The 54,113-nt window shown below is 70.8% G+C and carries 60 protein-coding genes, 2 tRNA genes and 1 riboswitch (2 of these 63 cut by a window edge); of the genes, 25 read left to right on the plus strand and 37 right to left on the minus strand.

The window, feature by feature from the left end; all coding sequences use genetic code 11:
* The 4 genes in view from AC1ROW_RS02965 to AC1ROW_RS02980 are tightly spaced (at most 10 nt apart) and all read right to left on the minus strand, a layout consistent with a single transcriptional unit that may run on beyond the window.
* On the minus strand, positions 1–35 hold the 5' portion of the coding sequence (locus AC1ROW_RS02965; RefSeq protein ID WP_493017366.1) for an amidohydrolase. 1,432 nt of this gene lie to the left of the window's left edge; 35 of the gene's 1,467 nt are visible here — the first part of the coding sequence; its start codon is at positions 33–35; its stop codon lies off the left edge, out of view.
* Positions 32–670, minus strand: a complete 639-nt coding sequence (locus AC1ROW_RS02970) for an FMN-binding negative transcriptional regulator (RefSeq protein ID WP_493017367.1) — start codon at positions 668–670, stop codon at positions 32–34. The genes AC1ROW_RS02965 and AC1ROW_RS02970 overlap by 4 nt, the downstream gene beginning before the upstream one ends.
* 10 nt (positions 671–680) lie before the next feature.
* On the minus strand, positions 681–1,655 hold the full coding sequence (locus AC1ROW_RS02975; RefSeq protein ID WP_493017368.1) for an Fpg/Nei family DNA glycosylase: 975 nt from the start codon (positions 1,653–1,655) through the stop codon (positions 681–683).
* A complete protein-coding gene (locus AC1ROW_RS02980; protein WP_493017369.1) occupies positions 1,655–2,143 on the minus strand; it encodes a ribose-5-phosphate isomerase in 489 nt (162 codons plus the stop codon). Before AC1ROW_RS02980 ends, AC1ROW_RS02975 begins: the two co-directional genes overlap by 1 nt.
* A gap of 106 nt (positions 2,144–2,249) precedes the next feature.
* Here AC1ROW_RS02980 and pepN point away from each other — a divergent pair, with 106 nt between their 5' ends.
* Positions 2,250–4,796, plus strand: coding sequence for an aminopeptidase N (pepN, locus tag AC1ROW_RS02985; RefSeq protein ID WP_493017370.1), 2,547 nt, complete (start codon positions 2,250–2,252; stop codon positions 4,794–4,796).
* A gap of 62 nt (positions 4,797–4,858) precedes the next feature.
* On the opposite strand, the gene AC1ROW_RS02990 is transcribed toward pepN, so the two are convergent.
* Both AC1ROW_RS02990 and AC1ROW_RS02995 read right to left on the minus strand, forming a co-directional pair.
* A complete protein-coding gene (locus AC1ROW_RS02990) occupies positions 4,859–5,272 on the minus strand; it encodes a hypothetical protein (protein WP_493017371.1) in 414 nt (137 codons plus the stop codon).
* Positions 5,269–6,303: a hypothetical protein gene (locus AC1ROW_RS02995; protein WP_493017372.1), complete on the minus strand. Its 1,035-nt coding sequence runs from the start codon at positions 6,301–6,303 to the stop codon at positions 5,269–5,271. The genes AC1ROW_RS02990 and AC1ROW_RS02995 overlap by 4 nt, the downstream gene beginning before the upstream one ends.
* A 191-nt stretch (positions 6,304–6,494) precedes the next feature.
* Between AC1ROW_RS02995 and AC1ROW_RS03000 the strand changes: the two genes are divergently transcribed.
* The 7 genes from AC1ROW_RS03000 to AC1ROW_RS03030 are packed head-to-tail and all read left to right on the plus strand — an operon-like array spanning position 6,495 to position 13,740.
* On the plus strand, positions 6,495–7,406 hold the full coding sequence (locus AC1ROW_RS03000) for an ATP-binding cassette domain-containing protein (RefSeq protein WP_493017373.1): 912 nt from the start codon (positions 6,495–6,497) through the stop codon (positions 7,404–7,406).
* Entirely contained in the window at positions 7,403–8,254 is an 852-nt protein-coding gene (locus AC1ROW_RS03005; protein WP_493017374.1) for an ABC transporter permease subunit, read from the plus strand. Before AC1ROW_RS03000 ends, AC1ROW_RS03005 begins: the two co-directional genes overlap by 4 nt.
* Positions 8,251–9,615 carry a sensor histidine kinase gene (locus AC1ROW_RS03010; protein ID WP_493017375.1) on the plus strand — a complete coding sequence of 455 codons (1,365 nt, stop codon included), beginning with the start codon at positions 8,251–8,253 and terminating at the stop codon, positions 9,613–9,615. The genes AC1ROW_RS03005 and AC1ROW_RS03010 overlap by 4 nt, the downstream gene beginning before the upstream one ends.
* Positions 9,612–10,301, plus strand: a complete 690-nt coding sequence (locus tag AC1ROW_RS03015; protein ID WP_493017376.1) for a response regulator — start codon at positions 9,612–9,614, stop codon at positions 10,299–10,301. The genes AC1ROW_RS03010 and AC1ROW_RS03015 overlap by 4 nt, the downstream gene beginning before the upstream one ends.
* A gap of 55 nt (positions 10,302–10,356) precedes the next feature.
* Positions 10,357–11,646, plus strand: coding sequence for a mechanosensitive ion channel family protein (locus tag AC1ROW_RS03020; RefSeq protein WP_493017377.1), 1,290 nt, complete (start codon positions 10,357–10,359; stop codon positions 11,644–11,646).
* Positions 11,646–12,053, plus strand: a complete 408-nt coding sequence (locus AC1ROW_RS03025; protein ID WP_493017378.1) for a globin — start codon at positions 11,646–11,648, stop codon at positions 12,051–12,053. The genes AC1ROW_RS03020 and AC1ROW_RS03025 overlap by 1 nt, the downstream gene beginning before the upstream one ends.
* 37 nt (positions 12,054–12,090) lie before the next feature.
* Positions 12,091–13,740 carry an FAD-binding dehydrogenase gene (locus tag AC1ROW_RS03030; RefSeq protein WP_493017379.1) on the plus strand — a complete coding sequence of 550 codons (1,650 nt, stop codon included), beginning with the start codon at positions 12,091–12,093 and terminating at the stop codon, positions 13,738–13,740.
* 24 nt (positions 13,741–13,764) lie between these two features.
* Here the strand turns inward: AC1ROW_RS03030 and AC1ROW_RS03035 are convergent, their stop codons facing one another.
* Positions 13,765–14,523, minus strand: coding sequence for a DUF8185 domain-containing protein (locus AC1ROW_RS03035; protein WP_493017380.1), 759 nt, complete (start codon positions 14,521–14,523; stop codon positions 13,765–13,767).
* Positions 14,524–14,562: 39 nt separating this feature from the next.
* Here AC1ROW_RS03035 and AC1ROW_RS03040 point away from each other — a divergent pair, with 39 nt between their 5' ends.
* The gene (locus AC1ROW_RS03040; protein ID WP_493017381.1) at positions 14,563–15,447 is read left to right on the plus strand and encodes an acyl-CoA thioesterase; all 885 of its coding nucleotides are present in this window, start codon (positions 14,563–14,565) and stop codon (positions 15,445–15,447) included.
* A 10-nt stretch (positions 15,448–15,457) separates the two neighbouring features.
* Here the strand turns inward: AC1ROW_RS03040 and AC1ROW_RS03045 are convergent, their stop codons facing one another.
* Positions 15,458–16,150, minus strand: a complete 693-nt coding sequence (locus tag AC1ROW_RS03045; RefSeq protein ID WP_493017382.1) for an anti-sigma factor family protein — start codon at positions 16,148–16,150, stop codon at positions 15,458–15,460.
* Positions 16,147–16,662 carry a sigma-70 family RNA polymerase sigma factor gene (locus AC1ROW_RS03050; RefSeq protein WP_493017383.1) on the minus strand — a complete coding sequence of 172 codons (516 nt, stop codon included), beginning with the start codon at positions 16,660–16,662 and terminating at the stop codon, positions 16,147–16,149. Before AC1ROW_RS03050 ends, AC1ROW_RS03045 begins: the two co-directional genes overlap by 4 nt.
* A gap of 124 nt (positions 16,663–16,786) precedes the next feature.
* Between AC1ROW_RS03050 and AC1ROW_RS03055 the strand changes: the two genes are divergently transcribed.
* On the plus strand, positions 16,787–17,218 hold the full coding sequence (locus AC1ROW_RS03055) for a QcrA and Rieske domain-containing protein (RefSeq protein ID WP_493017384.1): 432 nt from the start codon (positions 16,787–16,789) through the stop codon (positions 17,216–17,218).
* 43 nt (positions 17,219–17,261) lie between these two features.
* Here AC1ROW_RS03055 and AC1ROW_RS03060 read toward each other — a convergent pair whose 3' ends face one another.
* From AC1ROW_RS03060 to msrA, 5 genes are all read right to left on the minus strand, one after another.
* Positions 17,262–17,729: an acyl-CoA thioesterase gene (locus AC1ROW_RS03060; RefSeq protein WP_493017385.1), complete on the minus strand. Its 468-nt coding sequence runs from the start codon at positions 17,727–17,729 to the stop codon at positions 17,262–17,264.
* An 8-nt stretch (positions 17,730–17,737) separates the two neighbouring features.
* Positions 17,738–19,420 carry an energy-dependent translational throttle protein EttA gene (gene ettA / locus AC1ROW_RS03065; RefSeq protein ID WP_493017386.1) on the minus strand — a complete coding sequence of 561 codons (1,683 nt, stop codon included), beginning with the start codon at positions 19,418–19,420 and terminating at the stop codon, positions 17,738–17,740.
* A 95-nt stretch (positions 19,421–19,515) separates the two neighbouring features.
* A complete protein-coding gene (locus AC1ROW_RS03070; RefSeq protein ID WP_493017387.1) occupies positions 19,516–20,019 on the minus strand; it encodes a DUF6993 domain-containing protein in 504 nt (167 codons plus the stop codon).
* A gap of 10 nt (positions 20,020–20,029) precedes the next feature.
* The gene (locus AC1ROW_RS03075) at positions 20,030–20,488 is read right to left on the minus strand and encodes a single-stranded DNA-binding protein (protein WP_493017388.1); all 459 of its coding nucleotides are present in this window, start codon (positions 20,486–20,488) and stop codon (positions 20,030–20,032) included.
* 137 nt (positions 20,489–20,625) lie between these two features.
* Entirely contained in the window at positions 20,626–21,153 is a 528-nt protein-coding gene (msrA, locus tag AC1ROW_RS03080; protein ID WP_493017389.1) for a peptide-methionine (S)-S-oxide reductase MsrA, read from the minus strand.
* Between the two features lie 175 nt (positions 21,154–21,328).
* Here msrA and AC1ROW_RS03085 point away from each other — a divergent pair, with 175 nt between their 5' ends.
* Positions 21,329–22,138, plus strand: coding sequence for a hypothetical protein (locus AC1ROW_RS03085; RefSeq protein ID WP_493017390.1), 810 nt, complete (start codon positions 21,329–21,331; stop codon positions 22,136–22,138).
* An 85-nt stretch (positions 22,139–22,223) separates the two neighbouring features.
* Here the strand turns inward: AC1ROW_RS03085 and nadE are convergent, their stop codons facing one another.
* Complete coding sequence (nadE, locus tag AC1ROW_RS03090; RefSeq protein WP_493017391.1) at positions 22,224–23,066, minus strand: NAD(+) synthase; 843 nt, start codon at positions 23,064–23,066, stop codon at positions 22,224–22,226.
* Positions 23,067–23,142: 76 nt separating this feature from the next.
* Between nadE and AC1ROW_RS03095 the strand changes: the two genes are divergently transcribed.
* Entirely contained in the window at positions 23,143–24,360 is a 1,218-nt protein-coding gene (locus AC1ROW_RS03095) for a cation:proton antiporter (RefSeq protein ID WP_493017392.1), read from the plus strand.
* 41 nt (positions 24,361–24,401) lie between these two features.
* Here AC1ROW_RS03095 and AC1ROW_RS03100 read toward each other — a convergent pair whose 3' ends face one another.
* Complete coding sequence (locus AC1ROW_RS03100) at positions 24,402–25,256, minus strand: LysR substrate-binding domain-containing protein (RefSeq protein WP_493017393.1); 855 nt, start codon at positions 25,254–25,256, stop codon at positions 24,402–24,404.
* 180 nt (positions 25,257–25,436) lie between these two features.
* On the opposite strand from AC1ROW_RS03100, the gene AC1ROW_RS03105 reads away from it, so the two are divergent.
* Positions 25,437–26,741, plus strand: coding sequence for an MFS transporter (locus AC1ROW_RS03105; protein WP_493018347.1), 1,305 nt, complete (start codon positions 25,437–25,439; stop codon positions 26,739–26,741).
* A gap of 31 nt (positions 26,742–26,772) precedes the next feature.
* Positions 26,773–26,845 (plus strand) — tRNA-Arg (locus AC1ROW_RS03110).
* 89 nt (positions 26,846–26,934) lie between these two features.
* On the opposite strand, the gene AC1ROW_RS03115 is transcribed toward AC1ROW_RS03110, so the two are convergent.
* Positions 26,935–27,237, minus strand: coding sequence for a YbbN family protein (locus AC1ROW_RS03115; RefSeq protein WP_493017394.1), 303 nt, complete (start codon positions 27,235–27,237; stop codon positions 26,935–26,937).
* A gap of 96 nt (positions 27,238–27,333) precedes the next feature.
* Here AC1ROW_RS03115 and AC1ROW_RS03120 point away from each other — a divergent pair, with 96 nt between their 5' ends.
* The 3 genes from AC1ROW_RS03120 to AC1ROW_RS03130 all read left to right on the plus strand — a co-directional run bounded on the left by AC1ROW_RS03120 (position 27,334) and on the right by AC1ROW_RS03130 (position 28,970).
* On the plus strand, positions 27,334–28,197 hold the full coding sequence (locus AC1ROW_RS03120) for an SGNH/GDSL hydrolase family protein (protein WP_493017395.1): 864 nt from the start codon (positions 27,334–27,336) through the stop codon (positions 28,195–28,197).
* A gap of 10 nt (positions 28,198–28,207) precedes the next feature.
* Positions 28,208–28,831: an oligoribonuclease gene (gene orn, locus AC1ROW_RS03125; RefSeq protein WP_493017396.1), complete on the plus strand. Its 624-nt coding sequence runs from the start codon at positions 28,208–28,210 to the stop codon at positions 28,829–28,831.
* Between the two features lie 63 nt (positions 28,832–28,894).
* A tRNA-His gene (locus tag AC1ROW_RS03130) sits at positions 28,895–28,970 on the plus strand.
* Between the two features lie 40 nt (positions 28,971–29,010).
* On the opposite strand, the gene AC1ROW_RS03135 is transcribed toward AC1ROW_RS03130, so the two are convergent.
* The gene (locus AC1ROW_RS03135) at positions 29,011–29,586 is read right to left on the minus strand and encodes an ArsR/SmtB family transcription factor (RefSeq protein ID WP_493017397.1); all 576 of its coding nucleotides are present in this window, start codon (positions 29,584–29,586) and stop codon (positions 29,011–29,013) included.
* 77 nt (positions 29,587–29,663) lie between these two features.
* On the opposite strand from AC1ROW_RS03135, the gene AC1ROW_RS03140 reads away from it, so the two are divergent.
* The 5 genes from AC1ROW_RS03140 (at position 29,664) to AC1ROW_RS03160 (ending at position 36,170) form a co-directional block, all read left to right on the plus strand.
* Complete coding sequence (locus tag AC1ROW_RS03140) at positions 29,664–30,977, plus strand: MFS transporter (RefSeq protein ID WP_493017398.1); 1,314 nt, start codon at positions 29,664–29,666, stop codon at positions 30,975–30,977.
* A 391-nt stretch (positions 30,978–31,368) separates the two neighbouring features.
* Positions 31,369–32,181: an aggregation-promoting factor C-terminal-like domain-containing protein gene (locus AC1ROW_RS03145; RefSeq protein ID WP_493017399.1), complete on the plus strand. Its 813-nt coding sequence runs from the start codon at positions 31,369–31,371 to the stop codon at positions 32,179–32,181.
* Positions 32,182–32,239: 58 nt separating this feature from the next.
* Positions 32,240–33,319: a hypothetical protein gene (locus tag AC1ROW_RS03150; protein WP_493017400.1), complete on the plus strand. Its 1,080-nt coding sequence runs from the start codon at positions 32,240–32,242 to the stop codon at positions 33,317–33,319.
* Between the two features lie 2 nt (positions 33,320–33,321).
* Positions 33,322–33,675, plus strand: coding sequence for a metallopeptidase family protein (locus AC1ROW_RS03155; protein WP_493018348.1), 354 nt, complete (start codon positions 33,322–33,324; stop codon positions 33,673–33,675).
* Positions 33,676–33,932: 257 nt separating this feature from the next.
* Positions 33,933–36,170 (plus strand): DUF7507 domain-containing protein, encoded by a 2,238-nt coding sequence (locus AC1ROW_RS03160; protein WP_493017401.1) that lies wholly within the window; start codon positions 33,933–33,935, stop codon positions 36,168–36,170.
* A gap of 66 nt (positions 36,171–36,236) precedes the next feature.
* Here AC1ROW_RS03160 and AC1ROW_RS03165 read toward each other — a convergent pair whose 3' ends face one another.
* The 7 genes from AC1ROW_RS03165 to AC1ROW_RS03195 form a co-directional block, all read right to left on the minus strand.
* A complete protein-coding gene (locus AC1ROW_RS03165) occupies positions 36,237–36,503 on the minus strand; it encodes a hypothetical protein (protein ID WP_493017402.1) in 267 nt (88 codons plus the stop codon).
* The gene (locus AC1ROW_RS03170; protein WP_493017403.1) at positions 36,500–37,150 is read right to left on the minus strand and encodes a nucleoside/nucleotide kinase family protein; all 651 of its coding nucleotides are present in this window, start codon (positions 37,148–37,150) and stop codon (positions 36,500–36,502) included. Before AC1ROW_RS03170 ends, AC1ROW_RS03165 begins: the two co-directional genes overlap by 4 nt.
* Positions 37,134–37,913 carry an energy-coupling factor transporter transmembrane component T family protein gene (locus AC1ROW_RS03175; protein WP_493017404.1) on the minus strand — a complete coding sequence of 260 codons (780 nt, stop codon included), beginning with the start codon at positions 37,911–37,913 and terminating at the stop codon, positions 37,134–37,136. The genes AC1ROW_RS03170 and AC1ROW_RS03175 overlap by 17 nt, the downstream gene beginning before the upstream one ends.
* Complete coding sequence (locus AC1ROW_RS03180) at positions 37,910–39,445, minus strand: ABC transporter ATP-binding protein (protein WP_493017405.1); 1,536 nt, start codon at positions 39,443–39,445, stop codon at positions 37,910–37,912. Before AC1ROW_RS03180 ends, AC1ROW_RS03175 begins: the two co-directional genes overlap by 4 nt.
* A gap of 20 nt (positions 39,446–39,465) precedes the next feature.
* Complete coding sequence (locus AC1ROW_RS03185) at positions 39,466–40,086, minus strand: ECF transporter S component (RefSeq protein ID WP_493017406.1); 621 nt, start codon at positions 40,084–40,086, stop codon at positions 39,466–39,468.
* A gap of 33 nt (positions 40,087–40,119) precedes the next feature.
* Positions 40,120–40,230, minus strand: a riboswitch (TPP riboswitch).
* Between the two features lie 34 nt (positions 40,231–40,264).
* Complete coding sequence (locus AC1ROW_RS03190) at positions 40,265–40,594, minus strand: GerW family sporulation protein (RefSeq protein ID WP_493017407.1); 330 nt, start codon at positions 40,592–40,594, stop codon at positions 40,265–40,267.
* 85 nt (positions 40,595–40,679) lie between these two features.
* A complete protein-coding gene (locus tag AC1ROW_RS03195; RefSeq protein WP_493017408.1) occupies positions 40,680–41,954 on the minus strand; it encodes a DNA polymerase IV in 1,275 nt (424 codons plus the stop codon).
* Positions 41,955–42,040: 86 nt separating this feature from the next.
* Here AC1ROW_RS03195 and AC1ROW_RS03200 point away from each other — a divergent pair, with 86 nt between their 5' ends.
* The gene (locus tag AC1ROW_RS03200) at positions 42,041–43,045 is read left to right on the plus strand and encodes an aldo/keto reductase family protein (protein WP_493017409.1); all 1,005 of its coding nucleotides are present in this window, start codon (positions 42,041–42,043) and stop codon (positions 43,043–43,045) included.
* A 14-nt stretch (positions 43,046–43,059) separates the two neighbouring features.
* Here AC1ROW_RS03200 and AC1ROW_RS03205 read toward each other — a convergent pair whose 3' ends face one another.
* From AC1ROW_RS03205 to AC1ROW_RS03255, 11 genes are all read right to left on the minus strand, one after another.
* Positions 43,060–43,686 carry a hypothetical protein gene (locus AC1ROW_RS03205; protein WP_493017410.1) on the minus strand — a complete coding sequence of 209 codons (627 nt, stop codon included), beginning with the start codon at positions 43,684–43,686 and terminating at the stop codon, positions 43,060–43,062.
* Between the two features lie 71 nt (positions 43,687–43,757).
* Complete coding sequence (locus AC1ROW_RS03210; RefSeq protein WP_493017411.1) at positions 43,758–45,614, minus strand: ABC transporter ATP-binding protein/permease; 1,857 nt, start codon at positions 45,612–45,614, stop codon at positions 43,758–43,760.
* 91 nt (positions 45,615–45,705) lie between these two features.
* Entirely contained in the window at positions 45,706–47,025 is a 1,320-nt protein-coding gene (locus tag AC1ROW_RS03215; RefSeq protein ID WP_493017412.1) for a hypothetical protein, read from the minus strand.
* The gene (locus AC1ROW_RS03220) at positions 47,022–47,747 is read right to left on the minus strand and encodes a hypothetical protein (RefSeq protein ID WP_493017413.1); all 726 of its coding nucleotides are present in this window, start codon (positions 47,745–47,747) and stop codon (positions 47,022–47,024) included. The genes AC1ROW_RS03215 and AC1ROW_RS03220 overlap by 4 nt, the downstream gene beginning before the upstream one ends.
* Before the next feature lie 159 nt (positions 47,748–47,906).
* Positions 47,907–48,260, minus strand: a complete 354-nt coding sequence (locus AC1ROW_RS03225) for a hypothetical protein (RefSeq protein ID WP_493017414.1) — start codon at positions 48,258–48,260, stop codon at positions 47,907–47,909.
* A gap of 125 nt (positions 48,261–48,385) precedes the next feature.
* Positions 48,386–48,877 carry an RNA polymerase sigma factor gene (locus AC1ROW_RS03230; protein WP_493017415.1) on the minus strand — a complete coding sequence of 164 codons (492 nt, stop codon included), beginning with the start codon at positions 48,875–48,877 and terminating at the stop codon, positions 48,386–48,388.
* 170 nt (positions 48,878–49,047) lie between these two features.
* Positions 49,048–49,596 (minus strand): DUF1697 domain-containing protein, encoded by a 549-nt coding sequence (locus tag AC1ROW_RS03235; protein ID WP_493017416.1) that lies wholly within the window; start codon positions 49,594–49,596, stop codon positions 49,048–49,050.
* A 3-nt stretch (positions 49,597–49,599) separates the two neighbouring features.
* A complete protein-coding gene (locus tag AC1ROW_RS03240; RefSeq protein WP_493017417.1) occupies positions 49,600–49,917 on the minus strand; it encodes a hypothetical protein in 318 nt (105 codons plus the stop codon).
* Positions 49,904–50,518, minus strand: a complete 615-nt coding sequence (locus tag AC1ROW_RS03245; protein WP_493018349.1) for a GNAT family N-acetyltransferase — start codon at positions 50,516–50,518, stop codon at positions 49,904–49,906. The genes AC1ROW_RS03240 and AC1ROW_RS03245 overlap by 14 nt, the downstream gene beginning before the upstream one ends.
* Entirely contained in the window at positions 50,437–51,198 is a 762-nt protein-coding gene (locus AC1ROW_RS03250; RefSeq protein ID WP_493017418.1) for a YidC/Oxa1 family membrane protein insertase, read from the minus strand. The genes AC1ROW_RS03245 and AC1ROW_RS03250 overlap by 82 nt, the downstream gene beginning before the upstream one ends.
* Before the next feature lie 82 nt (positions 51,199–51,280).
* The gene (locus tag AC1ROW_RS03255; protein ID WP_493017419.1) at positions 51,281–51,604 is read right to left on the minus strand and encodes a DUF6412 domain-containing protein; all 324 of its coding nucleotides are present in this window, start codon (positions 51,602–51,604) and stop codon (positions 51,281–51,283) included.
* An 86-nt stretch (positions 51,605–51,690) separates the two neighbouring features.
* On the opposite strand from AC1ROW_RS03255, the gene AC1ROW_RS03260 reads away from it, so the two are divergent.
* A complete protein-coding gene (locus AC1ROW_RS03260) occupies positions 51,691–52,356 on the plus strand; it encodes an SDR family oxidoreductase (RefSeq protein ID WP_493017420.1) in 666 nt (221 codons plus the stop codon).
* A gap of 10 nt (positions 52,357–52,366) precedes the next feature.
* A complete protein-coding gene (locus AC1ROW_RS03265; RefSeq protein WP_493017421.1) occupies positions 52,367–54,061 on the plus strand; it encodes a long-chain-fatty-acid--CoA ligase in 1,695 nt (564 codons plus the stop codon).
* Here the strand turns inward: AC1ROW_RS03265 and AC1ROW_RS03270 are convergent.
* On the minus strand, positions 54,058–54,113 hold the final stretch of the coding sequence (locus AC1ROW_RS03270; protein ID WP_493017422.1) for a PaaI family thioesterase. The gene runs 457 nt beyond the window's last position; 56 of the gene's 513 nt are visible here — the last part of the coding sequence; its start codon lies beyond the right edge, outside the window — the gene reads right to left on this strand; its stop codon occupies positions 54,058–54,060. The two genes, AC1ROW_RS03265 and AC1ROW_RS03270, sit on opposite strands and share 4 nt — an antisense overlap.

Consider the following 54,113-nt stretch of genomic DNA (forward strand, 5'->3'; position numbering starts at 1 on the left):
CCGGGCAGCCGGGCGTCCGCCAGGACGACGGTCATCGCGCCGCGCGGCGGCGGTCGTGCACCAGCTGCATCTCGCGCAGCAGCGTCGGACTCGCATACGGCGAGCTGCCGCCGAGCTCCGACGTGATCGAGTCCACGATGTGGTCGGGCCGGTTCTGGCTCATCTTCTGCTTCGCCACGATCTTCGTGGGCGTCAGTCGCACACCGACGGTTCCGGACGAGATGCGCTCGGCGTAGCGCTCGTCCTCCAGCGTCCCGCGCATCTGCCGGGGCTCCGGCAGCTCGCGCTCGAAGTGGTCGACCAGCTTCTCCAGCACCTGGAGGTTCTCCTCCGGGCTCAGCAGCTCCGGGACGCCGGAGAGGTGCACGGCGACGAAGTTCCAGGTCGGGACGGCCGGGTCGGCGTCGTACCAGGACGACGAGATGTAGCCGTGCGGGCCCTGGAGGATCACCAGCAGTTCGTGCTCGCCCAGCTCGTGCAGCTGCTCGTCCGGCCGGCCGACGTGGCTGACGATGCTCAGCTCCTCGCGGGTGTCGTCGAGAATCACCGGGTAGTGCGAGGCGACCAGCCCGGTGGAGGCGTTGCTCACGAACGTGCCCCACGGGTTCTCGCGGATGATCCGCTCGATCTCGCCCCGGTCGGTCAGTGTGAAGCTGGGGTTCTGACGCACGGAGCGCTCCTTACTTCTGATCCTTCGGGCACCAGTACAGCTTGCGGCCGCCCAGCTCCTCCATCACGATGTGCGTGCCGCAGACCCGGCACGGCAGGCCCTCGCGCTTGTAGACCCAGTGCCGGTCCTCGCGCTTGGCCATCGCCTTGCGGTACGACTCCTCGTCGAGGTCGTCCATCGTCATCATCTGGCCGGTCTCGACGCCGATCTTCAGCAGATGCACCCAGTCGCGCCACAGCGCGCGAACGGTGTCCTCCGGGACGAGCTTGCCGGGCGTGTGGGGGTTCTGCCGGGCGCGGAACAGCAGTTCGGCACGGTAGACGTTGCCGATGCCGCTCACGACGCTCTGGTCCATCAGCAGCAGGGCGATGGAGGTCGGCTTCTTCCGCACCTTCGCGACGAACGCCTCCTCGGCCTCCGGGCCGTCGTCCACCTGCGGGTCGGGGCCGAGCTTGGCGATCACGGCGTCCACCTCGGCGGGGTCGAGGACCTCGCAGGCGGTCGGGCCGCGGAGGTCGGCCACGGCGGTATCGGTCAGCAGGCGTACGCGGACCTGGCCGATGGGCTCCGGCGGGAAGGTGTCGATGTCGGCCTCCACCTTCTCGGACTCCGACATGCGCAGCCGGGTGCGGCGGGGAGCGCCGATCGAGTGCAGGGAGTTCTCGCCGGCCTCGTCCAGGACGGTCCCTGCCTGGTTGGTCTGGCCCATCCGCCCGTTCGCGCTGGCGATTGTCGGGTCGATGCTGATGTCGCCCGCGAAGTCCCAGGCGCCGTAGATGCCGAGGTGGATGCGCAGCCAGAGCTCGTTGTCGAACTCCAGGAACATCTGCTTGCCGACCGCCTTGGCGGCGATCATCGTGTGCCCGTCGATGCGCTTCGCGTCGTCCGCGAAGCGGCCCTGCGGGGAGGACACCGCGACGCGGTGCCCGACGAAGTTGACCGCGAACTGCTTGGCGATCCGGTGGACGGAGTGGCCCTCGGGCATCAGCGGTCCACGTTCTTGCCCGCGATGTCGCCGGTGGCCTCGTACTCCGCGAGCTGCGCGATGCGGCGCACGTGGCGCTCCTCCAGCGAGAACGGCGTGGCGATGAAGACGTCGATGAAGCGCGTCGCCTCCTGGACGGTGTGCTGGCGCGCGCCGATCGAGATCACGTTGGCGTCGTTGTGCTGCCGGGCGAGCTCGGCCGTGCTCTCGTTCCACACCAGCGCGGCACGGACGCCGAGCACCTTGTTGGCCGCGATCTGCTCGCCGTTGCCCGAGCCGCCGAACACCACGCCGAGCGCCTCGACGCCGGCCTGCTGGTCGCGGACGACCGCCTTGGCCGCGTTGATGCAGAACGCCGGGTAGTCGTCGATCGGGTCGTACTCGGTCGGACCGTGGTCGACGACCTCGTGCCCGGCCTCGGTGAGGTGCGCCTGCAGGTGCGTGCTGAACTCGAGACCGGCGTGATCGGTGGCGATGTGGATGCGCATGCGAACAGTCTAGGGAAGGCCGCCGACGGTCCCGTCGCCGCGTCAGTAAGGTGGATCCGGTGGACACGATCCACACCCCCCGATCCCGCTTTTCAAGGAGTCAGCGTTGCCCGGAGAAAACCTCACCCGCATCGAAGCCCAGGAGCGCGCGTCGCTCGTCCGCACCCGCAGCTACGACGTCGCCCTGGACCTGACGACCGGGCCGGAGACCTTCCGCAGCACGACGACCGTGCGCTTCTCCGCGACGGAGGGCGCGTCCACGTTCATCGACGCGATCACGCGCACCGTCCACTCGGTGGTGCTCAACGGCGTCGAGCTGGACCCCGCGGTGGTCTCGGACGGCGTGCGCATCCAGCTCGACGGCCTCCAGGCGGAGAACACGCTGACCGTCGACGCCGACGCCATCTACACCAACACCGGTGAGGGCCTGCACCGCTTCGTCGACCCGGTCGACGGCGAGGTGTACCTCTACTCCCAGTTCGAGGTGCCGGACTCCCGCCGCATGTTCGCGGTGTTCGAGCAGCCCGACCTCAAGGCGGAGTTCACGTTCACCGTCACGGCGCCCGCGCACTGGGCGGTCGTGAGCAACTCCCCCACCCCGGAGCCCGTCGAGGCCGGAGAGGGCGCCAAGACCTGGTCGTTCGCTCCGACCCCGGTCATCTCCTCCTACATCACCGCGCTCATCGCGGGCCCGTACGAGTCTGTGCACAGCGAGCTGACCAGCCGCGACGGCCGCACCATCCCGCTCGGCGTGTACGCGCGCAAGAGCCTCGCCGAGTACCTGGACGCCGACTACATCTTCGAGAAGACCCGCGAGGGCTTCGCGTTCTACGAGGAGAAGTTCGACTACGCGTACCCGTTCGAGAAGTACGACCAGCTGTTCGTGCCCGAGTTCAACGCGGGCGCGATGGAGAACGCGGGAGCGGTGACCTTCACCGAGACCTATGTGTTCCGCTCCAAGGTGACCGATGCGATCAAGGAGCGCCGCGTCGTCACGATCCTGCACGAGCTCGCCCACATGTGGTTCGGCGACCTGGTCACCATGAAGTGGTGGAACGACCTCTGGCTGAACGAGTCGTTCGCCGAGTACGCCTCCACCCTCGCCACGGCCGAGGCCACCGAGTGGACCGAGGCCTGGACCACCTTCGCCGCGATGGAGAAGAGCTGGGCGTACCGCCAGGACCAGCTGCCCTCCACGCACCCGATCGTCGCCACGATCAACGATTTGGAGGACGTTCAGGTCAACTTCGACGGCATCACGTACGCCAAGGGCGCGTCGGTGCTCAAGCAGCTCGTCGCCTGGGTCGGCCAGGAGGACTTCCTCGCCGGCGTCGCGGCGTACTTCAAGAAGCACCAGCACGGCAACACCGAGCTGACCGACCTCCTGGTCGAGCTGGAGGCCACCAGCGGCCGCGACCTCACCGAGTGGTCGAAGAAGTGGCTGGAGACGGCGGGCGTCAACACCCTCCGTCCCGAGCTGACGGTCGACGCGGACGGCACGATCACCGCCTTCGCGATCCTCCAGACCGCCGCCGCGGACTACCCGACGATCCGTCCGCACCGCCTCGCGGTCGGCTTCTACGACCTGGTGGAGGGTCGCCTGGTCCGCACCTCGCGCGTGGAGCTCGACGTCGACGGCGAGCGGACCGAGGTCGCCGAGTTGGTCGGGCAGAAGCGCCCCGCGCTCATCCTCCTCAACGACGACGACCTCGCCTACGCGAAGATCCGCCTCGACGAGGACTCGCACCGGGTCGCGCTCGAGCACCTGTCCTCGATCGAGAGCCCGCTCGCGCGCTCGCTCGTCTGGGGTGCGGTCTGGGACGCCACCCGCGACGCCGAGACCCCGCCGAGCGACTATGTGCGCCTCGTGCTCGGCAACATCGCGTCGGAGACCGAGTCCACGACGCTGCGCACCACGCTCAACCAGCTCGTGCTCGCCGCCGGCAGCTACGTCGCGCCCGAGCGCCAGAAGCAGACCGGCGAGGATGCGGCGACCGCTCTCTGGGAGCTCGCTCAGCAGGCCGAGGCCGGCAGCGACGCCCAATTCCAGTTCGTCAAGTTCTTCGCAGCGCTGGCCTCCACCCCGGAGCAGCTCGCGAATGTGGCCGCCCTGCGCGACGGCACGGTGACGATGGCGGGCCTGACGGTCGACACCGACCTGGCGTGGGAGCTCCTGATCGCCCTCGTCGCCGGTGGCGCTGCGGGCGACGACGAGGTGGACCACGCTCTCGCGTTGGACAACACCGCGAACGGCGCGCAGTTCGCCGCCCAGGCCCGCGCGTCCATCCCGACGCTCGCCGGCAAGCAGGCGGCGTGGGACTCCGTGTTCGGCTCGGACGCCCTGCCGAACACGATCGTCCGCTTCACCGGTCTGGGCTTCCAGCGCGCGGCCGACAAGGACGTGCTCTCGGCCTTCGTCGCGCCGTACTTCGCGGCGCTGCAGGAGGTCTGGGCGTCCCGCACGTACAAGATCGCGGAGTACCTCGTCGCGGGCATGTACCCGGCGCCGCTGGCGAACGCCGAGCTGCGCGACGCGACGCGCGCGTGGCTCGACGCCAACCCGGAGCCGGCCGCGCTGCGCCGGCTCGTGGTGGAGAACCTTGCGGGCGTGGAGCGGGCGCTCGCTGCGCAGGAGCGGGACGCGCAGGCGTAGGGTTCGCTAATGCGGAAACGGGGAGTCCGGTCGACCGGCCAGGGCTCCCCGTTTCGTCGGCATCAGTCGGGTGAGGGCGTTGCCGTTCCGTCGACGACCTCCGCGACCCTCCGCCACTCGTCGTCGGTGACGGACGGGTCGAGGAACTCGACCACGAAGCGGTCCGAGCGGAATCCTGACCTGGCCAGGTTGTACGTCTCGGCCTGCGCCATCGTGTAGGTGCTGAACTTCATGATCCGCACTCGCTCCGACTCTGCAGCCCTCTCGCAGCCGAAGCGGCTCGGGCATACCGTATCGGTCACATCTTCGGGCAATTCCAGCGGCGGCAGCAGGTAGGCATCCGAGCCGAACCCGTCGCGTGGATCGAGTATCGCGCGCGCATCGAGGAGGCTGCAGGACGTGAGGGCTAGTGCGCATACGATGCCAAGGCCTACGACGATTGTTGCTCGCTTGCAGATGCGCTCGAAGCTGCTCACTTCCAATTGCAGCCTTGAGCGTTCCACAGCCAGTTCGGGTTAGAAGGCCGCGCCGTCTCGAAGTCCCACCACACCCCGGACATCCACACAGCGTAGCCGAACTGGGCGTGGCACTTGTACTGCTGTTCGATCGTCGCGCTCACCGGTGTGGGCGGGAAGTTGCGCCACTCGGTCCAGCCCTGGTTCTTCACGATCTCGATCCCGACGAGGCCCTGGGTGTACACGGCGGCACCCCACGCCGAAAGATGGGTGGACCAGACGCTTGCGCCGTTGTAGCCGTTGTGGCCGGGCCTGTTCATCCAGTACCCCGCCAGCAGCCCTCCGCCCACCTCCGGATCGGCGACCACCGGATACGCAGTCGACGCGCCATGCTCGACCACCTGGGTCAGCACGCCTCCGTCGACCTCGAAGTGCGTCGGCACGTCCTCTCCGTCGGCGTCCTTGGCCCACGCGGGAAGCACGCCGCCTTGGAACCCGCCGTCCGCGTCCCGGATGACGACCATCCCGCCGTCGAGCTGCTCCAGGTAGCCGCCCGCCGGAAGCGCGATCGTGTAGTCGAAGCGCTTCGGGGCGGAGGCGTTGTCGATGACCGTGGTGATCTGGACACTCCCGTCGTCCTTGACCACGGGCACCGTCGTCGTGCCGTTGCGGTTGTCGTACGAGACGATCCCGTGCGCCTCCACGCTGGCGCGCTCCGCATGCTCGGCGAACGGCAGGCCGATCGAGATCTCGATGCCGACGTGCTCGACGGCGAGGGTCAGGTCGTCGCGGGGATCGGTCGGGATCGCGACGTCGGTCGCGCCGACGCGTTCGTCGATCGCGAACACGCCGTTGTCCCTCGTGGAAACGTCCGCGACGTGGCTGAGCACAGCCGACGTGTCTGACGGTGAACTCCCCGCCCCCTCACTCACGGATGCGAGCGCGTCCATGACATCGCTCACCTCCTCGTCGGCGTAGGCGGGCGAACAGAGTCCCAGGGTCAGCGCTCCCGTCGCGGCAGCGGCGAGGGCGAACTTCGTGCGGTGGTGCATGGTTGTCCAATCGGTCGACGACGTCGTCCCTCGCCAACCTAGGTGCGGACAGGAACACGAATCAACCCATTGCCCCTAATGCATATCACATACACTCGTCTGCGCCTCATGCCCGCGCCCGATCCCCACGACACGCAGGTGGTACTCAGGTTCGATGACGCGGCCCCCTCCGCAGCCCTACTCTCGGAGCCATGATCCAACTCGAACACCTCACCAAGAGGTTCGGCAGCAAGACCGCTGTCGACGACATCACCGCGACCATCCAGCCGGGCAAGGTCACCGGCTTCGTCGGACCGAACGGCGCGGGCAAGTCGACCACGATGCGCATGATCATGGGACTGGACCGCCCGACCCACGGCACCGCGACCATCAACGGCAAGCGCTACGCCGAGCTGCGGTCGCCGCTCGGCGAGGTCGGCGCTCTGCTCGACGCCAAGGCCGTGCACACCGGCCGCACCGCCTACAACCATCTGCTGGCGATGGCCGCCACCCACGGCATCTCCAAGCGCCGCGTCCAGGAGGTCATCGGCCTCACCGGCCTGGAGTCCGTGGCCGGCAAGCGCGTCGGCGCGTTCTCGCTCGGGATGGGCCAGCGTCTGGGGATCGCCGTCGCCATGCTCGGTGATCCCCAGACGCTCATCCTGGACGAACCCGTCAACGGCCTCGACCCGGAGGGCGTGCTCTGGGTGCGCCAGTTCGCCCGGCACCTCGCCGGGCAGGGCCGCACCGTGTTCCTCTCCTCGCACCTGATGAGCGAGATGTCGCAGACGGCGGACCACATCATCGTGCTCGGCCGGGGTCGGATCCTCGCAGACGCCCCCGTCGACCAGATCCTCGCCGCCGCGACGCGCAGCGCGGTCCGCGTCCGCACGCCCGAAGTGGAGCGGCTGGCCAATGCCATCCAGGGCGGCGATGTCACGATCACCGGCGTGGAGGCCCAGCTCATCGAGGTCACCGGGCTCAGCGCCGCACAGATCGGGGACGCCGCCGCCGCGGCGGGCATCGCCCTCCACGAACTCACCCCGCTCAGCGCCTCCCTCGAGGAGGCGTACCTCGAACTCACGCAGGACGAGGTCGAATACCACTCGGAGGTCGCCTCATGAGCACCGCAACCGCACCCGCCACCGGGTACGCCCACGCCGAGGTCGGCCGCCTCAGCTTCTTCCGCGTCCTGCGCTCCGAGTGGATCAAACTGCGTTCGCTGCGCTCGACCTTCTGGACACTGGTCAGCGTCATCGTGCTGGTCGTCGGCTTCGCCGCCCTGCTGAGCTTCTCGATCCCGTCGGCCTCCACCCTGGTCAGCGAGTCCGGTCCACGCGGAGCGACGCTCGACCTGAACAACATCGTCGCGACCGCCGCCACCTTCGGGCTCCGCTTCGCGCAGCTCGTCGTGGCGGTCCTCGGTGTGCTCGTCATCAGCGGCGAGTTCTCGACCGGGATGATCCGCTCGTCGTTCGCCGCCGTCCCGCGCCGCTTCCCGGTGCTGGCGGCCAAGGCGATCATGCTGTTCATCGTGTCGTTCGTCGTCGGTCTGGTGAGCCTTGCCGCTTCCTGGGGCATCGCCATCGGCGTGATGAGCGGCAAGGGCTACCACCGCGAATTCGACCAGAACACGCTCTGGGCCATCCTCGGTGCCGCCCTCTACCTCGGGCTGGTCGCGGTCTTCGCGCTCGGCATCGGGACCATCATCAAGGCGAGCGCCGGTGGCATCTCCGCCGTCGTCGGGGTCTTGTTCCTGCTCCCGATCCTCGTGAGCATCGCCGTCGGCCTGCTCCCGAAGGTGACCTGGCTCGCCGACTGGTCGCACTACCTGATCAGCAACAACGGCGACGGGATGGCCGGCCTCGCGAACGGCTCGCTCGAGCCCTGGCAGAACGTCCTCAGCGTCGCGATCTGGACCGCCGTCTCCTTCGTCGTCGGCGCGATCCTGCTGCAGCGACGGGACGCGTGACCACACCGGTGACCGCAGCCGACGCCGCCCCGGCCGACCTCGAACTCCCGAGGCCGCCCGGGGCGGTGCGGCGCTATTTCAGCGCGCACCCGCTTCTGGTGGACGCCATCGTCGCGGGCGTCTACCTGGTGCCGTCGCTCGCCGAGGGCGTCGTCCACATGGTGCGGAGCCCGAGCCTGGCCGCCGCCATTCAGCTCCTGCTCGTGGTTGTCGCCGGGGCGGCGCTGTTCGCGCGGCGGCTGCATCCGCGGGCGGTGTTCGGGATCGCGATCGTCGTCCTGGTCGTCAGCGTGTTCCTCGGCCGCAACCTCGACTTCGTGCCCGCGGTGTTCGCGCTCTACGCCCTCGCGGTCTACCGCACGGTGCGCTCCGCGTGGATCGGCTACGGCATCGCGGCGGTCGCGACCATCGTCTCCCTCGGCCTCGCGACCATCGTGTCGGAGGTGCCGTCCTTCGCCCCGCTGTCGACGGAGGCCGTGCCGTCCGGCTTCGCCGCGCTCGCGTTCTGCATCGTGGCGGTGCTGATCGGCAGCAACGTCGGCAACCGGCGCCGTTACCTGACCGCGCTGATCGACCGCGCCCGCCAGCTCGCGCGCGAGCGCGACCAGCAGGCCGAGATCGCCACCGCGGCCGAGCGCAGCCGCGTGGCCAGGGAGCTGCACGACATCGTCTCGCACAGCCTGACCGTGATGATCGCCCTCGCCGACGGCTCGGCCGGCCTCGTCGGCACGGCGCCGGAACGCTCGGCCGAGACCATGCGGCTCGTCGCGGAGACCGGGCGCGGCGCCCTCGGCGACATGCGCCGCCTGCTCGGCGTGCTCCGCGCCGGCGACGAGGAGGCCGTGGCGCACGCTCCGCAGCCGGGGCTCGGCGACCTGCGCGAGCTGGTCGAGCGATTCCGCGCGGCCGGCCTCCCGGTGCGGATCACCGTCTCCGGCATCCCGCCCACCGACGTCGGGCAACAGCTCACGGTCTTCCGGGTGGTGCAGGAGGCGCTGACCAACACCCTCCGGCACGCCGCGCTCGCGACGGTGGTCGCCGTGATGATCGAGTTCGGCGAGCGGAACATCCGGATCACCGTGGAGGATGACGCGACGGTGCACACCGGATCGGTGCAGGGCTCGGGCAGCGGACTGCTCGGCCTGCGGGAGCGCGTCGCGCTCTACGGCGGCACACTGGAGGCCGGGCCGCGGCGCGGCGGCGGGTGGCGGCTCGTCGCGGAGTTCGTCCGGGTGGACTCGCCCGGCGCCGACACCACCTCCGCCAGCGGCACGGCCACCACCGACACGACCACGGCCACGGCCACGGCCACGGCCATCACCGACACGACCACCACCGACCCGACCAGGAGACCCGAATGACCGATCCCGGCCCCGTTCAGCAGCCGCTCCACGTCCTGCTCGTCGACGACCAGGCGCTCGTCCGGCTGGGCTTCCGGATGGTGCTGGAGGCCGAGCCCGACCTCCACGTGGTCGGCGAGGCGGCCGACGGCGTCGAGGCCGTCCGGCTCGCCGTCGACACCCGGCCCGATGTGATCCTGATGGACGTGCGGATGCCGAACCTCGACGGCATCGAGGCGACCCGGCGCATCGTCGCGGCGAACCCGGACGCCCGCATCATCATCCTCACCACGTTCGACCTGGACGAGTACGCCTTCGGCGGACTGCGCGCCGGCGCGAGCGGCTTCCTGCTGAAAGACGCCCGCCCCGCCGAGCTGACCGCGGCGATCCGCTCGGTGGCCGCGGGCGACGCCGCGGTCACCGGTCGGGTGACCCGTTCCATGCTGGAGCTCTTCGCCGACCGGCTGCCCGCGACCGGGCCCGACGGGACGGCGGCGGCCGACCCGACCGCCGCGCTCACGCCGCGCGAGCGGGAGATCCTGCTCGCGATGGCCGACGGCCTCACGAACGGCGAGATCGGCGCGAGGTTCTTCCTCACCGAGTCGACGGTCAAGACGCACGTCGGCCGGGTCCTCGCCAAGCTGCAGCTGCGCGACCGGGTGCACGCGGTGATCTTCGCCTACGAGAACGGCCTGGTGGAGAGCTGAGCCGCGCCGCGGATTCCAGAAGACGCCAAGGCAGCTCTCGGTAGGATTCCGTGCGATGAGCATTCTGAAAGCGAACTTCTGGACCTCACTCGGCGACTGGGCCGTCAGCACCGGATGGACCCTGCTCAACGTCCTCTGCATCATCCTCGGCGCCGTCCTGGTGAGCTGGCTGCTGCGCGTGATCATCCGCCGCGTCGTCAAGCAGATCGTCAGCGGCGTCAAGAAAGGGCAGAGCGTCACCGACACGCAGGCCCTCGTCGCCTCGCCGCTCGCGGCGGTGCGCGTCGTGCAGCGCACCCGCACGCTCGGCTCGGTGCTGAGCAACATCGTCAACGTGACCATCGGGATCATCGCCATCGTGATGATCTTCGGCGTGGTCGCCCCGGGCGCCGCCAGCTCGCTCGCCCTCCTCACCGCCGCGATCGGCGCCGGCCTCGGTTTCGGCGCGCAGAACATCGTCAAGGACGTCCTGAACGGCCTCTTCATGGTGATGGAGGACCAGCTCGGTGTCGGCGACGTCGTCGACCTGGGACCGGCGACCGGTGTGGTGGAGGCCGTCGGCATCCGGATCACCCAGGTGCGCGACGTCAACGGCGTGCTCTGGTTCGTCCGCAACGGCGAGATCCTGCGCGTCGGCAACATGTCGCAGGGCTGGTCGCGCGTGATCGTGGACCTCGCCGTCCCCTACGACACCGACATCGAGACCGTGCAGGCCAAAATGATGGAGGCCGCGACCGCGCTCGCGACGAGCCCCAAGTGGCGCTCGCGCATCCTCGACAAGCCGGAGCTCTGGGGGCTGGAGTCGATCTCTGCCGAGGCGATCGTGATCCGGATCGTGCTGAAGACACGCACCACGGCGAAGGATGACGTCTCCCGCGAGCTGCGCCTGCGGTTGAAGGAGGCCACCGACGAGCTCGGCGTGACCCTGCCGTCGCTCTCGGCCGTCGTCCTCACCGGGTTCGACGGCGCGGGCAGCGTCAACGGCGCCAAGCCGCCGCGCACCCGGCCGACGCCCGTCGTCCCGGACCGCCCGCTCACCGGCCGCAAGGCGCGGGCGGCGGCGAAGCGCAGCGCGACCCGCGCGCCCGATCCGGGCGCCATCCGGATCCGGCCGGCGATCGAGACGAGGCCGGATGCGGCGCCCGCGAAGCCGGCCACGTCACGCTCCACCGCGAAGCCGGCCACGCCCACGACGCCGGCCGACCCCACGACGCCGGCTGGCCCCACGACCCCGGCTGGCCCCACGACCCCGGCTGGCGCAGACGCCCCGTCGAAATCCGCCGCCAAGCCGCGCACCCCGAAGCCTCCTGCGCCCCAGCAGCCTCCCGCGGAAGAAGCCGAGTGATGACCACCCTCCCCGTCGGCCCGCCCGTCGGCCCGTCGTTCTTCGAGCAGATCGGCGGCCACGCCACCTTCGTGCGCCTCGTGGACACCTTCTACCGCGGCGTCGCCGGCGACCCGGTGCTCCGCCCGATGTACCCGGAGGAGGACCTAGGCCCGGCTGCCGAACGGCTGACGCTGTTCCTCGAGCAGTACTGGGGTGGCCCGACGACCTACAGCCAGGAGCGCGGGCACCCGCGGCTCCGGATGCGGCACAACCCGTTCAAGGTCAACCCGGACGCGCGCGACCGCTGGCTCGCGCACATGCGCGTGGCGGTCGACGAGCTGGGGCTCCCGCCGCTGCAGGACGAGACGCTCTGGAACTATCTGGAGCGCGCCGCGTTCGCTATGGTCAACACATTCGAGGAGTAGCCCCCGCGCTCACCCGTCGTGCCGAAGGAGCCACGCCATGACCGCTGAACCCGACTGCCTCGTCGTGGGAGCCGGACTCGCCGGCCTGGTCGCCGCGTGCGAGCTGCTCGACGCCGGCAAGACGGTCACGATCCTCGACCAGGAGCCGGCGGCCTCCCTCGGCGGGCAGGCGTTCTGGTCGTTCGGCGGTCTCTTCCTCGTCGACTCCCCCGAGCAGCGCCGGATGGGCGTCACCGACTCGCTCGCCCTCGCCCGCCAGGACTGGTTCGGCAGCGCCGGCTTCGACCGCGCGGAGGACCACTGGCCGAAGCGCTGGGCCGAGGCCTACCTCCAGTTCGCCGCCGGCGAGAAGCGCGCCTGGCTGCACGACAAGGGCGTCCGGTTCTTCCCTATCGTCGGCTGGGCGGAGCGCGGCGACGGCACCGCGGAAGGCCACGGCAACTCGGTGCCGCGCTTCCACGTGACGTGGGGCACCGGTCCCGGCGTGCTCGAGCCGTTCGTCCGCCAGGTGCAGGCCGCCGCGGCGACGGGGACGGCGCGCCTCCTGCACCGCCACAGGGTGGACGAGCTGATCGTGGAGGACGGCCGCGTCGTCGGGGTCCGCGGGGCGGTCCTGAAGCCCGACGCCGCGCGGCGCGGCGCCGCCAGCAACCGCGAGCAGATCTCGGAGTTCGAACTGCGCGCGCCCGCGGTCGTCGTCGCCAGCGGTGGGATCGGCGGCAACCACGACCTGGTCCGCGCGGCCTGGCCGGAACGCCTCGGCACTCCCCCGGACGTCATGCTCTCCGGCGTGCCCGCGCACGTCGACGGCCGGATGCTGGGCATCGCGGAGGCGGCGGGCGCGCACCTGATCAACGGCGACCGGATGTGGCACTACACCGAGGGCATCCAGAACTGGGACCCGATCTGGCAGCGGCACGGCATCCGCATCCTGCCCGGTCCCTCGTCGCTGTGGCTGGACGCGCGCGGCGACCGGCTGCCCGCGCCGCTGTTCCCGGGGTTCGACACACTCGGGACGCTGGAGCACCTGCGCAAGGCCGGCTCGGACTACTCCTGGTTCATCCTGACCCAGAAGATCATCGAGAAGGAGTTCGCGCTGTCCGGCAGCGAGCAGAACCCCGACCTGACCGGCAAGGACTTCGGTCTGCTGGCCAAGCGCGTCGCCCCCGGCGCACCCGGACCGGTGGAGGCGTTCAAGGAGAAGGGCGCGGACTTCGTGGTCGCCGACACCCTGGACGAGCTCCTCGCCGGGATGCAGCGGCTGTCGGAGGTGCCACTCGACGCCGAGCTGGTCATCCGGCACGTGCGCGAGCGCGACCGGCAGCTCGACAACCCGTTCGGCAAAGACCTCCAGCTCGCCGCGGTCCGCGGCGCCCGCGCCTACCGCGGGGACAAACTCATCCGGGTGGCGTCGCCGCACAAGCTCACCGACCCGAAAGCCGGGCCCATGATCGCCGTCAAGCTGCACATCCTCACCCGCAAGAGCCTCGGCGGCATCGAGACGGACCTCGACGGCCGGGTACTCGGCGCCGACGGCGCCCCGGTGCCGGGGCTCTACGCGGCGGGCGAGGCGAGCGGCTTCGGCGGCGGCGGCGTGCACGGCTACCGGGCGCTGGAGGGGACGTTCCTCGGCGGCTGCCTGTTCTCCGGGCGGCAGGCGGGGCGCGCGGTGGCGCGGGCCGTCTAGCCGCGCAGACGCAGCCGCCCAGACTCAGCCCCGCAGACTCCACGACTGACGGCGGATGAGCGTGTGCCCGCGCCGCGTGGTCAGCCGCGTCCAGGGTCCGGTCTCCAGGATGCTGACCGGCTCGCCCGCGGCCAGGAAGCCGAGGCTCTCCGCCGCGAACGCCGCACCGGCCGGGACGTACTCCAGCCCCTCGATCGGGCGGCCCCAGACCTCGGCGCGGACGCGCTGCACGAGCTGTTCGCCGGTGCCGGTCGGCACGGCCTCCGCGACCTCGGCGATGCCGGCCGCCGCCGTCGCCTGCAGCAGCTCGTAGCTCGTCTCGCCGACCGGACGCCAGCCGCCGCGGGGCGGCGAGATGCCGGCCCAGGTGACCGACGGCGCCTCCATCGGCAACCGTACCTCCAGCGGCGCGCTCTCCACGGCTCCGTCGACAGCGCCGGACTCGTCGCCGTCGCGGCCCTCCTCCTCGACCGCTCCGGTCTCCGAAGCGGCCGCTGCACTCTCGGCGGCCTCCCGGACGCGCGCGAGCCGGTCGAGCAGCGAGCGGATCGGCACGACGACGTCGAACTCCACGTCATGCCCGGTGAGGAAGGTGCGCAGGCCGAGCACCGTCGGCGTCTGATCGAGCAATCCCCTCGGATAGAGGATGGCGGTGTACACGGCGAGCACGCCCGATCCTGCGATCAGGCGCACCGACCCTTCCTCGACGCGGGCGGCGCGCGACAGGTATGTCTGCAGGTCGGCGGCGGCGAGGGTGTCCTGGAGGGAAAACGACTGGCTCATCTGCCCTCTAAGCTACTAGAGACCCCGGACGGAGACACTGTGACAGAGCCCCTGGAATCGCTGCTCACCGCACTCGACCTCACCGACACCGGCGCCCGCACCAGCGAGGACATCTTCACCGGGCCCTCCCAGTGGATGCCGCTGGGCCGCGTGTTCGGCGGCCAGGTGCTCGCGCAGTCCATCGTCGCGGCGACCCGCACGGTCGCGGACGACCGCAGCATCCACTCCATGCACGGGTACTTCCTGCGTCCGGGCGACGTCAACTACCCGATCACCTTCTCGGTCGACCGCATCCACGACGGGCGCTCCTTCTCCACCCGGCGCACGCAGGCGTACCAGAACGGGCTGCCGATCCTGTCGATGATCGCCTCGTTCCAGGACGACGACGAGGGCCTTGAGCACCAGGTGGACATGCCCGCCGGCCTGCCCGACCCGGAGTCGCTGCCCAACTCGGCGGCGACGCTCGAGGAGGTCGAGCACCCGGTCGCGCAGTACTGGGCGAGCAAGCGCCCCTTCGACATGCGGCACGTGCCGTCGCCGATCTACCTGTCGGTCGACGGCGCGCACGTCGCCCACCAGGCGGTCTGGTTCCGCTCGATCGGCGACCTCCCGGACGACCCGGCCCTGCACCGCGCCGCTCTGGCTTACGCGAGTGACTACACGATCATGGAGTCGGTCATGCGCCGGCACGGCGTCGCCTGGGCGACCCCCGGCCTGAAAGCCGCGAGCCTCGACCACGCGATGTGGTGGCACCGGCCGGCCCGGGTGGACGAGTGGCTGCTGTACACGCAGGAGTCGCCCTCTGCGAACGGCGGCCGCGGGCTGGCACTCGGCCGGATCTTCAGCCGCGACGGGCGCCTGGTCGCGAGCGTGGCACAGGAGGCGACCATCCGGGTTCCGGACGCGGCGAAGCTGCGCGACTGACCGCTCACCGTCAGCCGAACGTGCTGCGCAGAAGCACGGTCCCGTTGTCCGCCGCACGGATGTCGATCGCGGCGATGTCGGACAGCGGCACGCTCGTCGTCGCGGCGGGCTCGACCACCGTTCCTTCGGCGGCCGTCCAGGTCGAGATCTGGGTCTGGTGGCCCGACTTGTCCGTGACGACCATGGCGTACGTCCAGCTGCGTCCGCCGTCCTCGCCGCCGACCTTCGCGTAGGCGCAGCGCGAGTCGATCCGCGTGCCCCACGGCTCCGACGTCAGGTGCAGGTCGGCGGACAGTGCGCTCGGCTCGACCTGCTCCATGGCGACGCTGGTCCCCGCGGGCGTTCCGGGCTCGAGTGCCGGGACGGCGATCGCGATGGCCCCCACGAGCACGGCCGCCGCCGCAGCGGCGAGACCGCCCACCAGCCAGCGCGACCGCCGCCTGCGCCGCCGGGCGGCGTCCAGCAGCGACGGCAGCACCTCAGCGCCGAGCCCGGCGTCCTCCGGCGCCTCCTCGTCGAGCAGGGCGAACGCCTGCTCCCGGGGCACCCTGCCGAGCAGCCCCGGCATGCCGGCGAGCTCGGCGACCGCCGCCGAGCAGCGCCCGCACTCGCGCAGGTGCTCCTCGTACTCCTTGCGCTCGGCCGGAGCGAGGGCGCCGAGGACGTACGCGGCGTCCCAGGTGGCGAACTCGTCGTGGTTCATCGCTCCGTCACCCCTCTCTCCTGCAGCGCCAGCCGCATCGCCCGGAGGCCGTAGTGCAGCCGCGACTTGACGGTGCCTTCCGGGATGTCCAGCTCCCGGGAGATCTCCGCGATGGATCTGCCGCCGTAGTACGCGTGGACGATGACGGCACGGTGCTCGTCCGAGAGCTCGGCAAGCGCGTCCGAGACGAGCCACGCGTCCAGGACGGCGTCGGCGCCGTCGTCCGGCGACGAGGGCCGCTCCGGGAGGGTGTCGGTGCCGAATTCGTGCTGCGAATGCGCGCTCCGCTTGTCGTCGATGACGATATTGCGGGCGACGGTGAACAGCCAGGCGCGCGCCGACTGCTGGGTCTGATCCAGCACCGCGGGCTTGCGCCAGGCGCGCAGCAGGGTCTCCTGCACCACGTCGTCGGCCATCGCCCGGTCGCCGGTGAGGTGGACGACGTAACGCCAGATCGCTTGCGCGTGCTGGTCGTGCAACTCCCGCAGCAGTCGCGCGTCCTCATCCGGCATGGTCACCTCCTGCACTAACCACGGAGACGGCGATGGAAAAGTTCAGAACTCCACGTGCTGACCGGCGCCCACACCCTCCCGTGCCTAACCTAGGAGAAAGCACCACCGACCGGGAGGATCCACGATGACCGAATCCGCGCCGCTGACGCGCCGCACCCTCGTCCAGATCGGCGGCGTGTCCGCAGCAGGCGCGGGGGCGCTGCTGCTGGCGGCCTGCACGTCGCAGGGCTCGGGCCCGTCGGGCGACGGAGCGGGCAACGGGAGCTCGGCCACCGTGGCCCTCTCATCCATCCCGGTGGGCGGGGCCGTCTCCGCACAGCTCGGCTCGACGCCGATCGTCGTCTCGCAGCCGTCCGCCGGCACGGTCGTCGCCTTCAGCGCGGTGTGCACGCACGCAGGCTGCACGGTCGCGCCTCAGGGCAAGCAGTTCGACTGCCCATGCCACGGCTCCGTGTTCGACGGCGCGACCGGGGACGTCGTCAACGGACCGGCGAGCACGCCGCTGCCGAAGCTGAAGGCGAGCGTCTCCGGCGGCAAGGTCACCGTCACGCAGTAGCGCTCCCCCGGCGCCGGCCGAACGCGGTCAGTGACGGTGGCGCTCAGCGTTTGGTGAACTGCACGGGGTCGTCGAGGTAGGGCGTCCAGGCGTCGCGCTCGCGGTCGTTGATCCTGCGCGGGCGCTGGCTCGCGGCGTCGACCAGCACGATGGTGGTCGACGCGCGCGAGAACATCGTGCGGGGCTCGGCCCACTCCGGCGTCCACACCTCGTAGTTGACCTCCAGGCTCGCGCCGCCGAGCCTGCCGAGCCAGAGCTGCACGTCGAGCGGCTGCCGCAGGTACGGGACGGGAGCGAGGTACTCGATCTCCTGACGCGCGATCAGGGTGAGCGTATCGGCGCCGGGCCGACCGTCGAGCACAGCCGTGGAGCCGCCGACGGCGTGCTCGTCGCTCGCCCAGAACGCCTCGATGCGCGCCTCCTCCAGGAGGCGCAGCATCGCGGCGTTGTTCACGTGGCCGTACGCGTCGAGGTCGCTCCAGCGAAGCTTGATCGGGACGTGCAGTCGCATGACGCGGGTCAGTCGCGCGTGAGCTTGCGGTACGCGGAACGGTGCGGCTTCGCGGCGTCCGGGCCGAGGCGCTGGACCTTGTTCTCCTCGTACGCCTCGAAGTTGCCCTCGAACCAGTACCAGTCGGACGGGTTCTCCTCGGTGCCCTCGTAGGCGAGGATGTGCGTCGCGATGCGGTCGAGGAACCACCGGTCGTGGGTGATGACCACAGCGCAGCCGGGGAACTCGAGCAGCGCGTTCTCCAGGCTGGAGAGGGTCTCCACGTCGAGGTCGTTGGTCGGCTCGTCGAGCAGCAGGAGGTTGCCGCCCTGCTTGAGCGTCAGCGCCAGGTTGAGGCGGTTGCGCTCACCGCCGGAGAGCACGCCGGACTTCTTCTGCTGGTCCGGGCCCTTGAACCCGAAGGTGGAGACGTACGCGCGCGACGGGACCTCGGTCTTGCCGACCTGGATGTAGTCGAGCCCGTCGGACACGACCTCCCAGACGTTCTTGTTCGGGTCGATGCCGCCACGGGTCTGGTCGACGTAGGAGATCTGCACGGTCTCGCCGACCTTCAGGTCGCCACCGTCGAGCGGCTCCAGCCCGACGATGGTCTTGAACAGCGTGGTCTTGCCGACGCCGTTCGGGCCGATCACGCCGACGATGCCGTTGCGGGGCAGCGTGAAGGTGAGCCCGTCGATGAGGACGCGGTCGCCGAAGCCCTTCTGCAGATTCTTCGCGTCGATCACGATCTGGCCGAGGCGCGGCCCCGGCGGGATCTGGATCTCCTCGAAGTCCAGCTTCCTGGTGCGCTCCGCCTCGGCCGCCATCTCCTCGTAGCGCGCCAGGCGCGCTTTGGATTTGGCCTGGCGCCCCTTGGCGTTGCTGCGGACCCAGTCGAGCTCGTCGGACAGGCGCTTGGCCAGCTTGGCGTCCTTCTTGCCCTGGATCTCGAGACGCTCGCGCTTCTTCTCGAGGTAGGTCGAGTAGTTGCCCTCATAGGGGTAGAGGTGACCGCGGTCGACCTCGGCGATCCACTCGGCGACGTGGTCGAGGAAGTACCGGTCGTGGGTCACGGCGAGCACGGCGCCGTGGTACTTGGCGAGGTGCTGCTCCAACCAGAGCACGCTCTCGGCGTCGAGGTGGTTGGTGGGCTCGTCCAGGAGCAGGAGGTCGGGCTTCTGCAGCAGCAGCTTGCAGAGCGCGACGCGGCGCTTCTCACCGCCGGAGAGCGTGTTGACCGGCCAATCTCCAGGCGGGCAGCGCAGCGCGTCCATCGCCTGCTCGAGCTGGGAGTCGAGGTCCCAGGCGTCGGCGGCGTCGATCTGCTCCTGCAGCGTGCCCATCTCGGCCAGAAGGGTGTCGAAGTCGGCGTCCGGGTCGGCGAGCAGGCCGGAGATCTCGTTGAACCGGTCGACCTTGTCCTTGATCTCGCCGACGCCCTCCTGGACGTTCTCGAGGACGGTCTTGCTCTCGTCGAGCAGCGGCTCCTGCATGAGGATGCCGACCGTGTAGCCCGGGGACAGCTTCGCCTCGCCATTGGACGGGGTGTCCAGGCCGGCCATGATCTTCAGGATGGTCGACTTACCTGCGCCGTTCGGACCGACGACGCCGATCTTCGCGCCGGGCAGGAACGCCATCGTCACGTCGTCGAGGATCACCTTGTCGCCGACGGCCTTGCGGGCCCTGACCATCGAGTAAATGTATTCGGCCACTCTTTTTCCTGAACTCCCTGTCTTGGACTCGCCGGGCTCGAGGGCCCCTGGGGTCGAAACTCCAGGCTCGAAGCCCTGTACGAGGATACCGGGAACTACCAGTCGATCGGCCGGGTCTGGCCGATCAGGCAGCCACCGGTTGCGAGCACGGGGCTGGTGAGGCTCGTGTACGTGCCGGACCCGGGCCCGTATTGGCCAATCACACAGCTCGCTCCGAATCGGACGGAGAACTGCACCGAGGGCGCTTTGAGCCCGATCGTCGTCGTGTCCGGCGTGAGCTGCATGTCGGACTTCGTGAACCCGGCCGCCACGAGCGCGTCGATGAAGTCGCGCCCCAGCGGTCCCGGCTTGGCTGCGATCGTCGCCCTGTTGACCGCGTCGAAATACGGAAGGTTCTGCTCCGCGGTGCCGCCGGGCACGAGCGCGGCCGCCGCGCTCGCGGTGGGCGTCGGCGTGGCCGACCCCGGGTCCGACGCGGTCGTGTGCGGAGCCGGATCGATCGTCGCCGAGGGAGCCCCCGTGCACGCGCTCAGCAGCAGCACCGCCGCGGCCGCCGCACCCGCGAGCAGGACGGCGGCGGGTCGGGCGGGCGCACTCATGCTGTCCACACTAGGGCCCGGCGCCGAGAGGATGCCTCCGACTTCCAGGCGCATCCTGCCGGCCCGAGGGCGGCTCGGAGCCGCCTGCACGGCCGCCGGCCAGGTCGAGACCGGCCGTGCGCCGTGTGAAAGCGCTGCGCCCCCAGGCCAGATCGTGCCCGATCGCCTCCGCCTCGATCTCCACCGTCACGCCGAGCTGTTCACCCTCCCAATCGCGCACGCACAGCCTCCCGGCCACCACAACCGGATCGCCGCGACCGATGCAGGCGGCGACGCTCTCGGCGAGCTCGTCGAACGCCGTGACCGTGAACCAGTTGGACAGCGCTTCCGGATTCATCGCCCCCGACCGTCGTTCGCGCCTGCGGTCGTTCGTCACGAGCCGGAAGCTCGCGATCGCCCCTCCCGCCTCCGGTTCGACGTGCCGCGGGCTCGTCGCCACCGTGCCCCGCACCGTCACCGTCTCCGTCATGTCCTCCCCCGTTTCCACGACCTCGCCCGAGGCCGTACGTCCACGATGGCCGGCCCGCGCCCGGCGCGGTGGGGACGACGGAGATCAGTGGAGTACGAGCGAAGCGCGCACGGCTGTGGAGGACGATCCGGCGCGCGTCAGGCCGCGGTCACGTACTGCGCGTACGACGCCCGGATCTTGTTCACCTTGGGCAGCGCCACGGCGAGGCAGTAGCCCTGCCCCGGGTTCTTCGCGAAGAAGTCCTGGTGGTACTCCTCGGCGCGATAGAACGCCCCCAGCGGCTCGATCGTCGTCACGATGCCGCCGTCCCAGTACTCGGACGCCCGGTCGCGCGCGGCCTCGAACAGCGCGCGCTGCTCGTCTCCGTCGAAGAACATCGCCGACCGGTACTGCGTGCCGACGTCCGCGCCCTGCCGGTTGAGCTGGCGCGGGTCGTGCAGCGTGAAGAAGACGTCGAGGATCACCTCGGCCGGGACGACCTCCGGGTCGAAGGTCACGGCGACGGCCTCGGCGTGCCCGGTCGTTCCGGTGCACACCTCCTCGTAGCTCGGGTCCACGGCGGTGCCGCCGGTGTAGCCGGACACCACGTCCTGCACTCCGCGGAGCACGCGGTAGACGGCGTCGAGGCACCAGAAGCACCCTCCGGCGAGGACGAAAGTCTGCATCGGTCCACCCTTTCGATCGGTCCGGCCTCCATTCTGCTACGCCAGCGCCGCTGTGCTGATACGGCGCCGCCGCTGTGCCGACGAGGCAGCGGCGCCGGGCGAGCTTCGCAGCGGGATGCGCGACACAGCGCCGCCGCTGCCCGGACAGAACCGTCCGCCCCGTTAGCATCACCGCATGCAGTGGTGGAATGACTTCGTCGATTGGCTCAACTCGTCGGCCGCGCAGCCCGCGGTCTTCAACGCGGCGGTCCTCGCGATCGCCGTGATCGTCTCCGGTCTGCTCGCCGCGTGGATCGCGCGCGGCGCCCTCCGTGGACTCCTCTCCCGCACCGACCGTCAGCAGAAGGCAAGCGCGATCGCCGCGCTCGTCGACGCGGCGACCGAGGCGTCCGTCTGGAACTCGCTGACCCCGGCCGAGCAGGTGCTCTCCGACCGCGCCGTCGGCCAGGCCGACATCCTCGTGCGGCTCCTGCCGATCAAGGGCGCCGGCATCGCCGCCAACTGGGCGGGACACCAGCTCGCCGAGATGAAGCGCGCGTCCGCGACGTTCGGCTACCAGCTCGACCCGGCCATCGCGGAGTTCCGCGACCGGCTGATCGAGTGGCAGAACAAGCCGGGCCGCGCGCGCCGCATCTTCCAGAGCGACCTGGAGCGTTGGCGCTTCGAGAGCGCGGACCCGAGCACCTCGCTGGTGGCCCAGCAGGACGCCTGGGTGGCGCAGCAGCACCACGAGCAGTACACGGCGCCCGCCGCGGCGAATGAGGAGACGGTTCCGGCCGCCACCTACGCTCCCGTCGCGAGCGCTCCGGAGGCGCGGACTCCCGCCGCGCAGCCAGCGCACCCCGAGGCGTCCTTCACCGCCGCCAACTATCCCGCCGCTGCCGGCGCGAACGAGGAGACTCCGCTCCCGGTGTCCGCGTTCGCCGCGTCCGGCGACGAGAACGACACCACCCCGAACCAGCGCTTCGGCCAGCCGGTCGGCTGACCTCGAGCAGCCGAAGCCTCCCCACGAACGAAGGGGCGCCGACCACCAGGTCGGCGCCCCTTCGTCGTGCCGGGAAAGCGGACGCTCAGCGGCTGTAATCGCCGCGCGTCGTCCACCAGTCGTCGAACATGCTCGCCGGAACCCGGCGCTTGTGCTCGGTCGCCAGGTAGCGCGTCTCGATCGCCGACGCGATCTCGTCCGCCACGTCCCGGCCCTCCAGGAAGTCGTCGATGTCGCTGTACTGGATGCCGAGGTTCGCCTCATCGGTCTGGCCCGGGTCGTGGTCGAGGAGGTCGGCGGTCGGCGCCTTCTCGTAGAGCCGCGCCGGGGCCTCCAGGTACTCCAGCATCGCCCGGCCCTGGCGCTTGGTGAGCCCGCTGAGCGGGAGCACGTCCGCTCCGCCGTCGCCGTACTTGGTGAAGAAGCCGGTCACGGCCTCCGCCGCGTGGTCGGTGCCGACGACGAGCAGCCGGCGCTGGCCGGCGATGGCGTACTGCGCGACCATCCGCACGCGTGCCTTCACGTTGCCCTTGTTGAAGTCGGTCATCGCCTCGCCGACGGCCTCGGCGAATTCGGCGACCACCCCGTCCACGCCGCGCTTGATGTTGAACTCGATGGTGCGCTGCGGGCGGATGAACGTCAGCGCGAGCTGCGCGTCGTCCTCGTCGTGCTGCTCGCCGTACGGCAGGCGCACCGCGATGAACTCGGCCTCGACGCCCTCCGCGCCGAGTCGCTCGACCGCGAGCTGGCAGAGCCGGCCGGCGAGGGACGAGTCCTGGCCGCCGCTGATGCCGAGCACGAACCCGGAGGCGCCGGTCGCCCTCAGGTAGCGCACGAGGAAGTCGACCCGCTTGGCGACCTCCTCCACGGGGTCGACGCTCGGCGTCACGTTCAGCTCGTCGATGATCCTGGCCTGGAGTTCACGCATGATGCCACGATACCGGCGGCGGATTTCGTCCGTGTGAACTCCCCGCCCGCCGGGCCGCCGCTCTAGCATCGGCCGCATGAACCCGCTCGTCGGAACGATCGTCCTCGTGCCGCTGCTGGCCGTCGTCGCCGCCCTCGTGGCGTCGGTGGTGGGGCGGGTGGCGAAGATCCCACTCGTCGTGTTCGAGATCGTGCTGGGCATCCTCGCCGGGCCGAGCGTGCTGGGCTGGGTGCCGGCGTCGGATGCGCTGCACGCTGTCGGACAGTTCGGCCTGGCCTTCCTGTTCTTCATGGCAGGCAACGAGATCGACTTCCACGCCATCCGCGGCCGGCCGTTGCGCCGGGCCTCGCTCGGCTGGCTCATCTCGCTCGCCGCCGGCGTGCTGCTCGGAGTCCTGCTCGCACCGAACGCGATCGCGGGCGTCTACGTCGGCGTGGCGCTGTGCTCGACCGCGCTCGGGACGCTGATGCCGATGCTGCGCGACGCCGGCGAGCTGCGCACGCCGTTCGGCCTCGCTGTGACGGCCGTCGGCGCCGTGGGCGAGTTCGGGCCGCTGCTGGCCATCTCGCTGTTTCTGTCCGGCCGCAGGCCGCTCGTCGCGGCGCTGGTGCTGATCGCGTTCGCCGTCGTCGCGGCCAGTGCGGTGTGGTTCGCGGCGCGGGGAGGCCACGAACGCTTCCACGCGCTCGTGCGCGCGACGCTGCACACCAGCGGGCAGTTCGCCGTCCGCGTCGTGGTGCTGGCGATCGCCGCACTGGTCGGGCTGAGCCTCGCACTCGGGCTGGACATGCTGCTCGGCGCGTTCGCGGCGGGGGTGGTGGTCCGCGTCCTGCTCTCGGGAGCGGCCGAGGAGGACGCCGAGCTCATCGAGACGAAGCTGGAGGCCGTCGCCTTCGGCGTCCTCGTGCCGGTCTTCTTCATCGACACCGGGATCACCTTCGACCTGCGCGGCCTCCTCGGCGACCCGCACGCCCTGCTCCTGCTGCCGATCTTCCTGCTGCTCCTGCTCGTGGTGCGCGGCCTCCCCGGCTCGATCGCCGCCCCGCGCGGCTCGACGTTCGCGGACCGGGCGTCGCACACGCTGTTCAGCGCCACCGGGCTGCCGATCATCGTCGCCGTGACGAACATCGGGCTGAAGGACCACGACCTGAGCTCCGGGACGGCCACCGCGCTGGTCGGCGCGGGGATGCTGTCGGTGCTGATCTTCCCAGTCGTGGCGCTGCTGCTGCGGCAGCGCTCGGCGGACGGCGGCGTGCGGCCTCCCGATCGGGACCGCGTCCCCGTCGTCGGCTGAGACCGGCCATCGGCTGAGACCGGCCATCGGCTGAGACCGGCTCAGGGAACGCGGGTGACCGCGCGGGCCAGGATCGCGGTCGTAAGCGCCTCCACAGGCTCGCGCGCCGCCGACGGGTTCGACAGCAGGGTGAAGTCCACGTGGCCGAGCTCCGGGAGCCCGAACCGGTTGGTGACCTTGATCAGGTCGGTGGGGATGAGCGACCGCGGGAACACCGCGACCCCCAGCCCGGCCCGCACTGCGGCCAGGACGCCGTTGACCTCTCGCGTGTTGCAGGTGATCCGCCAGGTGCGGCCGGCGGCCTCCAGCGCCTCGATCGTGATCTGCCGGCTGAGGCTCGGCCCCTGATAGGCGATCAGCGGCACCGGCTGGTCGGGCTCCAGCGCCGTCTTCTCCTGCCCGATCCAGACCAGCTCGTCGGTCGCGACCACCGTGCCGTCCGTGGTGCCGGGGTTCTGCTTGATGAAGATGAGGTCGAGGTGGCCGGCCTTCAGCCTGCGGTGCAGCGGGCCGGACTGGTCGACCGTGAGCTCCAGGTTGACCTGCGGGTTCTGCTGCCGGAAGTGCCGGAGGATGCGCGGGAGGGTCGTGATCGCGAGGTCGTCGGCCGCGCCGAACCGCAGCCGCCCGCGCATCGCCGACCCGCTGAAGTAGCTGTCCGCCTCCGCGTGCGCGGCGAGGATCGTGCGCGCGAACCCGGCCATGGCGTCGCCGTTGTCGGTCAGGCGTACTTCGCGGGTGTCGCGGGAGACGAGCTGGCGCTTGGCGGTCTGCTCCAGCCTCCGGACGTGCTGGCTGACGGTCGGCTGGCTGATGCCGAGCCGCTGCGCCGCGCGTGTGAACGAGCGCGTGTCGACGACCGCGAGGAACGTGCGGAGGAGGACGGGGTCGAACATCGGTGCTCCGTTCGCGGCGATCATTCGGAAAGCCAATGGGAGTTATAGCTTCAATTCGCTCCAAGAATACCGGCGATTACGTACCGTGGGAGGAGAACTCGAACAGACCATACGGAACCAGGAACGCAGGAACGACTCGTGGCGAACTCCAACGCAGCAGCAGCCCCACCCACCGGCCCCATGCCCGTCCTCAGCGCGCGGCCGCCGTGGCGGGAGACCTTCATCTCGCTGCGGGTGACGAACTACCGCCGCTTCGCCGCCGGAAACCTCGTCGCGAACACGGCCGTCTGGATGCAGCGCATCGCCATGGACTGGCTGGTGCTCCAGCTCTCCGGCAGTGTCGCCGCGGTCGGCGTCACCGTGTTCATGCAGTTCACGCCCATGCTGCTGTTCGGCCTGTGGGGCGGCGTCATCGCCGACCGGTACTCCAAGCAGCGGCTGCTGGTCTGCACGCAGTCCGCGGCGGCGGCGCTCGCCGCGCTGCTGGCGACCCTGACGCTCACCCACGCCGTGCAGGTCTGGCATGTCTACGCCATCTCGTTCGTGCTCGGCCTCGTCACGGTCGTGGACAACCCGGCCCGCCAGGTCTTCGTGAACGAGCTCGTCGGCCCCAAGTACCTCCGCAACGCGATCAGCCTGAACTCCTCGATCTTCCAGCTCGGCGGCCTCATCGGCCCGGCGCTCGGCGGCATCCTGATCACCGCGGTCGGCGGAGGCTGGTCGTTCGTGATCAACTCCGCCGCCTGCCTCGCCGTGGTCGGCGCCCTGCTCAGCCTCCGCACGGACGAGTTGCACCACTCCCCCGCCGTGCCGCGCGGCAAAGGCCAGCTCGCCGAGGGGATGCGCTACGTGCGGCGCAAGCCGGTCATCTTCTGGACCGTGGTGATGGTCGCGGTGCTGGCGGTCTTCGCGTTCAACATGCCGGTCTTCCTGGCCGCCTACGCCAACAACGTGTACGACGTGGGCGCCCAGGGCTACGGGATGTTCAACGCCCTCGTCGCCGCCGGCGCGCTCGCCGGGGCGCTGGCCTCCACCCGCCGCACCTCGGTGCGCCTCTCGATGGTGGTCGGCACGGCGGCGGCCCTCGGGATCGTCCAGGCGCTCGCGGGACTGGCGCCCGACGAGATCGCCTTCAGTGTGCTCCTCGTCGGGATCGGCGTGGGCAACCTGCTCTTCATCACCGCGGCGAACTCGCTCGTCCAGATGTCGTCGAACGTCCAGATCCGCGGCCGGGTCATCTCCCTGTACATCCTGGTGCTGCTCGGCGGCCAGGCGATCGGCGGCCCGCTGATGGGCTGGGTGGTGGAGGCCGTGGGGCCGCACATCGCGATGGCGATCTCCGGGCTGGTGCCGACGGCCGCGGCCGTGGTCGTCGCGCTGATGATCGCGCGGAACGCCAGTTTGCGGCTGCGGTTCGGGCTGCGCGGGCGGCGGCCGGTGATCGCGATCGTGAACCGGGCGGGGAAGGCGGGGGCGAGCCTGTAGGGCCGGACGCCTACGGTATCGTGGAGGCCGCGCCCCCGTAGCTCAGCGGATAGAGCAGGAGCCTTCTAATCTCTTGGTCGCAGGTTCGATTCCTGCCGGGGGCACCCACGCGGCACCTCCCCATCCGCCGAGTACGCAGATTATCCGCGGACTCGACCGATTACGGCTGACTTATCGCGTACTCGCGAGGCGGTCAGAGGGCACGGGCGGCGGCGACCAGCACCTGGTTGAGGGTGGGCACGCCCTCCGCGCGGAACACCTCCGCACCGTCCCCGCCGAGCACGATCACCGTCGGCGTCGAGCGGATGCCGTCCGACTCCGCGCGCGCAGGCTCGCGTGCCACATCGCGCTCCGTCACACGCAGCCCCGGGACCAGCCGCACCGCCTCGGCGAGCACCGCGCGGGTCTGCATGCACGGCTCGCAGAACGCCGACGTGTACAGGGTCAGGCCGACCTCCCGGGTGACGGGACGGTCAACGGCTGGTGTCGCATCCACGACGACCAGTGTACGTCCGGCGAATTCCCGGCGACCATCGCGTCTCAGTGCCCGGCGCGTCACCCGCACGCCACCGCCGCGACCGACAATCGAGGCGTGAGCAGGACCACCTACACGCGTTACGTGGCCCTCGGCGACTCGATCACCGAGGGGCTCTGCGATCCCGCGCCCGCACGGCCCGGGGCCTGGCTCGGCTGGGCGGACCGCCTCGCCGGCATCCTCGACGGCGACGCGCGGCTGTCCGGCGGGACAGTGGAGTTCGCCAACCTCGCCGTCCGCGGCAGGCGCATCGCCGACGTCGTCGGCGAGCAGGTGCCCGGCGCGCTCGCGCTGAAACCCGACCTGGTGTCGGTGCTGGTCGGCGCCAACGACCTGATGAGCCCGACCGCCGACCCGGACGCGCTCGCCGAGCGGCTCGCCGACGGCGTGCGGATGCTGCGGGCGCACGGGACCACCGTGCTGCTGGCCAACCTCTTCGACCCGCAGTTCGCGTTCTTCCTCAAGCCGTTCCGCGGGCGCGCCGCCGTCTTCAACGCCAACATCTGGAGCATCGCGCGCGACCACCACGCCGTCGTGCTCGACGTGTGGGGCGTGCGCGAGTTCCGCGACCCGGCCATGTGGGGCGCCGACCGCGTCCACCTCAGCTCGCGCGGCCACCGGCTGCTCGCCGCGCACGCCGCCCACGCGCTCGGCGTCCCCTACGCGGAGACCAACACCGCCGACGGCGCCGAGGCCCCCGCCGGCGTCGTCCAGCCGCCCGTGCTCCCGGAGGACCTCCCGTTGCGCACCTGGCTCCGGGTGCACGCGATCCCCTGGGCCGCCCGGCGGCTGCGCGGGATCTCCTCCGGCGACGGGCTCAGCGCCAAACTCCCGGAGGCGCTCCCGGTGCGCGGCCAGCCCTTGGTCGGCGGCCAGCCGCGGATCGTCGGCCAGCCGCGGATCGTCGGAGGCCCGCACTAGACTTGCGCTCATGGCTGCCTCAAGTGATCGACTGGTCTGGATCGACTGCGAAATGACCGGACTCGACCTGGAGGTCGACGAGCTCGTCGAGATCGCCGTCGTCATCACCGACTTCGAGCTGAACGTCCTCGACCCGGGGCTCAGCATCGTGATCAAGCCGGACGCCTCCGCACTCGCCAACATGAGCGACTTCGTGCGCGAGATGCACACCACCTCCGGCCTCATCGAGGAGATCCCGGACGGCAAGAGCCTCGCCGAAGCCGAGTACGAGGTGCTGGAGTACGTCCTCAAGTACGCGCCGACCGCGCGCACGGCGCCGCTCGCGGGCAACACCATCGGCACCGACCGGATGTTCCTCGCCAAGTACATGCCCCGACTCGACACCCACCTGCACTACCGCAACGTGGACGTCTCCTCGATCAAGGAGCTGGCCCGGCGCTGGTACCCGCGCATCTACTTCAACGCCCCCGAGAAGAACGGCGGCCACCGCGCCCTCGCCGACATCCTCGAATCCATCCGCGAGCTCGACTACTACCGCGCCGCGGCCTTCGTGAGCGAGCCGGGACCCACCACCGAGCAGACCCAGGAGGCGGCCGCGGGCGTGGTGGAAAAATGGGCCGCCCGGATGTATTAGAATCGATGAGTTGCCTCGCGCGGAACGGCCATCGCAGATGATCGGAACCGCACGCGGAACATGGTGGGTATAGCTCAGCTGGTAGAGCGCCTGGTTGTGGTCCAGGAGGTCGCGGGTTCAAGCCCCGTTACTCACCCCAATCCCCGAAGGGCACGCTGTTCCGACAGCGTGCCCTTCGTTCATTCCGCGCTCCGATGCAGCACGACGATGCCGCCGTGCGCGGGCAGGTGGCGGCGCTCGTGGTCCGTCTCCACGTACGAGTCGATGACGGCGACGATGCGGCGGTCCAGCTCCGCGACATCCTCCGGCGACAGGTGCAGCGAGAACCGCGCGAACGTCGCGATCGAGGCCGGTCCGGCCTCGGCGAGCTCCTGCTGAAAGGCCTCCAGCGGCGCCACGGTCCGACCCGGATCACCCGCGTCCACGGCCATCGACAGCCACCAGCTGCGCCCGGTCGAACGGTACGGCTTCTCCAACGCGCCGCTCTCCCCCGACCGCACCGGCGCCGGCTCCAGGAAGCCCGTGCTCACGAGCCGGCGGACGTGGTAGTAGACCGTGCCTGCGTCCTCGCCCAGCCGGTCGGCGAGCTGCTTGTTCGTCAGCTCATGGTCGCCGCACAGGCGCAGGATGCGCACCCGCAGCGGGTGCGACAGCGCCTTCACCTCCGCGACGGTCGCCGGGCGGCGCTTGGCGTCCGGGTCGGCGGACGGACCGGGCACGCGGCGCGCGGCCTCCTCAGGCGTCTGGGCGGACATACCGACGAGGATACCCGTGCGATTGGGTTTCTTGATATCGATTGAGTTTTCCAAATCGACGTGCCAGGGTGGAGGCCGTGGCATCCGAAGACGCGACAGCAGACGCGACAGCAGCGTCCGTGCCGACGCGAGCCGGAGCAGCGCCCCTCGGCGCCCGCTACTGGACGCTCTGGACGTCATCGGCCCTCTCCAATCTCGCCGACGGCGTGATGAAGGTCGCGCTGCCGCTGGTCGCCATCCGCTACACCGACTCTCCCGCCCTCATCGCCGGCCTCGCCTTCGCCTTCACCCTGCCCTGGCTGGTGTTCGCGCTGCTCGCGGGAGCGCTCGCCGACCGGTTCGACCGGCGCCGGCTGATGCTGGTCGCCAACCTCGCGCGTGCGGCGTTCCTCGGCGTCCTCACGATCGCCGCCGTCGCGGGCGCCGGCTCGATCTGGCTGCTCTACGCCGCGGCGATCTGCATCGGCGTGGCCGAGACCCTCTACGACACGTCGTCGCAGTCGATCCTCCCGCAGCTCGTGAGCAAACCCGCGCTGTCTCGGGCGAACGGCCGCCTCTACGCCGCCGAGCTCACCACCAACCAGTTCGTCGGCCCTCCGCTCGGCGGCTTCCTGGTCGCGGCCGGCATCGGACTCGCCTTCGGGACGCCCGTGCTGCTCTGGGTCGCCGCGATCGGAATGCTGCTGCTCGTCCGCGGACGCTTCACCACCGACCATCCCCGCACCACGACCATCCGCGCCGACATCCTGGAAGGGCTGCGCTTCCTGCGCGGGAGCACGCTGCTGCGCACGCTCGCCGTCATGGTGGGCGGCTTCAACTTCGCCAGCAGCGCGGTGTTCACCGTATTCGTGCTGTACGCGGTCGGCCCCGCCTCCGCGATGAAGCTCAACGACCCCGGCTACGGACTCGTGCTCACCGCCTCGGCGCTCGGGAGCGTCCTGGGAACGTTCCTCGCCGAGCCCGCCGAACGGCTGCTCGGGAGGGCGAGAGCGCTCACCCTCACGGTCTTCGGCTCCTTGCTCACGGTGGCCACCCCGGCGTTCACCACGAATCCGTACATCATCGGGGCCGGATTCCTCCTCGGCGGCGTCACCGTCTCGATCTGGAACGTCATCACCGTGTCGCTGCGGCAGCGTGTCACGCCGCAGCGACTGCTCGGCCGGCTGAACTCCGCCTACCGGCTTCTTGCGTGGGGAACCATGCCGCTCGGCGCCGCCGCAGCGGGCGTGATCGCCCAGTTCTTCGGCATCCCCGCGGTGTTCCTGAGCATGGGCGCCGTCTCGCTGGCGATGCTGGCCGGGATGATCTGGGTCACCGACGCGCGCACGGCGGCCGCCGAAGCCGAAGCCGAGGAGGCCGACCAGCGCGACCGCGCCGCGTTCGGCCGCTGACGCCCGGGACGGCACACACCCGGTGTCCAGCTTCGGCCTCCGGAACGCCCCGGAAACGCCGCGACGAGCACCCGCGCACACGACTTTGCCAGGGTTTGTGCCCGAGTCGTCCAGAGTCGGCGTCTAGCGTGGTCGACCGACGGCAGTGAACGCCGTCCGTGCTGCGCCGTGCGTCCCACCCCCGAACCCCCGGACGTGACCCCCGAAACCTGGTGCGGCACACCCGCGTCGAACGCCGCGCCTCGGGACTCCGGTCCAGTGGCGCTTCCGTGCGTCCCGGCGCGGTTGCCAGCCCGTCCGAGCGCTCTCCCCCGGGAGCGCTCTCAGCCGCGGGCGCCTCCCGGACCGGGATGCCGCGCGGCCTGGCGGGGAAGCCCGACCCAGGAAACCAATGCTCAGCACTCTCAACCACGTCGTCCGCTCATCCAACGTCTCCTTCGGCCGCGTCCTCACCGGCGCCGCCGCGATCATCATGTCGGCCAGCATCGTCGCCCCGATGGTCGCGCAGCAGCACGCGCAGCAGCAGGCGAGCGAGCGCGCCACCCGCGAACTGTCCCAGTCCACCGGCATCCACCACGACCAGCTCCGCACGTACGACAAGCTCTGGCGCGACCGCCTCGAAGGCATCGCCCAGCAGACCCTGACCAAGGCGGAGTCGACCGTGCAGGCCAACGCCGCCAAGGTGGACACGACCGCAGCGAAGACCGCGATCGCCGGCCTCGACGGCTACAAGAAGCTCGACGACTCGAAGCTCCGCGCGCAGATCGACACCACCGACGCTGCCACCGCCGCGGTCGCCGCCGCCGGCGTCGTGGCCGACCAGAAGGCCGCGGCAGCCGCCGCAGCCGCCGAAGCAGCCGCAGCAGCAGCAGCCGCCGCGCAGGCGAACGCCAACACCCCCGACGGCGCCCGCGCCGCCGCGCAGTCGATCATGGCCAGCAGCTACGGCTGGGGCTCCGGCCAGTTCCAGTGCCTCGACAACCTCTGGACCAAGGAGTCCAACTGGAACTACCGGGCCTCCAACAGCAGCAGCGGCGCCGCAGGCATCCCGCAGGCGCTGCCCGGCAGCAAGATGGCCGCGTTCGGCACCGACTGGGCGACCAACGCGACCACCCAGATCAAGTGGGGCCTGTCCTACATCAAGGGCTCGTACGGCACCCCGTGCAGCGCGTGGAGCCACTCCGAGGCCATGAACTGGTACTGAGCCGGTTCGACACCTCCACTCCAGAGGGGACGGCGGCCGCGCCGGTAGACTCGCCCAGGTGAGCACCGGCCAGGCCCCCGTCCCCTCGTCCGTTCCTACGATCCGCGGTGCGCACCTCGTCGGCAGTGTCAACCTGCCCGACGCCCAGGCCGTGTTCCGCACGGTGAGCGAGCACCTCGGCGACCGTCTGCGCCGCATCCCCGATGGCGAGGTGGGCGAGCGCTTCTACTGGATCCAGTTCCAGACCACGCGCTTCGACACGATGACGGGACTCTCCCGCATCCCGGTCGAGCCGCACTACCTGCGCGGGATCTTCGACGGGCGCCCGTTCCGGCTGGGCGACGGTGCCGCGGCCGGCGAGCTGACCTTTCCGGACCTCGGCTACGCGGAGGCCGCACTGGCCTCCTATGCGGAGTTCGCCCGACTACGGGAGTCCGGCGCGATCGCGCCCGGCACGCGCTTCCAGGTGTCGCTGCCGACGCCGGCCGCGGTGATCGGCGCGTTCGTGGTGCCCGAAGACCGCAACGTGCTCGAGCCCGCCTACGAACGCGCGCTCCTCGGCGAACTGGCGCGCATCCTCGACGGCATCCCGCACACCGACCTCGCCATCCAGTGGGACACCGCCGTCGAGTTCGCCCTGCTGGAGGGGCGGATCGAGCCCTGGTTCGCCGAACCGGGAACACCCGGGGTGCTCGCCGGCGTGGTGGAGCGCTCCCTCCGCCAGGCCGCGGCGGTGCCCGACGATGTGGAGGTCGGCTACCACCTCTGCTACGGCGACGTCGAGGAGCAGCACTTCGTTCAGCCCGCGGACGCCGGCAACCTGGCGGCGGTCATCGCCGGCATCCTGGCGGGCGCCGAGCGGCCGATCACGTTCTTCCATCTCCCGGTGCCGATCGAGCGCGACGACCCGGAGTACTTCGCTCCCCTCACCGCGCTCGAGCTGCCGGAGGACACCGAGCTCCACCTGGGCCTGCTGCATCACGAGGACGGTGTGGAGGGCGCACGCCGCCGTGCCGACGCGGCGGCCACCGCGCGGCCGCGGTTCGGTGTGGCGACCGAGTGCGGCTTCGGCCGCGGGCCCTCCGAGCGGACGACCGGCCTCCTCGACCTGCACGCCGCCGTCGCGGAGCCCTGGTGACGATGCCGCTGCACCTGGACCCCGACGCGTTCGAGCGCCTCGTCACCGACGAGCTCGACGAGCTCCCCGACGAGATGGTCGACGGGCTGGACAACGTGGTGTTCGTCGTCGAGGACCGTCCGGAGGACGGCTCCCTCGACCTGCTCGGCCTCTACGACGGCGTCGCCCTGACCGAGCGGGACGCCTACGGGTTCGGCGAGATGCCGGACCGCATCATCCTCTACCGCGAGCCGTTGCTGGCGATCTGCGCGAACGAGGACGAGCTCCGCGACGAGATCCATGTGACGCTCGTGCACGAGATCGCCCACTATTACGGCATCGACGACGACCGGCTTCACGAGCTCGGCTGGGCCTGAAGTCCCCTACCGGAACGCATGCATTTCGCGCGGTGCGTGTTCCGCTCATCGCGCCACGACAGGCTAAGCCTCGGGTGATTCCTGGCGGCGCCTGTCCGCCGTCGCCTGGTCGGCGGCGCCCGTGGGCCGCGGAATCTCCCTGCTTCTGGCGATATCACATACCCGCATCGCGGAATGCCGCCCTCTCCTCGTTGCTATAAACCCGTCACGCGACTCGCTTCCTGCGACCGCGCACGCAACGAACCGAAAGGGTGCCAATGCCCACCTCCGCGAACGTCGCGAAACGCGCGGTACGCCCCGGATTGATACTCGCGACGCTGGCGGGAGTCCTGCTGTCGCTCGCCGCGACGTCCGGCCCCGCAGGACCGGCCACGGCAGCGGGCACCCTCGACTGCACCGGCACGTCCCTCTATGGCATCGTGCCGGGCAATCCCGCGAACGCGGAGGCCGCGGACCTGCTGAGCATCGACGGCTCGTCCGTCGGAGGCGCGCAGCTCAGCGGCAGCGTCGAGTCGACCAGCACCATCACCGGCACGTTCCCGAACGGGCTCGGCATCGCCGACGGCGGGAACGCGGCCTTCATGGCCTCCGACAACGGCACGGTCGTCCAGGGCTACGACGCCACGGCCGGAGCCTGGACCTCGTACCCGGGCAAGCCGGCGCCCGGCGCCGTTGTGACTGCCGGCGCCGTCGACCCCACCTCGGGGATCTACTACTTCGGCGATGTCGGCACGGACGGCGTCACCGGCCAGCTCTGGGGCTTCGACACGACGAGGGACCAGATGGTCAGCTCGTCACCGCTCGTCACCTTCCCGGCGGTCGCGGGCCAGAACAATGGCGACATCGCGTTCGACGGCAGCGGCAACCTGTACCTGGTCACCTCATCGGCCACGGCCGGCACACTCGAAGCGCTCAGCGGCCCGCTCCCCCGGACCGCCGCGCAGGCCGCGACGCTCTTCCCGTCGCTCCTGAGCATCTTCACCGTTCCGGGCGGGGCGGCCGTCAACGGCATCGCGTTCGACGCGACAGGCACGCTCTACCTGAGCCAGTCCGGCACGAGCGGCATCTTCTCGATCGACCCGGGCACCGGAACGGCCGACGGGAACCTGACCCCACTTCCGGCCTCGCTCACTGGGTCCGCGGGCACCGGGCTCGTCGACCTCGCGAGCTGCGCCTTCCCGCCCGCCCTCAGCGCGCAGAAGAATGTCGTCGCGCGGGTCAACCCCACAGACCAGTTCGCGCTGCACGTCACTGGACCCACCGTGAGCCTCCCGGCCGCAGCAGTGACCTCGGGAACTGCGACCGGACTTCAGCAGGAGGCGGACGGCCGCGTCCTCCAGGCCGGCCCGGCCCTCGCCCGGTACGGCGACAGGTACACGGCCAGCGAGACCCCGATGGGCACGACGAACCTCGCACTGTACGTCTCGACGTACAACTGCGTGGACTCGGTGAACCCGGGCAACCCGCAGTTCCCGATCACGGGCAGCGGGACGACGGTCTCCTTCCCGCTTGCGACCTACGCGGGTGAGTCGCCGTCGGTGGTCTGCACGTTCACGAACGCGCCTCGCGCGGCGACACTGACACTGACGAAGACCGCGAGCCCCGCGACGATCGCGAACGCGGGCGACACGGTCCAGTACACGTACACCGTGACCAACACCGGCAACACGACCCTGACCGGGATCGGCGTGACCGAGACGGCCTTCAGCGGGACGGGAACCGCTCCGGCGCCGGACTGCCCGACGACCACCCTCGCTCCGGGCGCCAGCGTGCAGTGCACCGCGGCATACGACTCGACCGCGGCCGACATCGACGCGGGCACCATCTCGAACACCGCTGTCGCGTCCGGCCAGGATGCCGTGATCGGCGCAGTGACGAGCCCGGCCGCGACGGCCGACGTCACCGCCACCCAGTTGCCGGCCCTGAGCCTGGAGAAGACGGCCGACCCGACCACCATCACCGGTGCCGGCCAGCCGATCGCCTACTCCTTCGCGGTGACGAACACCGGCAACGTGACCCTGACGGCCGTCGAGATCACGGAGCTGAGCTTCTCCGGCAGCGGAGGGCCGCTGACGGTGACCTGCCCGGCTGACACCACCCTGGCGCCCGGAGCGTCGCTGACCTGCACGGCCGACTACCAGTCGACCGACGCCGACTATGCCGCGGGCAGCATCGCCAACATTGCGACTTCAGACGCGACCGATCCGAAGGGCGCCGCCGTACACTCGGCGGAGTCCACGGCGGTAGTCGACGCGATCCGCGTGCCCGTCCAGAATCCGCCAGCGGCCGACCCTCCGGCGGCCAACCCTCCGGCGCCCAACCCTCCGGCGGCGAACCCTCCGGCGGCCAACCCGCACGCGCCGAACCCGCCGCTGGCCGACACCGGGAGCCAGGTCATGGCCTGGCTCGCGCCCCTGGCCGCGCTCCTCGCGCTCGTCGGCGCCGGGCTCTCGGTGATGCTCACACGGCGCAGGACGGCTCGCACCGAGAGCTGACCGGCTGAACGGTCGACACGCGGATGCCCCGGGCGCCATCGGCTCCCGGGGCATCGTGTCGAGTCGCTAGAGCGACTCCTCGTCCTTCTCGGCCTCCACCGGGTCGCTGTCCGGGGCGTCGAAGTGGTACGACACGTGCAGCTCGCCGTTGACCGTGCGCTCCTCGCCCGCGACGTACCAGAACAGCGACTCGAGGCCTTCGACCGCCGCCACCGCCCCGATCCGCTCGTCCACCTTTCCGTCCACCAGGTAGCGCCGTTCGGCGGTCCCGACGAGGGGGCCGTCGGCGTATTCGACGATGTACTCAGGATCCGAATGGGGTGTCTCGCTCATGGCACCACCGTAGACCCCGACGTCCGCCGGGGTGCAGAGCCGATCGGCCAGTCGGTGACGTCCAGCACGACGTCGGCGCGCGTCCGCGGGTCCTCGCGGGCCAGGTACTCCTCGAACTCCGACTGCCACTGGTCCCAGTGAGACGCGAACGTGGCGCCGTCGCGGTCCAACGCGCGCGCCTTGCGGAGGGCGTCGTCCGCGTCCAGCCAGATCGCGAGGTGTGCCCAGCGGACGTTGTCCGCGGCGAGCGTGCCGCAGCCTTCCACGATGACGGGCGCCCGACCCGCGACGTCGTGCCACTCGGCGGCGCGTTCGCCCGCCCAGTCCCAGCGCCGCCAGCGTCCGCGGCCGGTGACCGCGAGCGGTTCGAGGAGGTCTCCGGACAACGCGCCGCTGGCCGCCAGGAGGCCGTCCCAGCCCGGGTAGAGATCGTCCATCCGGACCAGGCGCGGCGCGTCGGGTCCGGGCCAGTGCCGCACGAGCAGGTCGGCCAGGGAGCTCTTGCCCGCCCCGCTCGGACCGTCGATCAGCACGACGGGCGCCGCCTCGCCCGCGGTCGCGTCCATCGCGTCTGCGACCGCGCCGAGCAGCTCGCACAGCTCGGGCAGCTCGCACAGCTCGGACAGCTCCTCAGGATCCCAGGACATTCCAGCTCCCCACTGCGATCGCCACCGCCGCCGCAGCCCCCGCCACCAGGAGCGCGACCACCAGCGTCACCCAGTCTCGCCCGCGGAACACCGACGGCCGTGCCCACGTGCGGGCGACCGGCGCCCCGAAGCCGCGCGCCTCCATCGCCGTCGCGAGCTTGGACCCGCGGCGGATGGAGAGCACGAACAGCGAGAAGGACTGCCCGAGGAAGCGCCGCAGCGCTCCGGACTCGGCCACTCCGCGGGCCCTCCTCGCGAGCGTGAGGGCGCGCCAGTCGTCCACGAAAAGGCCCACCAGCCGGAGGCCGGCGAGACCGCCAAGTACGAAGCGGGCGGGCAGCCTCAGGAGCTGGGCCAGTCCGTCGGCGAGGTCGGTGGGGTCGATGGTCACGAACAGCAGTACGGCGGGCAGCCCGATCGCGAGCACCCGCAGGAAGGTCGCGAGTCCGAGCTGGAGGGAGCCGTCGCTGACTTCGACCGCCCACCAGTGCAGGTACACGGTCCCGGACGTGCGGCCGTACAGCACGGTCGTCAGCCCCGCGAGCGGCGCGGCGATCAGGATCGGCGACGTGCGGGCGACCAGCACGCGCGCCGGGATGCCCGCGAAGCAGAGCAGGATGAGCTCCAGCCCCAGGGCCACACCGGCCGACACCGGGTCGATGGAGACCAGCAGGACGGCGGTGACGATCAGCGCGGCGCCGAGCTTGGACACCGGGTTGAGGGTGGCGAGCGGTCCGCTGCGGACGGGTTCGGCGATGGTCACGCGACCGCCTCCCGCCGGGCGCCGAGCCGCAGTTCAGTGGCGCCGACCGCCGCGGCGAACTCGGCGTCATGGGTGGCGGCGACGACGGCGTGGCCCGCGTCGCGCAGACCGGCGATCAGCTCCACGAGCCGCCGCCAGGTGTTCGCGTCCTGGCCGTAGGTCGGCTCGTCCAGGACGAGGAGGCGCGGGCGCGTGGCCAGCGCGGTCGCGACCGAGAGGCGACGCTTCTGGCCACCGGAGAGCGTGAAAGGATTCGCGTCCGCGAGCGTGGTGAGGCCGAGCGCGTCCAGAAGCTCCTCGGTGCGTGCGGCGGGCTCCTCCGGCGGGAGCCCGAGCGCGCGGGGCCCTGCGGCGAGCTCGTCGCGCACGGTGGAGGCGATGAACTGGTGCTCGGGGTTCTGGAAGACGGTCCCGATGCGGGTCAGCAGCTCGCGCGAGCGCCAGGCCGCGGGATCGCCGGACGCGCCAGCCGCGAGCGCCGGTGCGGCGGCGAGGGTTCCGCCCAGAGCCGGCATCAGGCCGCCCAGCGTGAGCGCGAGCGTCGACTTGCCGACCCCGCTCGTCCCGGTGAGCGCCAGGGCGGAGCCTTCGGCTATCGCCACGTCCGCCCGGAACGGGAGCGCGTGCGCGAGCAGGTCGCCGCCGCGCTCGGCGCGCTTGCGCGCACGACGGCCGGCGAACAGCGGGGGCCGACCCACGGCGAGGGTCCGGGCCTCGAGCAGCGGCGCGCCCGGCGCGACCGGGCGCGCGGCGGGCACCGGCTCGTCGGGCAGCCAGACGCCGGCCTCCCGCAACCGGCCCGCCGTGTCGGCGAGGACCGTCTCCGGCGCCCCGTCGGCGAGGACGCCGCCCGCGGCGTCGAGGACGACGACCCGGTCGACCAGCTCCCGCCAGACGGCCACCCGGTGCTCCACGACGATCAGCGTCGCGCCGGTCCTCCCGAGCACGGCGGAAACGGCGTCCCTGACCTCGCGTGCGGCGTCCGGGTCGAGATTCGCGGTCGGCTCGTCCAGCAGCAGCAGCCCCGGTCGCATCGCGAGCAGGCCCGCCAGTGCGAGCCGCTGCTTCTGACCGCCGGAGAGCTGCGCGGTCGAGCGGTCGAGCGGGAGGTCGAGCCCGACCGCCTCCAGCGACCAGCGCACGCGCGCCCACAGCTCGTCGCGCGGCACACCGAGGTTCTCGCACGCGAAGGCCACGTCGTCGCCCACGCGGGCGAGGATCACCTGCGCGTCCGGGTCCTGCAGCAGCAGCCCGGAGGAGCCGCGCGCCTCCGCGGGAGGCCGGCCGCCGACGCGGACATCGCCCTCCGCCTCGCCGTCGTCGTCACCGCCCAGCACGCCGGCGAGCCCGGCGAGCAGGGTGGACTTGCCGGCGCCGGACGCGCCGAGCAGCAGCACCCGCTCCCCCGGCTCGATCGACAGGCTCAGCCCGCGGACCGCCCAGGCCTTGCGACCGGCGTGCCGCCAGCCCCAGTCACCGACGCTGACGGCGACCGGGGCCGGCGCAGAACCGGCCGGACTCAGCTCCGGCATGACAGCCTCCCGGCCGCCGCCTAGACCCGCCCCGTGACCTCGCGGCCCGCGGCGAACCGGTTGAGCGCCCCGGTTCGGGCGATCGCCTTGACCAGCAGCCACGAACCGAGGCCCGCGACGACGACGCCGGAGACGGTCGTCGTGATCGTGTAGACGATCGCGAACTGCGGCGTGGAGCCGGGATACGAGTAGATCAGGTCGAGGATGGACTCGGCGATACCGGTGCCCGCGCCCGCGATCAGGGCGGTCACCAGGTTCCAGCGGGCGTAGAGGAAGATCGCGAAGACGATCTCCGCGCCGAGGCCCTGCACCACGCCGGACAGCAGCGTGGCGAAGCCCCACTGCGTGCCGATCAGCATGGAGACGACGGCCGCGACGATCTCGCCGTAGAGGGCGGCGCCGGGCTTGCGGACGATCAGCGCGACCAGCACGCCGGCGAACAGCCACGGGCCGTTCAGGATGCCCTGGAAGCCCGGGAGCACGGCGGTGACCGGCCCGGAAATCGGGTTGTAGGCCTGACCCCAGACCCAGAAGACGACGCCGGCTGCGACGGCGACGACGCTGGCGACGACGATGTCGACGACCCGCCAGCGGAGGACGCGCTTGGACGGCGCGGAGACGGACGAAATGGTTGCGTGCACTGTTCGTGCCCTTTCTGTTCAGAAATGAGGGCACGGGATGTGAGATGGCCTCCCTGCGCTGGCATGACCCAGATCAGGTTCGACGGTCGAAACTTGGAGAAGCTTCCTCTCAGCCCGGCTCACCGGACTCCCGTGTTCAGGAGTTCAGTGTAGACCGCCGGGAGGCCGCGTGTGCGCGCTATCGCTTGAGCGCGCGGATGACGCGCGCCCAGGCATGGCCGGCCACCCAGAGGAACGGGATGGCGACCGCCAGCAGCGTGATCAGGTTCGGACGGAACCGCACGCCGGTCTCGTCGCTGATGTACGCCCCGAACGGGACGGCGATGCCGCCGCCGCCCGCCCCTCCCGGCGCGGACTCTTCGCCCGGGCCTTCGCCGGCGCCGAACCCGAACTGCACCGCGGCGACGGGGACAATCGTGGTGCCGTCGACGACGATCGGCTCGCCGTAGACCGACTTGATTCCGGAGGAGCTCATCGTCTCGGCGAGCTTGAGGCTGAGGTTCGTCATGCGTTCACCGTACCGGGCGGCCCCCGGCGTGACCAGGGCGATTCTGCCCTGGGCCCATGCGTGGAGGGCCAGTCGCTCGGACGGGTCAGTCGCTCAGCCAGCGCGGGTTGCGGCCGTCGCGCTCGGCCTGCTCGGCGTCGCGCGCACGCCGGACCAGCGAGGCCGGCCCGATGCTGCCGCGCCCGAAACGCGCGCTGACGGCGTCGAGCGTGCGCTCGGCCTCCCGCCACTCCTCGTCCGGGTCCCAGAGCGCGAGCGCGTCGCCGCCCGCGTCGGCCAGCTGCTCTGCGCGCACGCCGATCAGCCGGATCGGGGTGTCCTTCAGGTGCAGGTCGAGCGCCTCGAAGACGTCCCAGGCCTCCTCGAACAGCCGCCGGCCGACGTTGGTCGGCTCGGCGAGCGTCCGCGAGCGGGTGATCGTGCGGAAGTCGGAGAAGCGCACCTTGATCGCGATGGTGCGGCCCACCATGCCGTGCTTGCGCAGGCGCTCGCCGACCCGGCCGGAGAGCCGCAGCAGCTCGCGGCGCAGCGTGTCGGCGTCCTCCACGTCGACCGAGAAGGTGTTCTCGTGCCCGATGCTCTTCTCGCGGGAGGCGGTGACGATCCGCCGCGGGTCGTGCCCGTTGGCGAGCTCGTGCAGCCGGTGGGCGGTCGCGTCGCCGACGGCGCGCTGCAGGACGGTCAGCGGGGCGTCGGCGAGGTCGGCGACCGTCCGCATACCCATCCGCTCCAGGGACGCCTGGGTGCTGGCGCCGACGCCCCAGAGCGCGCCGACCGGCAGCGGGCGGAGGTAGGCGACCGCGTCGGCCGGCGGGATGACGAGCATCCCGTCCGGCTTGGCGTGGCCGGAGGCGAGCTTGGCCATGAATTTCGTGCCGGCGACGCCGACCGAGCAGGTGAGGCCGGTCTCCTCGCGCACGCGCGAGCGGATGAGCTCGGCGATGCGCCGCGGCGACCCGAGGAGCCGGCGCGCGCCGGCGACGTCGAGGAACGCCTCATCGATGCTGAGCGGCTCCACCAGCGGCGTCACCTCGTGGAAGATGTCCATCACCTTGCCGGAGTACTCGGTGTACTTCTCGTAGTGCGGCGGCAGGATGATCGCGGTCGGGCACAGCCGGAGCGCCTGGGAGACCGGCATGGCGCTGCGCACACCGAACCGGCGCGCCTCGTAGGTGGCGCTCGTGACCACCCCGCGGCCGCCGGCGTGGCCGACGATGGCGGGCTTGCCGCGCGCGTCGGGGCGGTCGAGCAGCTCCACGGAGGCGAAGAAGGCGTCCATGTCGACGTGCAGGATCGTGGCGTCGGCGTCGTCGACGTCGGCAGTAGTCACCCGCCGGTCGCTGCCGTCCGTCTTACCCACCGCTCACACCTCCCACGACCTCCATCCTCCCATCCGGCCACGACATCCGGACCGCGCCGGCCGGAGTGCGGGACTAGCGTGGAGGCATGGAATTCAGATACCTCGGCGCCAGCGGTCTCAAGATCTCGGAGATCATCTACGGCAACTGGCTCACGCACGCCTCCCAGGTCGAGAACGAGACGGCGACGCAGTGCGTCCACGCCGCCCTCGACGCGGGCATCAGCACCTTCGACACCGCGGACGCGTACGCGAACACCGCAGCCGAGCAGGTCCTCGGCGACGCCCTGAAGGGCCAGCGCCGGCAGTCGCTGGAGATCTTCACCAAGGTCTACTGGCCGACCGGCCCCAAGGGGCACAACGACACCGGGCTCTCGCGCAAGCACATCCTGGAGTCGATCGACGGCTCGCTCACCCGGCTCGGCACCGACTACGTCGACCTCTACCAGGCGCACCGCTACGACTACGAGACGCCGCTCGAGGAGACGATGCAGGCGTTCGCCGACATCGTCCGGCAGGGCAAGGCGCTCTACATCGGCGTCAGCGAGTGGACGGCAGATCAGCTCCGCGCGGGGCACGCGCTCGCGAAGGAGCTGGGCTTCCAGCTCATCTCCAACCAGCCGCAGTACTCGATGCTCTGGCGGGTCATCGAGAAGGAGGTCGTGCCTGCGTCGGCCGAGCTCGGCATCTCGCAGATCGTCTGGTCGCCCGTCGCCCAGGGCGTGCTCACCGGCAAGTACCTCCCCGGCGCACCGCTCCCCGAGGGCAGCCGCGCAGCCGACGACAAGGGCGGAGCGAACGCGATCAAGGGCTTCCTGCGCGACGACGTGCTGACCGCCGTGCAGCGGCTGAAGCCGATCGCGGACGAGCTCGGTGCGACGATGGCGCAGCTCGCCATCGCGTGGGTGCTGCAGAACCCGAACGTGTCGGGTGCGATCGTCGGCGCGTCCCGGCCGGAGCAGGTCGCCTCCAACGTGAAGGCGGCGGGAGTCCGGCTGAGCGGCGACGTGCTGGCGCGGATCGACGAGGCGGTCGGGGATGTCGCGGTCACCGACCCGGCGGAGACGACCTCCCCGCCCAGCCGCGTGGCCTAGGCACCCGGCCCAGGTCACACCAGCGCGGCGACGAGCGGCCGGAACCACTCCCGGAACGCCCGCGAGTCGTCGCGCAGCGAGGTGCTGACCACCACGGTGTGCGGTCCGACGATCCACGCCCCGCGCTCCGCGAGCGGGAGCACGTCGATGTCCAGCCGGAAGTACCCGGCCTGGCGTCGCAGGTCGTGCTCCCGCTCGTGGACCACGTCCACGATGTCGGCGGCGCGCGCCGCGTGATGCTCGATGCTCGCGCGCGCGTACTCGGCCCGACGCTCCCGCGCCCAGCGCGCCGCCGTCTCGTGCTGGGCGAGCACGACATCCTGGAGCTCGATCGCGCGGTCGAGCGCGGCGAAGTGCGGGGGCTGGAGCAGCGGCCCGATCGGGCGGTGCTCCCGGTCGGCGGCGCGCTCGAACAGGGCGCGCCACTGGGTCTCCAGCACGCCCATCGCGGCGACGCCCGGTGCGCCGCCGCTCCGGTCTGGCGTCCCGTGCAAGGCGGGCACGATCGCCGGCGACACCCGCGGGAGGGCGGGCTCCAGGGTGTTGTCGAGGCCCACGAGATCGCGCAGCGCGAGCGCGATCAGCAGGTCCCAGGGGCAGTCCTCGGTGACCTGCCATCGAAGGGTGCCCTCGACGAACATGCCGTCATTGTAAGAGCAGCCGGTGATCTCCAGCAGTGCGTTATCTGCGGCGGGCGAGCCGTGGACGCGCGCTATCCGCGAATAGCCTTGGCGGGATCCTGGCGGGCCGCCACGATGGCCGGGTACACCGCAGAAAGCAGGCCCGACACGGCCCCTGCCACCGTCCCGACGACGGCAATGGAGGGGTCCAGCGTCGGAACCCATCGTTGAACCTGACAGAACAGCACCACCGCGCAGAGTCCGAGCGCCGCACCCGCGACTCCGCCCGCGGCCCCCAGGATCGCCCCTTCGAAAAGGAACAGCCGGGCGATGGACCCTCGGCTCGCGCCCACCGCCCGACGCAATGCGATCTGCGCAGCTCTGGCCTGAACCGACATGAACATCGCCACGGCGGACATCAATACGGCAAGAACGAGCAGGAGTACCGAGACGGTGCCCACCAGGGCGGCGAGATCAGCTCCGACGCCCTTCTGCAGGTTCCGAAGATCGGCGACCGTGTCGACGTGCACCTCGGAGAGCTTGTCGGGGCGGACTGCGAGGGGAGCAGCTTCAGCGACCGCCGCGGGGAAGCCCGGTTCTGTACGCACGACCAGGCGGGGGTCGTCGAGCGTCAGCCCCGCGACCGATGCAGACGACACCACGACAGCATCCGAGAGTCGCGCGTCGCGACCGGGGTCCTCGATTAGCCCGATGACATCGACCGTTCGGTCTCCGAGCCAGAGGAGGGACCCCGGCCCGATGGTCGAGACCCCGAGACGTTTCGCCGCGCTTCGGCCGACGATCGCCACAGCGCCGTCCCATGGGTTGTCCAGCAGCCCGGCAGCATTACCCGGATCGGTCGACGCGTGCAGGAGGCCGAGGAATGACGTGTCGGCAACGAGCACTGTGCCACCGAAGGTGTCACCGGGTACCGAAGCCGGCAGAAGTCGAAGGGGTGCGACCGCCTTGGGAACACGGGCGACGAAGCCGGTTCCTTCGACATGAGGGAGCTCCCGGAGGGCCGCACGCACGACAGAGTCCGGACCATAGAAATCGGGTTCGAAAAGATTTCCGGCGTTGAATCGCACGGTCACCTCGTCCAGGCTTGCAGCCGTCAGGCGATCTGCAATCTGCGCCGCCGCGCTCTGGCTGATGCCGACGGAAGCGACGAGCCCACCGGCTCCGAGCGAGAAGGCGAGGAGCAGAAGCAGGGTGCGACCAAGGTTGCCCGCCAGTCCTCCGAGGGCAGCAGGAAGCTCGCCGACTACAGAACGCCGGAGCCGATGTGGCCACCTGCTGACTGTCGCACGACTGTCGGCGCTCATCAACGGAACGCTCGCGATCCCCTCGGTGCCGTCGTCGCGCACGACCCCGTCGACGATCTCGATTCGGCGCTGCGCCGCCGCCGCGACCTCGGGGTCATGCGTGATCACGACGATCGTCGTTCCGCGGGCGTTGAGGAGGCGCAGGCGGCCGATGACATTCTGCGTGTTGGCGGAGTCCAAGGCGCCGGTCGGCTCGTCCGCGAGGATGAGCGACGGCTCTGTCGCGATCGCACGAGCTATGGCGACGCGCTGCCGCTCACCGCCCGATAGCGTCGACGTGAGCTCCGTTTGCCGGTGCTTGACGCCGACGGCCGAGAGCGCGCGCCCCACCCGACGTCGTCGCTCCGGCATGGACACTCCGCCCACCTCCAACGCCAGCGCCGCGTTGCCGGCCGCTGTGTCGTCGAGGAGCATGTGCGAGTCTTGAAAGACGAACCCGATGCGCTCGTTGCGAACCCGGTCGCGCATCCTCTCCGGCATGCCCTTCGTCTCCATGCCGTCGAAGACATAGCTGCCCTCGGAAGGCCGGTCGAGGAGGCCGAGGATATTCAGAAGTGTCGACTTGCCGGCCCCGGACGGCCCGACGATCGCCACGAACTCACCCGCGCGAATCGTCAACGTCACCGCGCGGAGGGACCGGGTCGCCCCAGCGCCATGACCGTATGTGCGGGACACGCTCTTCAAGGCGAGCAGTGGCGGAGCGCCCTGATCACCCTCACCCACGGGATGCCCTCCGGGAGACCAGCACCTCGGTGCCCGGCGCGAGGGCGGTCTCTCTCTCGATCGCGACCCAACCGTCCGCCTGCGCCGTCACACGCACCGCGAGTCGCGTCGGCGCTCCCTCCGCCGAGCCGGGCACAGGCCTTGTCAGCACGTATGGGCCGTCGGCGTCCTGGCGGATCGCGGTCGCGGGCACCGAGACCGCCGGAGGCTGCTGGTCCCATCGACGCAGGACGGCAGAGGTGCCGGGGGCCACGGCTCCGAGTTCCGCGGGAAAGACGAGGCTCAGCGGGTAGCCGGCGCGGTTCGTGTCATCATCAGTGGTGAATTCCCCGACCGCGTTGACTGTCGTCTTCATGGCCGGCTTGCCATCGACGGAGACTCCGACCTCCGCGCCCGGCTGGAGCTCGGGAATGTCACGGACCGAGGCCATCGCGGTCAACGTCGGCGTCGTCGACCGGACTGTGAGCAGAGGATTCTCCGGGGATAGCACTGAACCCGAATCGGCCGTCGCGATCACGGTGGCGGGCAGCCCGGGAATCGCCGCGAACTCTCGCCACGACAGCCCGCGTTGATCGCCCTGGATAACGGGAAGCTCGTGGCCCGCTCGCGCGTAGAGGTCGGACAACGCCCGCAGTGTCCGCCCTCCGAATACTCCGTCTGGCTCATCGTCGGAGAGTTCGAGCATCTTCAGCGTCGTCTGGATGCCACGCACATCGCTCCCGCTCATGCCGACGACGAGGTTGCGATACAACGGCGCTGCTGAGGGCCAGGAGAAGACGGGCCGCCCGGAGACCTCGGCCAGAAACTGCCCGTACGCGAGAGCTGCTCCGGCGGTTGTGCCTTGGACGGACACGACCACGCGGTCCGCCGCCATCGTCCCCGTCGTCCGCGCTGCGCTCGACGTGTCGGAAGGGCCCTTCTCGGCGGTCGTCTGCTCGCTGCTGGGCCCTGCACCGGAGTCACCGGATTTCTGAGCGCTCTCAGCGGGCTTCGTGGTGTGAGGGGACGCCTCTGTGACGATGACGTCCACTTCGGCGGCTGCGCCGATGGCGGCCGGAAGCGAGAAGCCCTCGTAAACGGACCGCTCCTGCGCCTTCGCCCAGACGTCGATCGTCGCGTCGACGTGCTTCAATGCGGACTCTTCCGGCAGGTGGACGAACGCACCCGCGACGAACGCGGTAGCCCCCACGATCACCACGGCAGCGACGAAACCGAACAATCTGCGCGCGTGCCGGATCCGCGGGATCGGAGCGGGCGTCGCCTCCTCCATCTCCGTCTCGGCGGATGAGGATCGACCCTGGAACTCGCTCATCCTTCAGAGGTGGCGTCGTCGAGCGTCTTCGCCACTGCAGCTTGCCGCTTCGTGAAGGTGGCGATCTGCTCCTGCTGCTCGTCCATCAGCGCCAGCTCGTAGCGGGCGCGAAGATCGTAGACCGTCTGGATGGCGTCGGTGCTTCGCGCGCACTCCGCATGTGTCACGTACGCTCCGATCTCGGCCTGCTTCCCCTGCCGCTTGTACTCCTCGACAGGGAAGCCGTCAGCGGGATCCAAAACGATTCCGGCATTCTCGCTGCACGTCTTCCAGCTCGATATCGCCTTCGTGCCCTCTGCGCTTTTGACTGCGAGCTCGTACGCGCGCGACTTGATCTCGGAGACGATGTTCCGGGTCTGGAGGAATTCCAGCTCCCGCCGGAGCTTCTCCTTGGCGGAGTCCTGGCAGGTGGCGTACGCCCTGTTGAACTCCACGCCGAAGCGCACGAGATCCACCTGCGGTGGACCGGCATCGGGGGCTGGCTGTGCGCCGTAGACGCTGGCGTACGCTGCGGACCATCGCCCGAGCACGCGGTCCTCTGCAGAGACGAAGGGGGTCCATTCAACCGTGTCGGCGATCGCTTCGAATCCCTTTTCGACCATGCAGGTGTCGGTGCGAGCAGCGATCGCGTGCAGCGCACGGACTGTGTTTGCGGGGTTGTCGTTGTCGAGTCTGTCGGCGGGCAACGAGGCTGTGCCATGCGCGTAGTCGAGCTCGACCACGGTGTCCGTGTACCGGGCGATGCTGACGGAGGAGAGCGCTGTCGCTCGAGTCGAGCCGTCGGAGTCCGTGCATCCTGTCACGGTGAAGACCGTCGCCCCGAGGAGGGCGAGCGCTCCCAGCGCCCGCCCTCCCGGCCTCAGTGAGGGGTTCGGCATTGATCAGCCGATGCTGCTCGTGCGGTCGTTGAAGCCATTGCAACCGCCGTATACCGAGTAGCCCGACTCTGCGAGGTTGTCCCAGCCGAGGTAGAACTTCTGCGTGTAGCAGCCGCCGTAATCGCGGAACTGGTACAGCACAGCGTAGTTCGCCGGCGACGAGACCTTCAGGGAGCTCGCACGATCATCCGCCGCCGTGCCCACATACGATGTGCCGCGGCCGAAGTCGCCGAGGTAACCGTTGTGTCCCTTGTTCTCCCAGAGTTGGATGCCTGCATTCGCGGGAGCGGCCCCCGCGACGACGAGTCCCGCTGCGATCCCGACGGCGGCAAGCCCGCTGATAATTGATTTGCGCATAATGTGTCTTCCTGTTGTTGCTGGAGGCCGCAGCGAATTCGGGCGAGACCGCCCGGGCTGAAGCCCCTTCACTCTGTATATGTCCGGGATCCTGAGAAATGTGACATCGGGACGGGCCGCTCGCCTTATTCGGCACCCCCGCGAGGCGAGAGCGCGTGATGGAGAGCCTTCTTGGCGCGCGCATGCCGAGCCCGAGCAGCAGCGGCACTGACGCCGATGATCTGCGAGGCTTCGCTCACGCTGAAGCCGTGCCAATGCACGAGGACGATGATCTCGGCGTGATCGCGCGAAAGACGGCCGATCGCATCGCGAATGTCGCTACCGTGGTCGGCGGCGCGGGCTGCCGTCGCCTGCGCCGCGTGAAGCCGCAACGTGCGCACGAGTTCGAGGTAGCGCCGCTCTCCTCGAAAATGATTCAGCAAGGTTCCTCGCGCTATCCCGAACAGCCACCTGCGAGCTTCGACCTCGTCGCTTGGTAGGTCAGAAGCCCGCCGCCAGACTGCGAGAAGGGTCTCCCCGAACAGATCGCCGGCCTGCTCGGAACCGACCCTGCGCTGAAGGAAGCGCAGAACATCGTCATTCGCCTCACGAAGCAACTCCGTGATCCGCCCAGCCACACGAGCACAATTCTCGTCGCCTCGATGTGGGGTCGACCGTGTCGGGACTTCCACTGTCGGCGCGCCGTCTTCGGCGAGTCGTCGATTCAACCGTTGATTCCCCTGTTGCAGAAATGTCAATCTGACAGGCAGGATATCATCCGGTGGGCGCCGGAATCGTTATCGGCGACTCACCTCCGCCGGTCGAGCTCGGCGATCAGGCGCAGGACCGTGCGCTGGTTGCGGCCCGTCGCCACCGGGCCGAGGCTCCGCCAGAACGCGGCGGGCACGACGGATTTCGAGACGCCGAGCGGGCTCCACTGGTAGATCGCGCGGTCGCCCAGCCGCACCATTTCGGGCGCGAGCTCGACGTCCGCTGGCGCGACCACGCCGGAGGGCACATCGTGGTCGAGGAAGGTCACCACCAGCCGGGAGTCGTCGTCGGAGACCTCCAGCAGCGGGTTGTCCGCCGCGATCCGGCGGAAGCGTTCCTCCGCCAGCAGGACGACCCCGACGGACACGCCGGACGACTCCGACAGCGCCGCTACGATCGTCTCGGCCTGGGCCGCAGTGGGCGCGCCGCTCCCGCGGAAGACGACGTTGCCGCTCTGCAGCAGCGTGACCACGTCCTCGAAGCCCGCCGCCTCGAACGCGGCGGCGAGGTCGGCCTTCGCGACGCGCGCGTTGCCGCCGACGTTGATGCCCCGGACCAGACCGACGCCGAGGCCGAGCCCGAGCACGGCTCAGGCCTCCGCGGGCTCGGCCGCGACCAGCAGCGCGGACGGGATGGTCGCGTGCTCGTACGGCCCGCTGCCGTCGCGGCGCCGCTGCGGCTCGCTGAAGGCGACCACCCAGGTCGTGAAGCCGTCGTTCGGCAGCGACACGTGCCGCAGGGTGCGGTCGCCGGACGCGATGATCACCCCGGTCGGCTCTCCCGGCCAGTCGTCGGACGACGGCGGCTCCTGCTCGACCACGTACACCTGCACCCCGACGCCGAGCCCCGGCATGGCCTCGCGCGGGTCGCGCGGTGGCCGGGGACGGGGACGATCACGCTTCCACATGGCTCAAGCATCCCATCACGATCGCGTCGACCCACTCACCGTCCCAGCGCAGCGCGTCGCGCCGCCGGCCCTCCACGACGAAGCCGGCCTTCTCGTAGGCGCGCTGCGCCCGCGGGTTGAACGCGAAGACCTCCAGCTCGACGCGGTGCAGACCGACGGCGCCGAAGGCGTGCTCCAGCACCGCCCTGGTCGCTTCGGTGCCGTAGCCGCCGCCGAACCACTGCGGCGAGCCGAGCATGATGCGGAACCCGGCGGAGCGGTTGTCCGCGTCCAGGTCGTTGAGCACGACCTCGCCGAGGTGGACGCCGTCGGCCGTGCGCAGGATCGCCCAGTCGGCGCGGCCCTCGATCCCGGCGAGTCCCGCGAGCCAGTCGCGGACGCGGTCCTCCTCGAAGGCGGCGTGCGTACCGGTGAGCCGCAGGACCTCCGGCTCGTGGAGGGACGCCCAGGTGCCCTCGAAGTGGTCGGGCCCGAGCGGGACGAGCGTCAGCCGCTCGGTCGTCAGCGTCGGGACGGGCTTCAGTGCGACGTCGATGGCTCGGTCCTCCCCCGCTCCGGGTCGAGCAGGCGGCGCAGGGTCGCGCGCTCGACGACGGTCCAGGCCGTCGTGGTCAGAATGTACACGGCGGCGGCCAGCGGCACGAATGCCGCGAACACCACCGTGACGTACGGCAGGAAGGACAGCGCCCGCACCACGCCGGTCGGGGCGGGCGAGCCGGCCGGCTGGGGCAGCGCGAGCACCCGGCGGGACACCGTGGTCACCGCGGCGATGAGCACGAGCACGCCCGCGTAGACCAGGAAGGCGGGCCAGATGGAGCCGGCGCCGGCGAGCCCGACGAAGCTGGTGCCGAGCGGCGCGCCGAGCACGTGGGCGTCCAGCAGCGCGTTGGCGTGGCCGGCGATCGTGGCGTGCGTGAACAGCGCGTAGACCAGCGAGATGACCGGGAGCTGCGCGAGCAGCGGGAGCATCCCTGCGAACGGGGAGGTGCGCTCGGCCTGGTAGAGCTCCATCGTCTTGCGGGCGAGCAGCTCGCGATCCTTCCCGTGCCTGCGCTGGAGCTCGGCGAGGGCCGGGGCGAGCCGGCGGCGGGTGTACTCGGCGCGCACCTGGCTGACGCCGACGGGGAGGAGGAGGGCGCGCACGATCATCGTCAGCACGACGATCGCGACGATGCCGGCCGCCGCGCCCGCGACGGGCTCGGCGGCGGCGGAGAGGGCGGTGACGAAGCCGTAGGCCGCGTCGAGGACGGCCGCGATCGGCGGCCACGAGAAGAAGTCCATGGGTGGTGTCCCTGCTGTCGGAAACGGACGAAGACGTCGTCTGGCCGCGCAGAAGCGAGAACGCAGGGGCGAGGACGCCCGGCTACGCGACCGGCAGGAGGAGGCCCGGTGCTCTCGGGCGCGGACGCCCGTCGGCGTCCGGATCGGCTTGGCTGTGCAGGAGCCAGCCCGCAGTGGGCTGAAGCGGGGTCGACCAGACGGCGCGGACGCGCAGCGAGGCCGCGAGCGCTGCGACCGAACGGACGACCGCCGTCGCGGCGACCGCGACGATCCCGATCGCGCCGGCCAGACCGGCGAGGGCGATCAGCCCGGAGAAGCCGGAGGGCCACGCAGCGGAGTGCCACAGCACCGACAGACCGGAGCCTGGCGCGAAGAAGCGCGCCACGAACTCCAGCAGACCGGTCATGTGCACGACCGTAACGCATCCTCCCGCCGGGCCGCGCGCACGTTCGCCGTGAGCGGAGCGGGCCCGAACAGGAGCAAGATGGGAGCATGAGTCGAATCGCGATCGTCGGAGCCCACGGAAAAGTCGCCCAGCAGCTCATGCGGGTGCTCTACGACCGGGGGGACGAGTTCGTCGGCATCGTGCGCAGCGACGAGCACGCCGAGGACGTCTACCGCCTCGGCGGCGAGGGCCACGTCATCGACATCGAGCACGCCGACTCCGGCGCCATCGCCATGGCCTTCGTCGGCTGCGACGCGGTCGTGTTCGCCGCGGGCGCCGGTCCGGGGTCGGGCGTCGCCCGCAAGCGCACCGTCGACTACGCGGGCTCGGTGAAATCCGCCGAGGCCGCGGCCTCCGCCGGTGTCCGCCGGTTCGTGCAGGTGAGCGCGTGGGGCGTCGACGCCCCGGTGGCGGAGGACGCCGACCCGCAGTGGCGCGCGTACGTGGAGGCCAAGCGCGAGGCCGACGAGGCGCTGCGCGCCTCCGGGCTGGACTGGACCATCCTGCGTCCGGGCGGCCTGACCTTCGATGAGGGCACCGGCGCGATCCAGCTCGGCGAGAGCGTGCCGCGCGGCACCATCCCGCGCGAGGACGTCGCCCGGCTGATCGCCGTCTGCCTGGCCGAACCGGCGACGATCGGCCGCACGTGGGAGGTCATCTCCGGCGACGTCCCGATCGAGGAGGCCGTGCACGCGCTGACGGCGGCCCAATAGGCTCGTCCCTGTGACTGGTTACAGCGATCGCCCCTGGGTCTCCGCCTATGCGCCGGACGTCCCCGCCGACATCGAGCTGCCGGAGGGTTCCCTCGCTCACCTGATCGACGACTCGGTGGCGACCTACGGCAGGCACGTCGCGCTGGAGTTCTTCGGCGCGACGACCACCTACGCGGAGCTCGGCGACCAGATCGCGCGCGCCGCGGAGGGCCTCCGCAAGCGCGGCGTCCGCCGGGGCGACCGGGTCGCGCTGGTGCTGCCGAACTGCCCCCAGCACGTGGTCGCGTTCTACGCCGTCCTGCGGCTCGGCGCCGTCGTGGTGGAGCACAACCCGCTCTACACGCCGCGCGAGCTCCGGCACCAGTTCGAGGACCACGGCGCGACCGTGGCGATCGTGTGGGACAAGGTCGTGCCGACGGTGCAGGACCTCCCCGCCGACCTCGGTGTGACCACCGTCATCGCGGTGGACATCACCCGCGGGATGCCCGCGTCCAAGCGCTTCGCCCTGCGCCTCCCGGTTCCCGCCGCACGCAAGGCCCGGGAGCAGCTCACCGCGAAGGTCTCCGGCGCCGTCACGTGGGAGTCGCTGGTGTCGTCCCGCCGGTTGAAGGCCACCGTGCCGCGGCCGGAACGCGACGACCTTGCGCTCATCCAGTACACCAGCGGCACGACCGGGCGGCCGAAGGGCGTCATGCTCAGCCACCTCAACCTCGCGGTCAACGCGGCCCAGGCGCGCGCGTGGGTGCCGACGATCGAGCGCGGCACCTCGGTGGTCTACGCGGTCCTTCCACTGTTCCACGCCTACGGCCTCACCCTCTGCCTGACCTTCGCGATGAGCATGGGGTCGCGGCTGGTGCTGTTCCCCAAGTTCGACCCCGACCTGGTGCTGGACGTCGTCAAGAAGCGCCCAGCGACCTTCCTGCCCGCCGTGCCTCCGATCTACGAGCGACTGGTGCAGGCCGCCGAGAAGCGCAAGGTGTCGCTCTCGGGCATCGAGATCGCCATCTCCGGCGCGATGAGCCTCCCGCAGAGCATCGTCGACCTCTGGGAGTCCAAGACCGGCGGCTACCTGGTGGAAGGCTACGGCCTCTCCGAATGCTCGCCGGTACTGATGGCGAACCCGGTCGGCGCGACCCGCAAGCCCGGCACGGTCGGCCTCCCGCTGCCGGGCACCGAGCTGCGCGTCGCCGACCCGGACGACCCGTCCGTCGACCGGGCGTTCGGCGAGGAGGGCGAGCTGCTCGCCCGCGGCCCGCAAGTGTTCTCCGGCTACTGGCACAACGCCGAAGAGTCGGCGAAGGTGCTCACCGCCGACGGCTGGTTCCGCACCGGCGACATCGTCACGATGGACGAGGACGGCTTCGTCCGCATCGTGGACCGGATCAAGGAGCTCATTGTCACCGGCGGCTTCAACGTGTCCCCGACCGAGGTGGAGGATGCGCTGCGCAGCTTCGAGGGCGTCGCGGACGTCGCCGTGGTCGGCCTCCCGCACCGCCGCGGCGGCGAGGACGTGGTCGCCGCGGTCGTGATGGAGCCGGGGACCTCGTTCGACGAGGAGGCCATCCGCGCCTACGGCCGGGACTGCCTGACCGCCTACAAGGTGCCGAAACACGTCGTCCAGGTGGACGAGCTGCCGCGCAGCATCGTCGGCAAGGTCATCCGCCGCAAGGTGCGCGACCTGCTTCTGGCGCAGCAGGCAGGCTAACCGATCGGGAACACCAGCAGCGACCCCGTCGCCGTCGCCACCGTCTTCCCGC

The organism is Leifsonia sp. GW821-FHT13C09, from assembly GCF_058806435.1.

What these genes read in the sequence shown, in the direction of transcription:
- AC1ROW_RS03225 (WP_493017414.1), bottom strand. Translation starts at nt 48,260, where the DNA reads ATGCGCAAATCAATTATCAGCGGGCTTGCCGCCGTCGGGATCGCAGCG.
- AC1ROW_RS02980 (WP_493017369.1), bottom strand. Translation starts at nt 2,143, where the DNA reads ATGCGCATCCACATCGCCACCGATCACGCCGGTCTCGAGTTCAGCACG.
- AC1ROW_RS03160 (WP_493017401.1), top strand. Translation starts at nt 33,933, where the DNA reads ATGCCCACCTCCGCGAACGTCGCGAAACGCGCGGTACGCCCCGGATTG.
- AC1ROW_RS03035 (WP_493017380.1), bottom strand. Translation starts at nt 14,523, where the DNA reads ATGAGCCAGTCGTTTTCCCTCCAGGACACCCTCGCCGCCGCCGACCTG.
- AC1ROW_RS03030 (WP_493017379.1), top strand. Translation starts at nt 12,091, where the DNA reads ATGACCGCTGAACCCGACTGCCTCGTCGTGGGAGCCGGACTCGCCGGC.
- AC1ROW_RS03085 (WP_493017390.1), top strand. Translation starts at nt 21,329, where the DNA reads ATGCAGTGGTGGAATGACTTCGTCGATTGGCTCAACTCGTCGGCCGCG.
- AC1ROW_RS03070 (WP_493017387.1), bottom strand. Translation starts at nt 20,019, where the DNA reads ATGAGTGCGCCCGCCCGACCCGCCGCCGTCCTGCTCGCGGGTGCGGCG.
- AC1ROW_RS03250 (WP_493017418.1), bottom strand. Translation starts at nt 51,198, where the DNA reads ATGGACTTCTTCTCGTGGCCGCCGATCGCGGCCGTCCTCGACGCGGCC.
- AC1ROW_RS02995 (WP_493017372.1), bottom strand. Translation starts at nt 6,303, where the DNA reads ATGCACCACCGCACGAAGTTCGCCCTCGCCGCTGCCGCGACGGGAGCG.
- AC1ROW_RS03005 (WP_493017374.1), top strand. Translation starts at nt 7,403, where the DNA reads ATGAGCACCGCAACCGCACCCGCCACCGGGTACGCCCACGCCGAGGTC.
- AC1ROW_RS03015 (WP_493017376.1), top strand. Translation starts at nt 9,612, where the DNA reads ATGACCGATCCCGGCCCCGTTCAGCAGCCGCTCCACGTCCTGCTCGTC.
- nadE (WP_493017391.1), bottom strand. Translation starts at nt 23,066, where the DNA reads ATGCGTGAACTCCAGGCCAGGATCATCGACGAGCTGAACGTGACGCCG.
- AC1ROW_RS03255 (WP_493017419.1), bottom strand. Translation starts at nt 51,604, where the DNA reads ATGACCGGTCTGCTGGAGTTCGTGGCGCGCTTCTTCGCGCCAGGCTCC.
- orn (WP_493017396.1), top strand. Translation starts at nt 28,208, where the DNA reads ATGGCTGCCTCAAGTGATCGACTGGTCTGGATCGACTGCGAAATGACC.
- AC1ROW_RS03180 (WP_493017405.1), bottom strand. Translation starts at nt 39,445, where the DNA reads ATGCCGGAGCTGAGTCCGGCCGGTTCTGCGCCGGCCCCGGTCGCCGTC.
- AC1ROW_RS03075 (WP_493017388.1), bottom strand. Translation starts at nt 20,488, where the DNA reads ATGACGGAGACGGTGACGGTGCGGGGCACGGTGGCGACGAGCCCGCGG.
- AC1ROW_RS03205 (WP_493017410.1), bottom strand. Translation starts at nt 43,686, where the DNA reads ATGTTCGTCGAGGGCACCCTTCGATGGCAGGTCACCGAGGACTGCCCC.
- AC1ROW_RS03190 (WP_493017407.1), bottom strand. Translation starts at nt 40,594, where the DNA reads ATGACGAACCTCAGCCTCAAGCTCGCCGAGACGATGAGCTCCTCCGGA.
- AC1ROW_RS03155 (WP_493018348.1), top strand. Translation starts at nt 33,322, where the DNA reads ATGCCGCTGCACCTGGACCCCGACGCGTTCGAGCGCCTCGTCACCGAC.
- AC1ROW_RS03165 (WP_493017402.1), bottom strand. Translation starts at nt 36,503, where the DNA reads ATGAGCGAGACACCCCATTCGGATCCTGAGTACATCGTCGAATACGCC.
- AC1ROW_RS03145 (WP_493017399.1), top strand. Translation starts at nt 31,369, where the DNA reads ATGCTCAGCACTCTCAACCACGTCGTCCGCTCATCCAACGTCTCCTTC.
- AC1ROW_RS03135 (WP_493017397.1), bottom strand. Translation starts at nt 29,586, where the DNA reads ATGTCCGCCCAGACGCCTGAGGAGGCCGCGCGCCGCGTGCCCGGTCCG.
- AC1ROW_RS03095 (WP_493017392.1), top strand. Translation starts at nt 23,143, where the DNA reads ATGAACCCGCTCGTCGGAACGATCGTCCTCGTGCCGCTGCTGGCCGTC.
- AC1ROW_RS03025 (WP_493017378.1), top strand. Translation starts at nt 11,646, where the DNA reads ATGACCACCCTCCCCGTCGGCCCGCCCGTCGGCCCGTCGTTCTTCGAG.
- AC1ROW_RS03200 (WP_493017409.1), top strand. Translation starts at nt 42,041, where the DNA reads ATGGAATTCAGATACCTCGGCGCCAGCGGTCTCAAGATCTCGGAGATC.
- AC1ROW_RS02975 (WP_493017368.1), bottom strand. Translation starts at nt 1,655, where the DNA reads ATGCCCGAGGGCCACTCCGTCCACCGGATCGCCAAGCAGTTCGCGGTC.
- AC1ROW_RS03055 (WP_493017384.1), top strand. Translation starts at nt 16,787, where the DNA reads ATGACCGAATCCGCGCCGCTGACGCGCCGCACCCTCGTCCAGATCGGC.
- msrA (WP_493017389.1), bottom strand. Translation starts at nt 21,153, where the DNA reads ATGCAGACTTTCGTCCTCGCCGGAGGGTGCTTCTGGTGCCTCGACGCC.
- AC1ROW_RS03020 (WP_493017377.1), top strand. Translation starts at nt 10,357, where the DNA reads ATGAGCATTCTGAAAGCGAACTTCTGGACCTCACTCGGCGACTGGGCC.
- AC1ROW_RS03060 (WP_493017385.1), bottom strand. Translation starts at nt 17,729, where the DNA reads ATGCGACTGCACGTCCCGATCAAGCTTCGCTGGAGCGACCTCGACGCG.
- AC1ROW_RS03260 (WP_493017420.1), top strand. Translation starts at nt 51,691, where the DNA reads ATGAGTCGAATCGCGATCGTCGGAGCCCACGGAAAAGTCGCCCAGCAG.
- AC1ROW_RS03215 (WP_493017412.1), bottom strand. Translation starts at nt 47,025, where the DNA reads ATGAGCGAGTTCCAGGGTCGATCCTCATCCGCCGAGACGGAGATGGAG.
- AC1ROW_RS03170 (WP_493017403.1), bottom strand. Translation starts at nt 37,150, where the DNA reads ATGTCCTGGGATCCTGAGGAGCTGTCCGAGCTGTGCGAGCTGCCCGAG.
- AC1ROW_RS03105 (WP_493018347.1), top strand. Translation starts at nt 25,437, where the DNA reads ATGCCCGTCCTCAGCGCGCGGCCGCCGTGGCGGGAGACCTTCATCTCG.
- AC1ROW_RS03045 (WP_493017382.1), bottom strand. Translation starts at nt 16,150, where the DNA reads ATGAACCACGACGAGTTCGCCACCTGGGACGCCGCGTACGTCCTCGGC.
- AC1ROW_RS03100 (WP_493017393.1), bottom strand. Translation starts at nt 25,256, where the DNA reads ATGTTCGACCCCGTCCTCCTCCGCACGTTCCTCGCGGTCGTCGACACG.
- AC1ROW_RS03240 (WP_493017417.1), bottom strand. Translation starts at nt 49,917, where the DNA reads ATGTGGAAGCGTGATCGTCCCCGTCCCCGGCCACCGCGCGACCCGCGC.
- AC1ROW_RS03000 (WP_493017373.1), top strand. Translation starts at nt 6,495, where the DNA reads ATGATCCAACTCGAACACCTCACCAAGAGGTTCGGCAGCAAGACCGCT.
- AC1ROW_RS03050 (WP_493017383.1), bottom strand. Translation starts at nt 16,662, where the DNA reads ATGCCGGATGAGGACGCGCGACTGCTGCGGGAGTTGCACGACCAGCAC.